Annotated in this window: 55 protein-coding genes and 3 tRNA genes (1 of these 58 running past the window's edge); 36 read left to right on the top strand and 22 right to left on the bottom strand. The window is 59.1% G+C overall.

From position 1 onward, the window contains the following. A protein-coding gene (locus tag QA646_RS05790) for a competence/damage-inducible protein A (protein WP_283058087.1) crosses the window boundary here: on the bottom strand, window positions 1–409 show its 5' portion. It extends 365 nt beyond the left edge of the window; 409 of the gene's 774 nt are visible here — the first part of the coding sequence; its start codon is at window positions 407–409; the stop codon falls past the left edge of the window. A 242-nt stretch (window positions 410–651) separates the two neighbouring features. Between QA646_RS05790 and wrbA the strand changes: the two genes are divergently transcribed. From wrbA to QA646_RS05805, 3 genes are all read left to right on the top strand, one after another. After that, on the top strand, window positions 652–1,251 hold the full coding sequence (gene wrbA, locus QA646_RS05795; RefSeq protein ID WP_283058088.1) for an NAD(P)H:quinone oxidoreductase type IV: 600 nt from the start codon (window positions 652–654) through the stop codon (window positions 1,249–1,251). A 216-nt stretch (window positions 1,252–1,467) separates the two neighbouring features. Further along, window positions 1,468–2,733: a pilus assembly protein TadG-related protein gene (locus tag QA646_RS05800; protein WP_283058089.1), complete on the top strand. Its 1,266-nt coding sequence runs from the start codon at window positions 1,468–1,470 to the stop codon at window positions 2,731–2,733. Between the two features lie 557 nt (window positions 2,734–3,290). After that, complete coding sequence (locus QA646_RS05805; protein ID WP_283058090.1) at window positions 3,291–3,671, top strand: TadE/TadG family type IV pilus assembly protein; 381 nt, start codon at window positions 3,291–3,293, stop codon at window positions 3,669–3,671. A gap of 135 nt (window positions 3,672–3,806) precedes the next feature. Here QA646_RS05805 and QA646_RS05810 read toward each other — a convergent pair. Next, window positions 3,807–3,891, bottom strand: a tRNA-Leu gene (locus tag QA646_RS05810). Window positions 3,892–4,293: 402 nt separating this feature from the next. On the opposite strand from QA646_RS05810, the gene ilvA reads away from it, so the two are divergent. From ilvA to plsY, 3 genes are all read left to right on the top strand, one after another. After that, window positions 4,294–5,544 (top strand): threonine ammonia-lyase, encoded by a 1,251-nt coding sequence (gene ilvA / locus QA646_RS05815; RefSeq protein ID WP_283058979.1) that lies wholly within the window; start codon window positions 4,294–4,296, stop codon window positions 5,542–5,544. A gap of 37 nt (window positions 5,545–5,581) precedes the next feature. Next, window positions 5,582–5,923, top strand: coding sequence for an HlyU family transcriptional regulator (locus tag QA646_RS05820; RefSeq protein WP_283058091.1), 342 nt, complete (start codon window positions 5,582–5,584; stop codon window positions 5,921–5,923). Between the two features lie 203 nt (window positions 5,924–6,126). After that, window positions 6,127–6,813 carry a glycerol-3-phosphate 1-O-acyltransferase PlsY gene (gene plsY / locus QA646_RS05825; protein ID WP_283058092.1) on the top strand — a complete coding sequence of 229 codons (687 nt, stop codon included), beginning with the start codon at window positions 6,127–6,129 and terminating at the stop codon, window positions 6,811–6,813. 96 nt (window positions 6,814–6,909) lie between these two features. Here plsY and QA646_RS05830 read toward each other — a convergent pair whose 3' ends face one another. After that, window positions 6,910–7,689, bottom strand: a complete 780-nt coding sequence (locus tag QA646_RS05830; protein ID WP_283058093.1) for an SDR family oxidoreductase — start codon at window positions 7,687–7,689, stop codon at window positions 6,910–6,912. A 106-nt stretch (window positions 7,690–7,795) separates the two neighbouring features. On the opposite strand from QA646_RS05830, the gene QA646_RS05835 reads away from it, so the two are divergent. After that, window positions 7,796–8,383: a TetR/AcrR family transcriptional regulator gene (locus QA646_RS05835; protein ID WP_283058094.1), complete on the top strand. Its 588-nt coding sequence runs from the start codon at window positions 7,796–7,798 to the stop codon at window positions 8,381–8,383. Window positions 8,384–8,428: 45 nt separating this feature from the next. On the opposite strand, the gene QA646_RS05840 is transcribed toward QA646_RS05835, so the two are convergent. After that, window positions 8,429–9,043: an FMN-dependent NADH-azoreductase gene (locus tag QA646_RS05840; RefSeq protein WP_283058095.1), complete on the bottom strand. Its 615-nt coding sequence runs from the start codon at window positions 9,041–9,043 to the stop codon at window positions 8,429–8,431. 137 nt (window positions 9,044–9,180) lie between these two features. On the opposite strand from QA646_RS05840, the gene QA646_RS05845 reads away from it, so the two are divergent. Further along, entirely contained in the window at window positions 9,181–10,149 is a 969-nt protein-coding gene (locus QA646_RS05845; protein WP_283058096.1) for a LysR family transcriptional regulator, read from the top strand. A 58-nt stretch (window positions 10,150–10,207) separates the two neighbouring features. Here the strand turns inward: QA646_RS05845 and QA646_RS05850 are convergent, their stop codons facing one another. Continuing rightward, a complete protein-coding gene (locus tag QA646_RS05850) occupies window positions 10,208–12,196 on the bottom strand; it encodes a bifunctional 2',3'-cyclic-nucleotide 2'-phosphodiesterase/3'-nucleotidase (RefSeq protein WP_283058097.1) in 1,989 nt (662 codons plus the stop codon). A gap of 137 nt (window positions 12,197–12,333) precedes the next feature. Further along, window positions 12,334–12,693, bottom strand: coding sequence for a PilZ domain-containing protein (locus tag QA646_RS05855; protein ID WP_283058099.1), 360 nt, complete (start codon window positions 12,691–12,693; stop codon window positions 12,334–12,336). Between the two features lie 169 nt (window positions 12,694–12,862). On the opposite strand from QA646_RS05855, the gene QA646_RS05860 reads away from it, so the two are divergent. Beyond that, window positions 12,863–13,672: an endonuclease/exonuclease/phosphatase family protein gene (locus QA646_RS05860; protein WP_283058100.1), complete on the top strand. Its 810-nt coding sequence runs from the start codon at window positions 12,863–12,865 to the stop codon at window positions 13,670–13,672. Between the two features lie 18 nt (window positions 13,673–13,690). Here QA646_RS05860 and QA646_RS05865 read toward each other — a convergent pair whose 3' ends face one another. Further along, a complete protein-coding gene (locus tag QA646_RS05865; RefSeq protein ID WP_283058101.1) occupies window positions 13,691–14,152 on the bottom strand; it encodes an Lrp/AsnC family transcriptional regulator in 462 nt (153 codons plus the stop codon). A gap of 152 nt (window positions 14,153–14,304) precedes the next feature. Here QA646_RS05865 and ald point away from each other — a divergent pair, with 152 nt between their 5' ends. Then, window positions 14,305–15,423, top strand: a complete 1,119-nt coding sequence (gene ald / locus QA646_RS05870) for an alanine dehydrogenase (RefSeq protein ID WP_283058102.1) — start codon at window positions 14,305–14,307, stop codon at window positions 15,421–15,423. Between the two features lie 64 nt (window positions 15,424–15,487). On the opposite strand, the gene QA646_RS05875 is transcribed toward ald, so the two are convergent. The 5 genes from QA646_RS05875 to QA646_RS05895 all read right to left on the bottom strand — a co-directional run bounded on the left by QA646_RS05875 (window position 15,488) and on the right by QA646_RS05895 (window position 19,290). After that, complete coding sequence (locus QA646_RS05875) at window positions 15,488–15,961, bottom strand: DUF1203 domain-containing protein (protein ID WP_283058103.1); 474 nt, start codon at window positions 15,959–15,961, stop codon at window positions 15,488–15,490. Between the two features lie 72 nt (window positions 15,962–16,033). Then, window positions 16,034–16,546, bottom strand: coding sequence for a GNAT family N-acetyltransferase (locus QA646_RS05880; RefSeq protein ID WP_283058980.1), 513 nt, complete (start codon window positions 16,544–16,546; stop codon window positions 16,034–16,036). 59 nt (window positions 16,547–16,605) lie between these two features. Beyond that, on the bottom strand, window positions 16,606–17,463 hold the full coding sequence (gene sseA, locus QA646_RS05885; RefSeq protein ID WP_283058104.1) for a 3-mercaptopyruvate sulfurtransferase: 858 nt from the start codon (window positions 17,461–17,463) through the stop codon (window positions 16,606–16,608). Between the two features lie 44 nt (window positions 17,464–17,507). Next, entirely contained in the window at window positions 17,508–18,245 is a 738-nt protein-coding gene (locus tag QA646_RS05890; protein WP_283058105.1) for an alanyl-tRNA editing protein, read from the bottom strand. Window positions 18,246–18,249: 4 nt separating this feature from the next. After that, window positions 18,250–19,290 carry a cysteine synthase A gene (locus QA646_RS05895; protein WP_283058106.1) on the bottom strand — a complete coding sequence of 347 codons (1,041 nt, stop codon included), beginning with the start codon at window positions 19,288–19,290 and terminating at the stop codon, window positions 18,250–18,252. Window positions 19,291–19,583: 293 nt separating this feature from the next. On the opposite strand from QA646_RS05895, the gene QA646_RS05900 reads away from it, so the two are divergent. Beyond that, window positions 19,584–20,414 (top strand): SDR family NAD(P)-dependent oxidoreductase, encoded by an 831-nt coding sequence (locus QA646_RS05900; RefSeq protein ID WP_283058107.1) that lies wholly within the window; start codon window positions 19,584–19,586, stop codon window positions 20,412–20,414. 133 nt (window positions 20,415–20,547) lie between these two features. Beyond that, on the top strand, window positions 20,548–21,660 hold the full coding sequence (locus QA646_RS05905) for a sn-glycerol-3-phosphate import ATP-binding protein UgpC (protein ID WP_283058108.1): 1,113 nt from the start codon (window positions 20,548–20,550) through the stop codon (window positions 21,658–21,660). A gap of 187 nt (window positions 21,661–21,847) precedes the next feature. Here QA646_RS05905 and QA646_RS05910 read toward each other — a convergent pair whose 3' ends face one another. From QA646_RS05910 to QA646_RS05920, 3 genes are all read right to left on the bottom strand, one after another. After that, entirely contained in the window at window positions 21,848–22,762 is a 915-nt protein-coding gene (locus tag QA646_RS05910) for an ABC transporter permease subunit (RefSeq protein ID WP_283058109.1), read from the bottom strand. A 7-nt stretch (window positions 22,763–22,769) separates the two neighbouring features. After that, window positions 22,770–23,654 (bottom strand): ABC transporter permease subunit, encoded by an 885-nt coding sequence (locus tag QA646_RS05915; protein WP_283058111.1) that lies wholly within the window; start codon window positions 23,652–23,654, stop codon window positions 22,770–22,772. 177 nt (window positions 23,655–23,831) lie between these two features. Continuing rightward, window positions 23,832–25,184, bottom strand: a complete 1,353-nt coding sequence (locus tag QA646_RS05920) for an extracellular solute-binding protein (protein WP_283058112.1) — start codon at window positions 25,182–25,184, stop codon at window positions 23,832–23,834. Window positions 25,185–25,423: 239 nt separating this feature from the next. Here QA646_RS05920 and QA646_RS05925 point away from each other — a divergent pair, with 239 nt between their 5' ends. Together QA646_RS05925 and QA646_RS05930 are read left to right on the top strand one after the other, a co-directional pair. Continuing rightward, entirely contained in the window at window positions 25,424–25,549 is a 126-nt protein-coding gene (locus tag QA646_RS05925) for a hypothetical protein (protein WP_283058113.1), read from the top strand. A gap of 96 nt (window positions 25,550–25,645) precedes the next feature. Further along, complete coding sequence (locus tag QA646_RS05930) at window positions 25,646–26,203, top strand: sugar O-acetyltransferase (protein WP_283058114.1); 558 nt, start codon at window positions 25,646–25,648, stop codon at window positions 26,201–26,203. A 10-nt stretch (window positions 26,204–26,213) separates the two neighbouring features. Here the strand turns inward: QA646_RS05930 and QA646_RS05935 are convergent, their stop codons facing one another. Further along, on the bottom strand, window positions 26,214–26,528 hold the full coding sequence (locus QA646_RS05935) for a hypothetical protein (protein ID WP_283058115.1): 315 nt from the start codon (window positions 26,526–26,528) through the stop codon (window positions 26,214–26,216). 117 nt (window positions 26,529–26,645) lie between these two features. Between QA646_RS05935 and QA646_RS05940 the strand changes: the two genes are divergently transcribed. Continuing rightward, window positions 26,646–26,720 (top strand) — tRNA-Asn (locus QA646_RS05940). A 95-nt stretch (window positions 26,721–26,815) separates the two neighbouring features. Here the strand turns inward: QA646_RS05940 and QA646_RS05945 are convergent. The 3 genes from QA646_RS05945 to QA646_RS05955 all read right to left on the bottom strand — a co-directional run bounded on the left by QA646_RS05945 (window position 26,816) and on the right by QA646_RS05955 (window position 28,956). Beyond that, entirely contained in the window at window positions 26,816–27,184 is a 369-nt protein-coding gene (locus tag QA646_RS05945) for a hypothetical protein (RefSeq protein WP_283058116.1), read from the bottom strand. Window positions 27,185–27,248: 64 nt separating this feature from the next. Further along, on the bottom strand, window positions 27,249–27,572 hold the full coding sequence (locus QA646_RS05950) for a hypothetical protein (protein WP_283058117.1): 324 nt from the start codon (window positions 27,570–27,572) through the stop codon (window positions 27,249–27,251). Between the two features lie 280 nt (window positions 27,573–27,852). Further along, window positions 27,853–28,956: a porin gene (locus tag QA646_RS05955; protein ID WP_283058118.1), complete on the bottom strand. Its 1,104-nt coding sequence runs from the start codon at window positions 28,954–28,956 to the stop codon at window positions 27,853–27,855. A gap of 396 nt (window positions 28,957–29,352) precedes the next feature. Here QA646_RS05955 and QA646_RS05960 point away from each other — a divergent pair. From QA646_RS05960 to exoR, 6 genes are all read left to right on the top strand, one after another. Continuing rightward, window positions 29,353–29,426, top strand: a tRNA-Cys gene (locus tag QA646_RS05960). Window positions 29,427–29,647: 221 nt separating this feature from the next. Beyond that, window positions 29,648–30,319, top strand: coding sequence for a protein-L-isoaspartate O-methyltransferase (locus QA646_RS05965; protein WP_283058119.1), 672 nt, complete (start codon window positions 29,648–29,650; stop codon window positions 30,317–30,319). Window positions 30,320–30,563: 244 nt separating this feature from the next. Beyond that, the gene (locus QA646_RS05970; RefSeq protein ID WP_283058981.1) at window positions 30,564–31,490 is read left to right on the top strand and encodes a DUF2497 domain-containing protein; all 927 of its coding nucleotides are present in this window, start codon (window positions 30,564–30,566) and stop codon (window positions 31,488–31,490) included. Between the two features lie 120 nt (window positions 31,491–31,610). Then, window positions 31,611–34,454 (top strand): valine--tRNA ligase, encoded by a 2,844-nt coding sequence (locus QA646_RS05975; protein WP_283058120.1) that lies wholly within the window; start codon window positions 31,611–31,613, stop codon window positions 34,452–34,454. 411 nt (window positions 34,455–34,865) lie between these two features. Continuing rightward, window positions 34,866–36,119, top strand: coding sequence for an OmpP1/FadL family transporter (locus QA646_RS05980; protein WP_283058121.1), 1,254 nt, complete (start codon window positions 34,866–34,868; stop codon window positions 36,117–36,119). 704 nt (window positions 36,120–36,823) lie between these two features. After that, window positions 36,824–37,627 (top strand): exopolysaccharide production regulator ExoR, encoded by an 804-nt coding sequence (gene exoR, locus QA646_RS05985; RefSeq protein ID WP_283058123.1) that lies wholly within the window; start codon window positions 36,824–36,826, stop codon window positions 37,625–37,627. Between the two features lie 10 nt (window positions 37,628–37,637). Here exoR and xth read toward each other — a convergent pair whose 3' ends face one another. Then, a complete protein-coding gene (xth, locus tag QA646_RS05990) occupies window positions 37,638–38,429 on the bottom strand; it encodes an exodeoxyribonuclease III (protein WP_283058124.1) in 792 nt (263 codons plus the stop codon). A 128-nt stretch (window positions 38,430–38,557) separates the two neighbouring features. Next, window positions 38,558–38,890 (bottom strand): iron-sulfur cluster insertion protein ErpA, encoded by a 333-nt coding sequence (gene erpA / locus QA646_RS05995; protein WP_283058125.1) that lies wholly within the window; start codon window positions 38,888–38,890, stop codon window positions 38,558–38,560. Window positions 38,891–38,928: 38 nt separating this feature from the next. On the opposite strand from erpA, the gene QA646_RS06000 reads away from it, so the two are divergent. From QA646_RS06000 to QA646_RS06065, 14 genes are all read left to right on the top strand, one after another. After that, window positions 38,929–39,183, top strand: a complete 255-nt coding sequence (locus QA646_RS06000) for a hypothetical protein (RefSeq protein WP_283058126.1) — start codon at window positions 38,929–38,931, stop codon at window positions 39,181–39,183. Between the two features lie 18 nt (window positions 39,184–39,201). Continuing rightward, complete coding sequence (locus tag QA646_RS06005; protein WP_283058127.1) at window positions 39,202–40,419, top strand: deoxyguanosinetriphosphate triphosphohydrolase; 1,218 nt, start codon at window positions 39,202–39,204, stop codon at window positions 40,417–40,419. A 54-nt stretch (window positions 40,420–40,473) separates the two neighbouring features. Further along, window positions 40,474–42,234 carry an arginine--tRNA ligase gene (argS, locus tag QA646_RS06010; RefSeq protein ID WP_283058128.1) on the top strand — a complete coding sequence of 587 codons (1,761 nt, stop codon included), beginning with the start codon at window positions 40,474–40,476 and terminating at the stop codon, window positions 42,232–42,234. A gap of 62 nt (window positions 42,235–42,296) precedes the next feature. Beyond that, on the top strand, window positions 42,297–45,137 hold the full coding sequence (locus tag QA646_RS06015; protein ID WP_283058130.1) for an SPOR domain-containing protein: 2,841 nt from the start codon (window positions 42,297–42,299) through the stop codon (window positions 45,135–45,137). A gap of 114 nt (window positions 45,138–45,251) precedes the next feature. Continuing rightward, entirely contained in the window at window positions 45,252–46,265 is a 1,014-nt protein-coding gene (gene nagZ, locus QA646_RS06020) for a beta-N-acetylhexosaminidase (RefSeq protein ID WP_283058131.1), read from the top strand. Window positions 46,266–46,389: 124 nt separating this feature from the next. Further along, window positions 46,390–47,235 carry a ScpA family protein gene (locus tag QA646_RS06025; RefSeq protein WP_283058132.1) on the top strand — a complete coding sequence of 282 codons (846 nt, stop codon included), beginning with the start codon at window positions 46,390–46,392 and terminating at the stop codon, window positions 47,233–47,235. A gap of 39 nt (window positions 47,236–47,274) precedes the next feature. Further along, a complete protein-coding gene (scpB, locus tag QA646_RS06030; RefSeq protein WP_283058982.1) occupies window positions 47,275–47,973 on the top strand; it encodes an SMC-Scp complex subunit ScpB in 699 nt (232 codons plus the stop codon). Between the two features lie 253 nt (window positions 47,974–48,226). Beyond that, a complete protein-coding gene (locus QA646_RS06035) occupies window positions 48,227–48,427 on the top strand; it encodes a twin-arginine translocase TatA/TatE family subunit (RefSeq protein ID WP_283058133.1) in 201 nt (66 codons plus the stop codon). A 55-nt stretch (window positions 48,428–48,482) separates the two neighbouring features. Then, window positions 48,483–49,151 (top strand): Sec-independent protein translocase protein TatB, encoded by a 669-nt coding sequence (gene tatB, locus QA646_RS06040; RefSeq protein WP_283058134.1) that lies wholly within the window; start codon window positions 48,483–48,485, stop codon window positions 49,149–49,151. Continuing rightward, window positions 49,148–49,975, top strand: coding sequence for a twin-arginine translocase subunit TatC (gene tatC / locus QA646_RS06045; protein ID WP_283058135.1), 828 nt, complete (start codon window positions 49,148–49,150; stop codon window positions 49,973–49,975). The genes tatB and tatC overlap by 4 nt, the downstream gene beginning before the upstream one ends. A 99-nt stretch (window positions 49,976–50,074) precedes the next feature. Then, window positions 50,075–51,358 carry a serine--tRNA ligase gene (gene serS, locus QA646_RS06050; RefSeq protein WP_283058136.1) on the top strand — a complete coding sequence of 428 codons (1,284 nt, stop codon included), beginning with the start codon at window positions 50,075–50,077 and terminating at the stop codon, window positions 51,356–51,358. Between the two features lie 70 nt (window positions 51,359–51,428). Beyond that, window positions 51,429–52,202, top strand: a complete 774-nt coding sequence (gene surE / locus QA646_RS06055) for a 5'/3'-nucleotidase SurE (RefSeq protein WP_283058137.1) — start codon at window positions 51,429–51,431, stop codon at window positions 52,200–52,202. Further along, on the top strand, window positions 52,199–52,852 hold the full coding sequence (locus QA646_RS06060) for a protein-L-isoaspartate(D-aspartate) O-methyltransferase (RefSeq protein ID WP_283058138.1): 654 nt from the start codon (window positions 52,199–52,201) through the stop codon (window positions 52,850–52,852). Before surE ends, QA646_RS06060 begins: the two co-directional genes overlap by 4 nt. A gap of 171 nt (window positions 52,853–53,023) precedes the next feature. Continuing rightward, complete coding sequence (locus tag QA646_RS06065) at window positions 53,024–54,778, top strand: LysM peptidoglycan-binding domain-containing M23 family metallopeptidase (protein ID WP_283058139.1); 1,755 nt, start codon at window positions 53,024–53,026, stop codon at window positions 54,776–54,778. A 79-nt stretch (window positions 54,779–54,857) separates the two neighbouring features. Here QA646_RS06065 and QA646_RS06070 read toward each other — a convergent pair whose 3' ends face one another. Then, a complete protein-coding gene (locus tag QA646_RS06070) occupies window positions 54,858–55,730 on the bottom strand; it encodes an ATP-binding protein (RefSeq protein ID WP_283058140.1) in 873 nt (290 codons plus the stop codon). A 206-nt stretch (window positions 55,731–55,936) separates the two neighbouring features. Between QA646_RS06070 and yajC the strand changes: the two genes are divergently transcribed. Continuing rightward, a complete protein-coding gene (yajC, locus tag QA646_RS06075; RefSeq protein WP_283058141.1) occupies window positions 55,937–56,284 on the top strand; it encodes a preprotein translocase subunit YajC in 348 nt (115 codons plus the stop codon). Window positions 56,285–56,307: the final 23 nt, after the last annotated feature.

Genomic DNA, 56,307 nt, shown 5'->3' on the forward strand with positions numbered 1-56,307 from the left:
CCGGATTGGCAATATGCCTGGACCCGACCGGCATGCGCGCCATTCGCTGGCGAGCCTCTGTGAATTCCATCTCGCGCCGCGCATACATCTCCGCCATCAACCGCATCGCTTCCGCGTCATGTTCGCAGGGCACGCCGAAAGCCTTGGCGATGGCATCGGCGGTGATGTCGTCATGCGTCGGACCGATGCCGCCGGAGGTGAAGACGTAATCATATTGGCCGCGCAGAGCGTTCAGTGCGGCGACGATGGCGTCTTCGTCGTCGGCGACAATGCGGACTTCCTTGAGATCGATGCCGGCCAGCAGCATGACATCGGCAAGATGGCCGATATTCTTGTCTTTCGTCCGGCCGGAGAGCAGTTCGTCGCCGATGGCCAGCATCGCGGCGGTGACAATGGTTTCATTGGTCATGGAAATTATCCGTGGAATTGCGCAGGGGCGCGTTCGAAAAAGCGTTTCAAATAGGTAGCGCCGTTTGCGGCGAATGCAAACTGACGTTTTCGTTTGCTTGGCGGCAGTCGAAAAAGCAACCGCAGGTGAATTTTCGTCCTTATCGGGTGAACAGTGCGTTCCAGTTGCAGGGGCTGCGCCTTCGTTTGCCTGCTGGTACAAATCGGCTCGAAAATTAACGCATCCAACAACAGGAGACGTTCATGGCTAAGGTTCTGGTTCTCTATTATTCCTCCTACGGTCATATCGAGAAGATGGCCTATGCGGTCGCGGAAGGCGCAAAGTCCGCTGGCGCCGAGGTGACCGTCAAGCGCGTACCGGAGCTGGTGCCGGAAGAAGTGGCCAAGGCTTCCCACTTCAAGCTTGATCAGGAAGCCCCGATCGCAAAGCCCGATGAACTGGTCGAATACGACGCCATCATCGTCGGCTCGGGCACCCGCTTCGGCACGGTTACGTCGCAGATGCGCAATTTCTGGGACCAGACCGGCGGCCTGTGGTTTAGCGGCAAGCTCGTCGGCAAGGTCGGCTCGGTGTTCACCTCTTCGGCGACCCAGCACGGCGGCCAGGAATCGACCATCCTCGGCTTCATCCCAACCTTCCTGCACCAGGGCATGGTTGTCGTCGGCCTTCCCTATGCTTTCCAGGGCCAGATGGGCACGGAAGAAGTCAAGGGCGGCTCTCCTTACGGCGCGTCCACGATCACCAACGGCGACGGCTCGCGCCAGCCTTCGGAAATCGAACTGGAAGCTGCAAAATACCAGGGCGCCCACGTCGCCAAGATTGCGGCCAAGCTTTTCGCTTAGTTCGACTTGATACATCGACCAAAGGCGGTCGAACGGGCCGCCTTATTTCTTATGGGGCTTCGGTTTGAGGCGCGGGCTCCGCGGCTGTTCAAAAACCGTTGTGCGGTCCATCTTTACCGCATTTTCTGTTCAATTCGAATTACTTAAAAAAGAGAAAAATAAAGAATTGAGCTGCACAGTCCTCCTTCGGATTTTCCGTATAATTTGGGGGGGACAATGCTTCGACTTGCCTCGCGCTACCGAAAGACGATCGTCGACTTCATTCACGATTCGTCCGGCGCTTACTTGATCGTCTTCGCTTTGTCGCTCCCGGTTCTGATCGGCTTGATAGGGCTTGGAACGGATTATGGTCTGTGGACCTACAAGCAACAGAAGATGCAGTCGGCTACCGACGCCGCCGCTGTAAGCGGCGCGGCCGCCTATACGACCAGCGGCGACGGACTGGTAGAATCCCAGGTCGAAGCGATAACGGCAAGCTATGGGCTTGTTAATGGCCAGAATAACGTGGTGATATCGATCCACCGCCCTCCGACGCAGGGATCTTACGCTGGGAATGGATCGGCGATCGAAGTCGTCGCACAACAACCAATGGACCTGCTGTTCTCAGCGCTTTGGCAGCAGGCTTTCGTCGTTACGACGCGATCCGTGGCCATGGCGAACGCGGCCAACGCCTGCGTGCTGGCGCTTGATCAGACGGCAAGTGCAGCCGCGTCGGCGCAGGGTTCAACCTCGGTGACGTTGAACAACTGCAGCCTGGTCTCGAATTCGACAAGCCCCACATCGGTCAGTGTCGGCGGTTCCGCGCTGATCCAAGCGCTGTCGGTTGGGGCTGTCGGTGGCATCAGCGGTATTAGCAATATTAAGGCGAGCGAGGGAACGGCGACCGGACTTTGGCCTATCACGGACCCCTATGCCGACGTTCAGATGCCGACCTACTCGGGCTGCACGACCAACGCCAAGGAAAATATCAAGGGGAAGACGACACTCGATCCGGGTGTCTATTGCGGCGACATTACCGTCAACGCAGGCGCAGTCCTAACCCTGAATCCCGGGATCTATATCCTCGATCGCGCGAACCTGAAGGTCAATGGCGGCGCGACTTTGATTGGCCACGGTGTCACGATCATCTTCACCTCCAGCACGGGAAACAATTACGGCACAGCGTCGATCAACGGTGGGGCGATCCTTGATCTCACACCACCGCTTACTGGAAACACGGCCGGCATTGTCATTTTCGGCGACCGGAATATGCCGGTGGGTACGGCCTTCAGCTTTAATGGCGGGGCGAGCCAGAATTTGGCGGGATCGATCTATCTGCCAAAGGCCGCCGTCAGCTATTCAGGGGGGAACACCGCGACAAATGCCTGCATCAAGATCATCGCGGATACGATCACCTTCACCGGCAGTTCCAACCTGTCCATTGATTGCAGTGCTTATCCGACCCGCGCCATCGGCGGCGCTGCGGGCAAATTGGTCGAGTGATGCGTCATGGCCGCAAGAACAACAATACCAACTGAAATATCGCTCTCCGGCATGCCCGTTGCCGAACGGCGGCCGGGCTCACGCCACCGGCCAATACCGGCGCGGGCTTGGAGAAGGCTCTGTCGGGACCTGCTCAACGAACGACACGGCACCGCAGCTATCGACTTGGCGCTCATACTGCCGGTCTTGATTGTAATGACATTCGGCCTTGTCGATTATTCGTCCGCGCTGCTTCAGCAAACGCAGGTGGAGAATGCAGCGCAAAGAGGGCTGCAGTACGCTTTGGCTCGGGGCTTCGATAGTGCCGCCATGTCGAATGTCATCACAAGAAGTACCGGCTCGGCCGTCATCTCGGCGACGCCTTCCCCGTCGAAATTTTGCGGTTGCCCCAGCGGCCAAGGCATCGTCAGCGTAGCGTGCTCCGATGTCTGCTCGGACGGATCGCGAGCGGGCACCTATGTGTCCGCCTCGGCCGCCGCGACCTACGTGCCGTATGTAACGCTTCCCTTCATCCCCGCATCCTTTGCGCTGCAGTCAACGGCAACAGCGAGATTTCAATGATTCGTCGTTTCGCGGGGAATGCCAAGGGAACGAGCGCAGTCGAGTTTGCCCTGACTGCCCCCCTCTTCATCATTCTTGCATTTGCTATAGGCCAATTCGGACTTTTTCTGTGGACCCAATTGGGATTGCAACATGCCGTCGATCTCAGCGCCCGGTGCGCAAGCCTGATGCAAACCACTTGTGCGGATACAGGTTCAATCCAGGCATATGCCGTGAGCCAGGCCTACGGCCTTAATATCGATTCCAGTGTGTTTTCCGTGAGTAAAGATGCGTGCGGACAGAATGTTACGGCAGCCTACACCTACACGATCGCAATTCCTTTTTTGCCATCGATGCCGGTGAACATCGCCGCGACGTCCTGCTTCCCGACCTATTGAACCGGACCTGTCATCAATCCTGTCGCCACCAGCGGAATGCCGGTGCTCGACTCTACGCGCCCAGTCAATCGCTTTTTGGCTTAACGCCAGTCGCGCACAGGTATTTTTAAGCAGTTTATATCAATATTTTTAGTATGGTGCGGACGACGGGGGTCGAACCCGTATACCCGAAGGTGAGGGATTTTAAGTCCCTTGCGTCTACCAGTTTCGCCACGTCCGCGTTTCGCGATTTCAATATCTTGCAAGGTCTGATTTGGGAAGCGTTCGGAACGCAGATTTTTGCATTGCGTCCGCCAGCCGAGATGACGTTATGATGATCTCTGCTCTTTGAATACCCTGACAAGGATGTCGGCATTATCGGTAACAAGCGAAGCCCGCCGGCACCGAATGAACCGGATTGGAGCGGGCCTCTAACCATCATCATGATGGCTGTCTCCATTGGAAACAGGCGCGACGGCGCTGTCAATTCGCAGAATTTGGGGATGCGGCCATCAGGTACGAGATCCCGCGATTGCTGGAATATCGTTCCGGCAGGTCCGAAACCGCGCTAAACAGGCTTTCTCAAGTCATCTTTCCTGTGTCATAGCGAAGGCAGATGATTGAACAAGAACGGACCAAGACCGTGGACAAGCAGGATGTTCTCGATGCCACCGAGGCCATGCGTGGCCTTTTTCCCGCAACGCCGCTGCAATTGAACGAGCATCTTTCCGCTCGCTATGGTGCCGACATCTGGCTGAAGCGCGAGGATCTGACGCCGGTGCGCTCCTACAAGATTCGCGGCGCCTTCAATTTCTTCCGCAAGGTGATCGCCGCTGGCGGCACCGGCAAGACATTCGTCTGCGCTTCGGCCGGCAATCATGCGCAGGGCTTTGCTTTCGTCTGCCGCCATTTCGGGGTGCCGGGCGTGGTCTATATGCCGGTAACGACGCCGCAGCAGAAGATCGACAAGACCCGCATGTTCGGCGGTGAGTTCATCACCATCAAGCTGTTCGGCGATTTCTTCGACCAGTGCTACCAGGCGGCACGCGAACATGTGCAGCATATCGACGGCGTCATGGTGCCGCCCTTCGATCATGCCGATATCATTGAGGGGCAGGCGACGGTCGCGGCGGAAATCGCCGAGCAATTGCCGGAGCGTGTCGTGCCCGACCGCATCGTTCTGCCGGTCGGCGGCGGTGGATTGGCGGCTGGCATCACCGGTTATTTTGCCGACTGCCTCGCCAAGGAAGCATTCCTCTTTGCCGAACCGGCAGGAGCGCCCAGTCTCAGGCGCAGCATGGAGGCGGGGCAGGTGGTGACACTGGCGAAGGTGGACAATTTCGTCGACGGCGCAGCGGTCGGCCGCATCGGTGACCTGAATTTCGCCGCCCTGAAAGATTTCGCGGCGGAGCAGGTCATGCTGATCGCGGAAAATGCCATCTGCGTGACGATCACCGATATGCTGAATGTCGAAGGCGTCGTGCTCGAACCCGCCGGCGCGCTGGCGATCACCGCGCTCGAGGGGATGGATCGTGAGAGCATTCGCGGCAAGACGATCGTCGCCGTCGTCTCCGGCGGCAATTTCGATTTCGAGCGCCTGCCGGACGTCAAGGAACGTGCCATGCGCTATGCCGGGCTGAAGAAATACTTCATCCTGCGGCTGGCTCAGCGTCCCGGCGCACTGCGCGATTTCCTCAACTTGCTGGGTCCGGAGGACGATATCGCCCGCTTCGAATATCTGAAGAAGAGTGCCCGCAATTTCGGCTCCATCCTGATCGGCATCGAGACGAAAAATCCCGACAACTTCAAGCAACTGGTCGAGAATTTCGAGCGCGCCGGCATGGGCTATGAGGACATCACAGAGAACGACATTCTGGCCAGCCTGATCATTTAACTTTGCCACCCCACGCCCTTCATGCTAAAGGCGATTCATGGCTTCGATCTTGTCAAATATTCTCTCGATCTTCACCGGCGGCGGCGCATCGGCGACGAGCGCCGAAAAGACCGGCGGCTCCTCCGTCACCGCCGAGCCGCAAGAGTACAACGGCTGCACGATCTATGCGACGCCGCAACGCGAAGGCAATCAGTTCCGCCTGATGGGCCGGATAGAGAAGGAAGTGAACGGCGAGGTGCTGGTGCGCAATTTCATCCGCGCCGATGTTTTCACCTCATCAGACGACGCGCTTGAATCGACCTTCCGCAAGGCACAGCAGATCATCGATCAGAATGGTCCGTCATTGTTTGGAGATGGCGAAAAGGTGCGCCAGGTCTGAGCCGGGCCAGCCCTGACCGAAATGTGGAATCAGGCAATATCTCTTTGTCGCGTATTCTGCAGCCCCCCGTTTTGGTGACGTCTGAGTCGCAAACTTTCGCGCAATCGGGAGTTTTGCAACGTGTCATTTCCCTGCTCGACCCATAGGGTCAAAGACGTAGACGACCAAATGATTGTCTGAAATTAGACCATTGAGGTGAACGCGTGATTTTCACGATAGCGAGTGTGGTTGGATTGGCGGTCGCCTATCTCTTCGGTTCTACACCTACTGGCTATCTGGCGGGGAAACTGCTCAAGGGCATTGATATCCGAGAGCATGGCTCCAGATCCACCGGGGCAACGAACGTATTGCGAACCCTCGGCAAATGGCCTGCGTTGGTGGTGTTCCTGGTAGATGTCCTGAAAGGTGCGGCGGCAATCCTCTTTGCCCGCTGGTTTTATCTTTGGTTCTTTACATTGTCGTTCGTCACACCACCGGCAGCACTCGATCGGCAGAGCTGGGAGCCTTGGGGCGTTTTCCTAGCCGGACTTGCCGTATTGCTGGGGCATAGTCGGTCGATTTGGTTGAATTTAACAGGCGGCAAATCCGTCGCCACTGGGCTGGGCGTTTTGTTGGCAATGTCCTGGCCCGTGGGTTTTGGTGCTGTGACGGTCTTTGGCGCTGCATTGGCTATTTTTCGGATTGTTTCCCTGAGTTCGATACTCGCCGCATTGACTGCGATCGGCCTAGTCTTAGGCTTTGAGCAACCGTTACCCTACCGGTTGCTGGTTATCGCAGGTGGCGTTTACGTGATTGTGCGCCATCGCGCGAACATTCAGCGGCTACTGGCCGGGATCGAGCCGCGTCTGGGGCAAAGTGGCCCTGGATCGAAAACAAGATCGCAAGTTTAGTATGCACCCCGGAACTATCGAGATCGCCAACATCGGACGTTCACGATCTCAACACTGCTTTCCCAGGTCTTAAAGCAACACCCGCACCGATAGCAGCTATGCGGCTCGGAAAAGCTTGGTGCCCGACGGAGCACTGGTGGCGCCGCCGTCAACGGTGATTTCGATGGCCGTGACGTTCCGCGAATCATCCGATGCAAAGTAGAGGGCGGCTCTGGCGATCTCTTCGGCTTCGCTCATGCGGCCAAGCGGACTCAGGCTGCCGAAGCGCGCTTCCAGCGCATCCTTGGCCTCTTCCGTCATCGCCCGCGTGTTCCAGATCGGCGTCTTGGTAGCGCCGGGTGTAACCTGGTTGACGCGGATGCCGCGTGGAGCGAGTTCGGATGCCAGATTGCGGGTCATGGCGCGGACGGCGCCCTTGGTGCCGGCATAAGCGGAGTAGCCCGGAATGCCGAGAACGGCATGCACGGAGCCGTTCAGGATCACCGATGCACCGTCATTCAGATGCGGCAATGCAGCCTGCACCGTGAAGAAGACGGCGGTGAAGTTGGTGCGTACCACCGTCTCGAACTGCTCCAGCGTGGTCTTTCCAACGGCGGTTTCGCCGGCAATCCCGGCATTGGCGAAGACGATGTCGAAATTGCCAAGCTTTTCGGCGGCTTCGGCGAAAGCTTTCTCAGTGGCTGCAACGTCGGTGACGTCGACCTGCAGTGCCAAGACATCGCCGCCAAGCTCCTCAACGGCGGCGGCGGCAAGGGTCTTCGGATTGCGGCCGGTGATGGCGACCTTGGCGCCTTCGGCGAGGAAGAGGCGGGCAGTGGCGAGGCCAATGCCGCTGTTACCGCCGGTGATGATGGCAACCTTGTTTTCGAGACGCATGTTCGTAGCTCCTATTGGCATTGACGGTGATCTGGATTATGATCGTTCGCTATAAGGATTATGATTATAATCCAGCTTCGTCAAGACGGATTCAGGAGATTTTTCGATGGGCCATTCTCAACTGGAGAAGCAGAAGACGCATGAGCGGATTGTGACGCTTGCCGCCAAACGCCTGCGGGAGGTGGGGCTCGAGGGTATCGGCGTTGCCGATTTGATGAAGGAAGCGGGCCTGACCGTCGGCGGTTTCTATAAGCATTTCGCCTCCCGCGACGAACTGGTGGCCGAAGCCGTTCAGGTGGCCGTGGAATCATGGCGGCGGCAATTGGAAGAGAAGGGGATCGATCCGGCGGATATTTCCCTGGAGAATTATGCCGACGATTATCTCAGCACTCGCCATCGCGACCAACGCGGCGACGGCTGTGCCTATGCTGCGCTGACGGCTGATATCGCCCGCAGCGGCGATGCCGTTCGCGCGATCGCGACGGAAGGAATACGGAGAAACATCGCGTCGATGACCGCGCGCATGCCGCAACCGGATACAGCGGATGCGCGGCGCAACGCCATCATCGCCTCGTGCCTGATGACCGGCGCCCTCGGCCTTGCTCGCGTTGCAAACGACGAAGAATTTTCCCGGGAAATTCTGGAGGCGGCAAAAAGCTTCGCGAAGGAACTGGCAACAGACGACGGGAAATAAGAAAGCGGCCGGTGGGGACCGGCCGCTCGCAAAGAACTGGGAAGCTTAGGCGGCCAGTGCCAGCTCGGTTGCGCGAGCCTGGGCAGCGCCGATAGCCTTTTCAGCGGCTTCTGGACCGAAGGCAAGACCTTCGACATAGACGGTTTCGACATCGGTGATGCCGATGAAGCCGAGAACCGACTTCAGGTAGGGAACGGCGTGGTTGAGCGGAGCGGCCGGGCCTTCCGAATAGACGCCGCCGGAAGCGAGCACGATATAGGCCTTCTTGCCGGTCGCGAGACCCTTCGGGCCGGTTTCCGTGTAGGTGAAGGTGCGGCCGGCGCGAGCGATGTTGTCGATCCAGGTCTTCAGCGAGGAATAGATGTTGAAGTTGATGAGGCCGGTGCCGATGACCAGCGTGTCGGCTGCGAGCAGCTCGTCGACGAGCGTGTCGGAAACCTTGACCAGTTCCTGCTGCTCGGGCGTGCGGGCGTCGGCCGGCGTGCGGATGGCGGCAGTGAAGGGTTCGTCGATATGCGGCAGGGCATCAGCGGCGAGGTCGCGATGGACGATCGTCTTGCCCGGGTTCTGGGCCTTGATCTTGTCGGCAAGCTCGCTGGCGATCTTGGTGGAGAGCGAGTCGGAGCGCGGGCTGGACGTCAGAAGCAGAATGGAGGACATGATGTATTCCTTTTCAAAGGGTTGCGAGAGCCAGCAGGGAGACTGGCTACCGTTCGAAAAGAGAAATAAGTCTGCAGTGCCATCGAAAAAACTGTGATAATATGGATTGGAATTATCGATAGAATGGATGGCCTCAAATGCTTCCCAATCCGACCCTGGACCAGTTGCAGGTCTTTTTGACCGTTGCCGAATCCGGCAGCTTTTCCGCAGCATCGCGCACGCTCAATCGTGCGCAATCAGTCATCAGCTACACGATCGCCAATCTCGAGGCCCAGCTTGAGGTGCCGCTGTTCGAGCGTTCCGGCTCCCGTCAGCCGACGCTTACGGATGCGGGCAGGGCCATGCTGGAGGATGCGCGCCGTATTCTCTCCGATCTCGGCGTGATGCGTGCTCGCGTCAAAGGTTTGAAGGCGGGCCTTGAAGCGGAAGTAGCCGTGGCCATCAGCGTTATGGTGCCGACGAATGCCACAGTGGATGTCTTGAGGGAGTTTCGCGACCGCTTCCCGCTCGTCTCGCTACGGCTCGACACCGGCGAACTCGGCACGATGATGGAACTCGTCGCCAGCGGCAAGTCGACGATCGGCATTGGCGGTGCGGTGCCGAATCAGGATGATTCGCTGATCATCGAGCGCATCGGTCACTCCTTCATGCTTCCGGTAGCTTCGCCCAATCATCCGCTCGCTCAGATCGGGCGTCCGCTGACGCTTGCCGATGTGCGAGACGAGGTGCAGTTGGTCGTGACCGATGCTTCAGGTCTCACCAATGGCAAAGATTTCAACGTCCTGTCGTACAAGATCTGGCATGTCAGCGATATCGCGACCAAGCATCAATTGATGCGTGGCGGCCTCGGCTGGGGCGGGCTGCCGGCGTCGCTCATCATGGAAGACCTGCAGAAGGGACGGTTGGTGCGTCTGCCCCTCGATGCCTACGACCAGAGTGAATATCCGATCTATGCCGTCCACAAGCTTGCCAATCCACCCGGTCCTGCCGCCGCTTGGATGATCGAAGCCTTCAGCGAACGCCTTTCGCGGTGCCCGAACAAAGCGGATTTCAAGGCCGCGGTAGACATGTTTCATCCGGACGACAAGCAATTGGCGGCGGAGTGAAAAACCTCTCTCCGCTCCTGAGCTTGCCGAAGGGGCGGAGAGAGGGGAACGACCGGGACTAAAGAACCAGCCGGAAATTATGGAAGCCGTCGGTACCTTCGCCGGCCTCCTCGATCTTCACGCTCTTCACCTGGGCGAGGAAATCCTTGGCCTTGGGTGAGCTTTGGAACAGGACCGTCGTGCCCGGCAGCGGCTTGAAGGTCCAGTTGCCATCGGCGGTCGGATTGATCGTGCCCTGATCGTGGACATAGCGGACGATAACGTCGCGGTTGGTATCCGGAGCCTGGTAGACGACCTTATCCGAAGCGATTTCCGGGAAGTTGCCGCCGCCGCCGGCGCGGTAGTTGTTGCTGACGACCACGAACTTCTGTGCCGGATCGATCGGCTTGCCGTCGAACTGCAGATTCTGGATGCGATTGGCATCGGCATTCAGAACCTTGCCGTCATCGCCGAAGCGGCGCGGCTGCGAGAGGTCGATTTGATAGGTGACGCCGTCGATAACGTCGAAGTTATAGGATGGGAAGCTGTTGTTGATCAGATCCGCATCCTTGGCGCCCGGCTGAACCTGATTGAACATAGCGGCCGACATTTCCAGCCAGTTTTTCACTTGCGCGCCATTGATGACGACCGCCTGCACAGTGTTCGGATAGAGGTAGAGGTCGGCGACATTCTTGATGGCGATATTGCCGGCAGGAACGTCGGTATAATAATCCGCGCCGTTGCGGCCGCCGCACTTGAAGGGTGCTGCAGCCGAAAGCACCGGCAGGTCCTTATACTGAGTCTCCTTCAGCATATTCTTGATGTACCAGAGCTGTGCCTGGCTGACGATCTGCACAGACGGATCGTCGGCCACCAGCGCGAAGTAGGAATAGAGCGGCGCTGAGGTCTTGCCGACGGGCGTGCGGACATAGGTCAGCGTCGCCTCATGCTCGGCCTTTGCGGCTTCCACGACTTCCTTCTTGTCGGCAACGTCGGCGATGACCTTCTTCTTATCGTCGCGATGGTAGATCGGCCGAGCCTCGGAGGTGAAGTCGACGATCTTCCAGCTCTTGCCGTCCTTTTCCAAGAGCAGGTCGATGAGGCCGAGATGCGAGCCCCAGAAGCCGGCCATGACGGCAGGTTTGCCGTGCAGCGTGCCCTTGACCGGATCGGCGTCCTTGATGCCGTCCCAGGTCTTCGGACCAGGGAAGACGAGGTGCTGGTGACCGGTAAAGACCGCGTCGATGCCGGGAACGGCAGCGACATAAAGCGAGGCGTTTTCCATCTTCTCGGATGGGCCGCTGCCGTCGATGCCGGAATGGGAAAGCGCAATCACGATATCGGCGCCTTCTTCCTTCATGACGGGTACCCAGGCCTTGGCAGCCTCGACGATATCGCGCGTCTGTGCCTTGCCTTCGAGGTTCTTGATGTCCCAGAGCATGATCTGCGGCGGCACGAAGCCGATGAAGCCGATCTTGATCGTATTCTCATTGCCGGCGCCGTCCTTGATCTTCTTTTCGAGGATCAGATAGGGCTTGAAGAACAGGTCGTCCTTCTTCGGATCGGAAGCGAGCTGGCCCTTGGTCAGGTTGGCGCAGACGAAGGGGAAGTTCGCTCCGCCCAGCACCTTGAACATGAAGTCGAGGCCATAGTTGAACTCGTGGTTTCCGAGCGTGCCGACTTCATAGCCGAGCGTATTCATTGCCTTGATGACCGGATGGACGTCGCCGTCTTTCATGCCGTGCTGATAGGCCATGTAGTCGCCCATCGGATTGCCCTGCAGCACGTCGCCGTTGTCGATCAGCAGTGAGTTGGTGGCCTCGGCGCGGATATTGTCGATGATCGTTGCCGTGCGCGACAAGCCCATCGTGTCGTTCGGCTTGTCGGCGTAATAGTCGTAAGGGAAGACGTTGACGTGGATGTCTGTCGTTTCCATGAGGCGCAGATGTGCCTGATTGCTGGCCGCGCGGGCCGCGAAAGGATGCAGCACGATGAGCGCAGCCGTAGCGCTAAGGCCCTGCAGCAAAGAACGGCGCGACATGCTGGGCAATTCCAGAATGGAAGACATGAAACACTCCTTCAACAATGAATCCCTCAACCCTCGATCAACTCGAAGGGTGAGGGAGATTAAGACGATTTTTGAAGGTGTGCACCACTATTATGACAGGCTTATTGTGGTCCCGGCGCCAAGGAGCGAAGAAGCCGTCAACGTTTGAGAACCGGCTGTATGTCTTTGTGGAAAAAGCGGAAATAGGAGGCAACCTGAGCCGCCGCATTGGAGGAGGGATCGAACTCGATGCCGATCCGGCCGCTATGGGTCCAGCGCACGATGCCGTCCAAAATGCCGATATCGTCGCATTCGACGCGGACCTTGCTGCCGGCGGCGGCATGGATCGGTGATTGCAGGTCGAGCGCAATGCCAGCGGTGGAAATATCGACAACGCGGCCGGTAACCGCTTTGGCGAAATACCGAACCCGGCCCATCAGACGGGCACGCTTGCGCGGCGAACGCCTCGTTTTTATTTTCAGATTGCCCTGGGTGAGCGGTTTTGAAATCGGCTGCATGGACTGACCTCGATGCGTGTGTCTGACGACACCGGATAGCAGGCAGGCGTTGAAAGGTGCTTAGAACGGTCGCTAAAATTGACGTGATCCGTTCCGAATCGGGACCGATTGCCTTCTAAAGTTTCGACTACCGGCTTGGCTGTTCGGGCGGGAGTTGTGGCAAGAGGAAATGACGTTGCGCATCGTTTCGTTGAATGTTTGGGGCGGCCTGCTGTATGAGCCGCTGATGCGATATCTCGTCGGGATCGATGCGGATGTCTTGTGCTTGCAGGAAGTCGGGCGCACCCCAGACACGCCATCCGAATGGCTGGTTTACCGCGATCATGATGTCGAGCTTCCGCAGCGGGCCAATCTCTTCGATGAGATCAGCGCAGCTCTTCCGGCATATGATGCCTTTTTCTGCCCGACGGCGCGGGGCGATCTCTTGGATGGCGACCGGCTGATCGCGTCCGAGTTCGGTCTGGCAACTTTTGTGCGCAAATCCTATCCGGTCATCGGCCAGGCCTCCGGTTTCGTGCATGGGGAATTTTCAGCCGACGGTTGGGGTCCGCATCCGCGATCGCGCAATGCCCATTGCATTCGCATCTTCGATTACCAAGGTGGTTTCCCCATCACCATCGCGCAGATGCATGGTCTGCGCGATCTTGAAGGCAAGGGCGACACGCCGGCGCGTTGCCATCAGGCAGAGGCGTTGGTGGAACTCATCCGGCGCGTTCACCAAGGCGATCAGAGGCTCGTCGTCTGCGGCGATTTCAATGTCCTGCCGGGGAGCGTAACCTTCGATGCTCTGAGCGCATTGGGGCTTTCCGACCTCGTCACCTCGCGCGGTCACCGCGACACGCGGACCTCCTATTACCGTAAGGAGCCGCGTTTCGCTGACTATATGCTGGTGACATCGGCGGTGGAGGTCATTGCATTCGACGCCGTCGCCGAGCCGGAAGTCTCCGATCATCGCGCCTTGCTGCTGGATCTGCGATAGCTGGGCCTCCCGCGCGGCTCAGAGCCCGACATTCGGCCGGTCGATAATCTCGCGCAGCGCGAAGCTGGAATTGATCTTCACCACATGCGGCAAGGCGGAGAGCCAGTCGCGGTGGATGCGCTCGTAATCTTCGAGATCGCGAGCAGCGACACGCAAGATATAATCGTATTCGCCGGACATGAGATAGCAGACCAGCACATTCGGGCAGCGCTTCACTGCCGTTTCGAATTCCGACAGCGTCTTGGCAAACTGGCCGGAGAGCGAGATGTGCACGATGGCAATCATCTTGTAATCCAGCGCCTTGTGCGACAGCCGGGCATGATAGCCGCCAATGACGCCGTTCTTCTCCAGAATGTCGAGCCGGCGCGAGCAGGCCGAGGGCGACAGGCCGACCTTTTCGGCCAGCTCGGCATTGGTGATCCTGGCGTTCTGTTGCAGCACGTGCAAAATCGAACGATCGATTGTGTCTATGTCAGGCATTCGAAGATCCTTCGAAAAATTTTGATTTAACGCAATAATTCACGAAAAATGCCGCTTCAGCAAATTGTCTTTGCAAGGACATTTCAGAGTGAAGGTGGTCTCATTCAGAACGGAACAGTTGCAAACCAAAAAAGCATTGAGGGAGAAGCAAAATGCGCGTTGGTTGTCCGAAAGAGATCAAGAATCATGAATATCGCGTCGGCCTGACGCCTGCATCCGTTCGCGAATATGTTGCCCATGGTCATGAGGTCTGGGTTGAGACCAAAGCGGGCGCAGGCATTGGTGCCGACGATCACGCCTATATCGCCGCCGGCGCCAAGATCGCCGCCACCGCCAAGGACATTTTCGCAAAGTGCGACATGATCGTGAAGGTGAAGGAGCCGCAGCCTTCCGAATGGGCGCAACTGCGCGATGGCCAGCTTCTCTACACCTATCTGCATCTCGCGCCCGATCCGGAGCAGACCAAGGGCCTGATCGCTTCCGGCGTCACCGCTATTGCCTACGAAACCGTCACCGACGAGCGCGGCGGCCTGCCGCTGCTCGCGCCAATGTCGGAAGTTGCGGGCCGTCTATCGATCCAGGCGGGCGCCACCGCGCTGCAGAAGGCCAATGGCGGCCTCGGTATCCTGCTTGGGGGTGTGCCCGGTGTGTTGCCGGCCAAAGTCGCCATCATCGGCGGCGGTGTCGTCGGCCTTCATGCCGCCAAGATGGCGGCGGGGCTCGGCGCCGATGTCAGCATTCTCGACCGTTCACTGCCGCGCCTGCGCCAGTTGGACGACATCTTCAATGGTCGTGTCCATACACGCTATTCCAGCATTCAGGCCCTGGAGGAAGAGGTCTTCGCCGCCGATCTCGTCATCGGCGCCGTATTGATCCCCGGCGCAGCAGCGCCGAAGCTCGTGACGCGCGAAATGCTATCCGGCATGAAGAAGGGTGCCGTCATCGTCGACGTCGCCATCGATCAGGGCGGCTGCTTCGAAACCTCTCATGCTACGACCCATTCCGAACCGACCTATGAGGTCGAAGGCATTGTGCATTATTGCGTCGCCAACATGCCGGGTGCGGTTCCGGTCACCTCGGCGCATGCGCTGAACAATGCCACCATCTATCACGGCCTCGCCCTTGCAGACCGCGGCCTGCGAGCTATTGCCGAGGACAAGCACCTGCGTAACGGCCTCAATATCCACAAGGGCCGCGTCACTAACAGGCCGGTCGCCGAAGCGCTCGGCTACGAAGCCTTCGCTCCGGAAAGCGTCTTGAACGTAGCGTAAGTCCCATCGCGCTGCGTTGAACGGAAGCGTCGACATCTTGCATGCCGGCGCTTCTTTCTGTTGACTACATCAGGTCGATCCGGCACTGATAGCAGTTGTTGCGTGCCGAGCGGACATGCACATAGGCGATGCCTTCGCGGCCCAGAAGTTCAGCAGCATAGGCTTTGATATCACCGGTCGGTGTCACGGCGCCGGTGCCGTAGACGATGCGATTGTTCTCGCTATAGCCCCGCACGATGAAATCCGGGCTGGTGGTCAGCACAGGCGGCAGAACTTCCTCGGCTTCATACCGCCGGCAAGGCATTTTGTGCAGGAAAACCGGCCCGGTCTCGGCATAGGGCTGCAATTCCGGAAACGGCCGATAGGCGAAGACGAAAAGCTCTTCGCCCGCATCGATATTCCGCAGGCAATGGCGGCAGGGATGGCCTGGGCCGTCTGAGATCGTTGTCTCCGGTTGGTGACCATAGGCATCCGCGCCGCCATTCCAGAGGTTTTCGGCATCCGAGGTGGGCATGGCGACAAAAGCGATGGCGGGCATGACAAATCTCCTTCTTTGCGATTTGTCCTGTGATGCGCCGCGATAGCGCGAGAAGCCACCCGATTCCTGCGGCTAGCCTTTCTTCGCCAAGTCCAGCAATTCCTTGTCGCTCAGCGGCCTGACGATGCCTTCGCCGGTCGAGACGGGGGAGAAACCGAACATCTGGTAGAGCTGAAGCGCCCGCGGATGGTCGAGATTGTTGGTGGTGGTGGTGATGCGTTGCGGGCTCAACGTCCACATGGCGTAGAGCGCCTGCAACAGGAACCATTTGCCGATGCCGAGGCCGAGAGCGTGCTCGATCAGGCCGAAATGGCTGAGCTCGATCGTCTCCTCATCCTCGCGGAAATATTCGAAGAAGCCGGCCGGTGCGCCGTTGACGTAGAGCACGCTGATGTCGTTGCGCTGATCGTGCAGAACCGCTGTCAGCTCCTCGTCGGGCATGCGGAGCCGGTCGACCCAATGCCAGCGGGCGCCGACCTGGCGGTAGAGATAGCGATAAAAGGGCAGGGGAATGCCGGGCGAGCGCATGATTGCCGTCTGGATGTTGACGGGCACGGGCAAGCTTGCCTTGGGCGGCGCGGTCATTTCCAGCCGGGTGATATGGACTTTGAGCGACGATGGGGTTTTCACGGGGACGGCGCCGCTCAGTCTTTGCCGGTGACGATGCGCGTATCGGGCCGGCTGCCCCATTCCGACCAGGAGCCGTCATAGAGCCGGTTGGCGCCATGGCCGAGCGATTCCAGCGCCAGCGTGATGATGGCGGCGGTGATTCCCGAGCCGCAGGTGGTCACGACAGGTTTTTCAAGATCGATACCGGCCTTCTCGATCGTTTCGCGCAGCTCCGGCAGTGACTTGAACTTGCCGTTCACCGCGAAGCTGCCGGACGGCAGGCTTTTTGCGCCCGGCATATGGCCGGAGCGCATGCCTTCGCGCGGTTCTGGCTCGGTGGCGGCGAAGCGGCCGGCGCTGCGGGCATCGGCGATCTGCAGCGAGCCCTTATCGACGATCCCGAGCATCTCATCGAAGGGGACAACGCGAGCCGCGTTGAAATTCGGCTTGAAGGTGACAGGTGCATATGCGGGCAGGGTAGTTTCCAGCGGTCGCCCTTCGGCCTTCCAGCCATCCAGGCCGCCGTCGAGTACGAAGACATTCGCAGCGCCCATGACCACATGAAACAGCCACCAGACCCGCGGCGATGCGAAGACGCCGGGACCATCATAGACCACAATGCGATCGCTCTCGCTGATGCCGAGCTTGCCGACCTCGGCTGCGAAGAATTCCGGCAAAGGCACCATATGCGGCAGGTCGGTGGAATGATCGGCGATCTTGTCCTGATCGAAGCGGATGGCGCCCGGAATATGGCCGCTGGCATATTCGGCATCGGCATCGCGCTTCTGCGCCGGCAGGTAGAAGGATGCATCGAGGATACGCAAATCCTTGGCGCCCAATTCGCTCTGTAGCCAATCGGCGGATACGACGAAACGGCTTTTCTCCGCTGTCATGATGGTCTCTCCCTGATTTTATCGGGCCTTATTCTAACCGCGGTTTAAGCGTCGTCGTTGGGCGTGCCGAAACGGATGCGGAAGCGGCGGTTCTCCTTGCCCTTCTTCTCGATCTTGGCGATGTAGATTGCCCCGACTTCCTGCGTCTCCGAGACATGTGTGCCGCCGCAAGGCTGGCTGTCAACGGCTGAGTTCTCGCCAATGCAGACAAGGCTGACGCGGCCGAGTCCGATTGGCGGGCGTACATTCTTCGACTTGACGATGTCCGGATTGGCTGCAAGCTCCTCATCCGTGATCCACTGGACGAAAACAGGGTGGTTCTCGTTGACGAGCGCCATCATCTTCGCCGTCACCTCGTCCTTGTCGATGGTCTCGCTCATGTCGAAATCGACGCGGCTTTCATCCTCGCCGACGGCCGCACCTGTGATCGGATATTGGCATACGACCGAGAGCAGGTGGCAGGCTGTGTGCATACGCATCAGCCGGTAGCGTCGCGGCCAGTCGACATGCAGCACCAACTTCTCGCCAACGGCAGGCGGCGCTTCGCCTTCCTGCGGCACATGGATGATGATGTCCTTCGTCGCCCCATGCCTGGTCTGGCCGAGCACGATTTTCGAACCGTCGGCGCGCTCGAAAAACCCGGTATCCCCCGGCTGTCCGCCGGAGGTCGCGTAGAAGCAGGTTTGATCGAGCTCGATGCCCCCATCCTCGTGAATTGCGGTTACGACAGCTTCGGCGGTCGAGAGATAGAAATCGTCACGATAAAGGGCATTCACAGACATAAGATCACGCCAGGTTTTCGTAAGGAATAGGAATATTGGAAGTCGTCGTCAGATATGCCGGCAGCGGCAGACCCTTCGACCTCAGGAAATCCGGATTGAAAAGCTTGGACTGGTAGCGATTGCCATAGTCGCAGAGGACGGTCACGATCGTATGGCCGGGGCCGAGATCCTGGGCCAGGCGCACCGCGCCGGCAATGTTGATGGCCGTCGAGCCGCCGAGGCAGAGACCTTCGTGTTCGACCAGATCGAAGACATAGGGCAGGGCTTCGGCATCGGTGATCTGATAGGCGAAATCGGGCGTAAAACCTTCCAGGTTCGCCGTGATGCGACCCTGGCCGATGCCTTCGGTGATCGAAGAGCCGGAGGATTTCAGCTCGCCATTCTTGTAGAATTCATAAAGTGCCGCCCCTTCAGGATCGGCGATGCCGATCTTGATGTCCTTGTTGAAGCCACGCAGCCCCATGGCGACACCCGCCAACGTACCGCCGGAACCGACCGAGCAGATGAAGCCGTCGATCTTGCCGTTGGTGTCGGCCCAGATTTCCTTGGCGGTCGTTTCGATATGCGCCTGGCGATTGGCGACATTGTCAAACTGGTTCGCCCAGATTGCACCGTTCGGTTCGGTCTTCGCCAACTCCGCGGCAAGCCGGCCGGAAACCTTCACATAGTTGTTGGGGTTTCTGTATGGAACGGCCGGCACTTCCACCAGCTCGGCGCCGAGCAGCCTCAGCGCATCCTTCTTCTCCTGGCTCTGCGTTTCCGGAATGACGATGACGGTGCGGTAGCCGAGCGCCTTGGCGACCACGGTCAGGCCGATGCCGGTATTGCCTGCAGTCCCCTCGACGATGACGCCGCCGGGCTTCAGCAGGCCCTTTCTTTCGGCATCGCGGATGATGTAGAGCGCGGCGCGATCCTTGACCGACTGGCCGGGGTTCAGAAACTCCGCCTTGCCGAGAATGGTCGAGCCCGTCGCCTCGGAGGCACCCTTGAGTTTGATCAGTGGCGTGTTGCCGATCGCTTCTAGGACGGAGGGATGGACGGTCATGGAATCTCTGCCTTCTGTTCAGGACTACTGTAAGAACGGTCTTTTCCCTTCACAAGGCGGAAGAGGCAAGAAATTCTGTTCCTCGCTCTTGTTTCAAGCCGCAAAATTCAACTTGGACCATGAAACCCATCCACAAAGCGCCGCGACGGCCCGTTCTTCCGCTTCGTCCATAAGGATTCGACCACGGCTGCCTTATGTTGGCCGAAAGAGGCCACAATGATGCGCTAGTTCTAAAATGCTGAGGAGATCGCCCGAAGGCTGCGTTGGGCGGGTCGCCGGCCAAGGAGAAAAACATGCGTCCATTCATTGCCCGTCCTGAACATGGAGCGATCTGGATCACAGGCGCCAGCTCAGGGATCGGCCGGGCGCTGGCATTGAAACTCGCGGGCGAGGGGTACAAGGTCGCCGTTACCGCCCGCCGTCACGACAAACTGCTGGAGCTGCAGGCGGAAGCGCACGAGCTGTCCGGCAGTATCATCGTGCTCGATGGCGACGTCACCAATGCCGAGGATATGGAGCACACCGTCGCAGCGATCGAATATCAACACGGTGGGCTGGCTCTGGTGATCCTCAATGCCGGCATCTACCTGCCGGCACGCGCTGAGGACTTGAACCATGATGTTTTCGATCGCAGCTTCGCCGTCAATCTCCACGGCGTCGTCAATTGTCTGGTGCCGGCTGTGCGCCATATGAGGGCGAGGGGATACGGGCAGATCGCCATCGTCTCCTCCGCGGCTGGCTATGGCGGGGTACCTGCGGGCGCAGCCTATGGCGCGACCAAGGCCGCTCTGATCAACATGGCCGAAAGCCTGAATTTCGAGCTCGACCGCATGGGCATTCATATCCAGCTCGTCACACCCGGCTTCGTCGATACGGCGCTGACCGGGAAAAACAAGTTTTCCATGCCGGGGCTGATATCGGCCGAAGATGCGGCAAAGGCGATCGCCGCCGGCCTGAAATCGCCCGGCTTCGAAATCACCTTCCCAAAGAGCTTCACCTATCGGGCAAAACTGGTGAACTTTCTGCCTTACAGCCTTTATTTCCGCGTTATCCGGCGTATCATCGATGGCCGTCGCCCGTCGCGGGCCGCCGGTCATCATCCCAATCCGCATCCGGCGGAATAACGCGAAGCGCTCCACTTGCCGAAAAGCTTGTGCGCTGCACAATTCGCCGGGCCTTGTCACGGTTTTGTAATGCAAGTTCGCTAGCAGTCCAGCGAATTGACGGGCCCAGAATTGACAGGCGGGAAAGCGCAAGATGGCAGAGATCCGGATCGAGCAAGTTCGCAAGGCCTATGGACGCAATCAGGTCGTGCATGGCGTCGATCTGACCTTCCGCTCCGGAGAATTCGTCGTCATTCTCGGTCCTTCCGGTTGTGGCAAGTCGACCCTGATGCGCATGATCGCCGGCCTCGAGGATATTACTTCGGGTGAAATCATTATCGACGGCAAGGTCGTCAATCAGCTCGAGCCGCGCGAGCGCGGCTGCGCCATGGTCTTCCAGAATTACGCGCTCTATCCGCACATGGATGTCGCCGCCAACATGGGCTACGCGCTCAAGGTGGCGGGTGTGCCACGCGCCGAACGTGACCGCCGCATCAAGGAAACGGCCCGCATTGTCGGCCTGGAGGATTTCCTCACCCGCAAGCCCTCCGAGCTTTCAGGCGGCCAGCGCCAGCGCGTCGCCATGGGCCGCGCCATCATCCGTGAACCGAAAGTCTTCCTCTTCGACGAACCGCTCTCCAATCTGGACGCCAAGCTGCGCGTCCAGATGCGTGTCGAAATCCGCCGCCTGCACAAGCGCCTGTCGGCCACGTCGGTTTTCGTCACGCATGATCAGGTCGAGGCTATGACGCTCGCTGACAAGCTGGTGGTCATGTACAAGGGCAATGTCGAGCAGGTCGGCACGCCGCTCGAAGTCTACAATGCGCCGCGCACCCGTTTTGTCGGTTCCTTCATCGGTTCGCCGGCCATGAATTTCCTCGAAGGTTCCTTCTCGGCGAATGGCGAGCAATTCATTTTTGATGGCCTGCCGATAGCCATCGACGCCAACATTGGCAAGCGTCACGCCGGTCTGCCGGTTACGCTCGGCATCCGTCCGGAACATGCGCGTCTCGTGCCGGCCAGCACGCCGGGCGCCGTTCCCGCCACCGTGGATTTCGTCGAAGAACTCGGTGCAGGCCGAGTCATCCATTGCGATATCAACGGCTCCAGCTTCGCCGTTGCCGTTGCCGACCATACTACGGGACAAACGGGTGACGCCGTCGGCCTGGAGATTGCCCAGCAGCATACGCACCTCTTCGCTCAGGACACCGGCCTGCGGCTCGACAGCATTGCCTCGGTCACGCCTCTCAAGGTTGCCGCAAACTAATTTTCAGACATCAATTTTCAGCAAGAGCGCCCGGAAATCCCCACCGATTTCCGGGCTTTTTGCTGGTCAGAGCATCCCGCTTTCAGATTAATCACCCAGCGAATAATAACTCTGGACTCAAAAACCAGAGCGCCGTGCTTCAAATGAAAGCACGAGGCTCTTTGGGATAGGGGCCAGCCCTATCCGATCACTTTTCGGTGGCGATGAGGCCGCGAACGAACCAGCGTTGCATCAGCACGACGACGAGGAGCGGCGGGATCATGACGATCAGCGTGCCTGCCATGGCAATATGCCACTCGGGAAGGCCGCCCACGTTCGGGATGAGCTGCTTGAGTTCTGTCACCGCGGTCGCATGCGACGGATCGGTGGTGATGAGCAGCGGCCAGAGATACTGGTTCCAGGCCCAGAGGAACATGATGGTGCCGAGCGCGGCCATATTGGTGCGCGACAGCGGCAGCAGGATGTCGAAGAAGAAGCGCAGCGATCCGGCGCCGTCCATGCGTGCGGCTTCGGTCAGCTCGTCCGGTATCGTCAGGAAGAATTGACGATAGAGGAAGGTACCGGTCGCCGTGGCGACCAGCGGCAGGATCAGGCCGAGAGAGGAGTTGAGCAGCCCCATATTCAGCGAGACCTGAATGCCTGTAACTTTCTCTATGAGCCAGGTAAGGCCGGTGGCGTCGAGAAGCCCCTGATAGGGCGACAGGACGTTCGCTATGACCGCATAGGTCGGCACGATACGCACTTCGAGCGGCAGCATCAGTGTTATGAAGACCAGCCAGAAGATGAAATGGCGGCCGGGATAACGGAAATAGACGAGCGAAAAGGCGGTAAGCGCCGAAATGATCACCTTTCCCGCCGCCACGCCGCCTGCGAAGATCAGGCTATTCAGCAGTTTAGGCCCGAGATCCGCCGTGGTCCACGCCGTCTTGAGATTGACCCAGAAATCGGTGCCGGGGATCAGCGACATCGGCACTTGATTGACCTCGGCCAGATTATGGGATGCGGCGATAGCCACGATGGCTATCGGTCCCACTGCCATTACGAAGCCGATGAACAGGATCAGATGGGTGAAGAAATTGAGGATGGGTGTACGCTCGACCATGTCAGCCTCAACGGTAATGCACGCGCCGCTCGATGAAGCGGAACTGGAAGATGGTGAGTACGATGATCAGCAGCATCAGAATGATACTTTGTGCCGCCGCGCCGGAAAAATCGAGGCCTTTGAAGCCGTCGGAATAGATCTTGTAGACCATGAGATTCGTTGAGTTGTGCGGGCCGCCTGCGGTCATGATGTCGACGATGCCGAAGGAATCCTGGAAGCTCTCGGTGATGTTGATCACCAGCAGGAAGAAGATCGTCGGGGTGATCAGCGGGAACTGAATGTCCCAGAAGCGCCGGATCACGCCCGAGCCGTCCATCGCCGCTGCTTCGATCAATGAGCGCGGAATGGCCTGGAAGGCGGCAAGGAAGAAAATGAAGCTGTAGCCGATATATTTCCATGAGAAGGCGGCAATGATGGTGGCCATGGCATCGGCACCGTTGAGGCCCGGGTCCCATAGGCCTGGCCAATAGTGGTTGACGATGGACATGAAACCGGCTTCCGGTGCCAGGATAAAACGGAAGGCCATTGCCGAAGCGGGCGCAGCAATACCGTAAGGCCAGATGAGCACGACGCTGTAGAACTTCGAACCTCTGAGCTGCCGGTCCGTCAGGGCCGCAAGCACCAGAGCGACACCCATGGAAAGGCTGGTGCTGATCGCCGCGAAGATGATGCTGATCGTCACCGAATTCCAGTAATCGGGATTAGCGAGAATCGATTTGAAGTTATCGAGGCCAACCCAGATATTACCGCCGCCCCAGGGTTGCTGCAGCGTCAGCGACCAGAAGATCGCCTGACCAGCCGGCCAATAGAAGAAGGTGAAGATGAGGAGGAGTTGCGGCACTGCGAACAGGATGCCGACGCTCCACTTGCTGAAAGTCGTACGCTTTTCCATTGCTTCTTCCGGCTTGGACCTTGAGCGCCGTGCGGTCATCTGAACGCGCAAAGGACACTCTACCGTTTGAATCGGGAACACCTCTTCCGTTTCAGGTCATTCCAACTGAAAGCGGATACTCCAGTAGCGAACGTCCGCCGGGATTTCCCGACGGACGTCTATTCCTGCGCTAACTGCTTACGGCAGTTGCTTGCCCTTGTAGGTGGCTTCGAAGCGCTCGAGAACAGCATTGCCGTTCTTGACGAGGTTGTCGATACCTTCCTGGACGCTGACCTTGTTGGCGAAGATGGCCTGCATCTGATTGCCGAATTCAGCGCGGATCTGCGTGAAGTTGCCGAGACGGACGCCGCGGGTGATTGGAGTCGGCTCGGAAGCGGTCAGGCTGGCGATCGCGACTTCGCGGCCCTTATACGGAGCCTTGTCGTAGAAGCCGGAGGACTTCATGAAATCGAAGCCGGACTTCGTGACCGGAATGTAGCCGGTGTTGGTCGACCAGAAGAGAGCGGTCTTCGGATCGTGGATGAAGTTCAGGAACGCTGCTGCGCCCTTGTATTCGTCAGCCGACTTGCCGGAGAGAACCCAGAGCGATGCACCGCCGACGAGCGAATTCTTGCGCTCGGTACCGGCGTAGACCGGAAGTTCGGCAACATCCCAGTTCATGCCGGCCTTCTGCGTCTTGCCGACCGTGCCGTGGTCGCCGACCGAGGTCATGATCATCTGGCAATCGCCCGATGCAAAGGCCTGAACCATATCCTGGCCGAGATCCTTCGACTTGATCTTGATGAGACCGGCGTCGTACCAGCTCTTGAGGTCGGTGACGTATTTGACGAACTTGGTCTTGTTGACGGTCAGGCGGGCGTCGAGACCGTCATAGCCGTTGTTCTGGGTAGCAACTGGCTCGTTGTGGATGGCCGAGAACTGTTCCATCAACTGCCAGCTTTCGTTGGCGGAGATGTTGATGGCCATCGGGCAATCATAACCAGCGCCCTTCAGCGCCTTCATGTCGTCGGCAGCTTCTTCCCAGGTCTTCGGAGCGGCGGTCTTGCCGATCTTGGCGAAGGCGTCCTTGTTCCAATAGAGCAGGGCGGTCGAGGAGTTGAACGGGAAGGAGAGCAGTTCGCCCTTCGAGGTGGCGTAGTAGCGGGCGATGCCCGGGAAATAGTCGTTCCAGTCGATCTTGTAGCCGTTTTCCGACATCAGCTTGCCGACGGGATAATAGGCGCCGGAAAGCATCATGGTCGCCGTGCCGACGTCGTAAACCTGCACGATCGCCGGCTGCTTGCCGGCGCGGAAGGCGGCAATGGTGTTCTGCAGAGCGGCGTCGTAGTTGCCCTGGCTGGTGCAGACGACTTGATAGTCGGTCTGAGAATTGTTGAAGTTCGTGCACATCGTCTGAACGACACGCTCCAGATCGCCCGAGAGGCCGAACCAGAAATCGAACTTGATCGGAGCCGCAGCAGCCGGCAGGGCCAGCGCTAAGCTCACGACGCCGGCGGCAGCCGCCGAAATGCAGTTATAAAATTTGGACATATCCCTATTTCCTTTTGAAAGCTCGGAACCGGTGGCCTTGCGCAAGTTCACGGCAGCGGCGTTATAGACAAGCTGTGTGACAGTTTGTTGTGGGCGGAAACCTCTCGTCCGCAGCCAGTTTTGCGCCTTTGCGAGCGCTTTTAAAGAGCCATCGCGGAATAATTCGGTAGGAGGGGCAGACGGCGCCGCAAGTATAGAATAAGGTGCATCTAATATTTCGATACCGAGAGGAGCCGTGCATGGATCGTCGATCCCCGCGCCTCATCAGGATGGAACGATATATGATGAGGGAGCTGCTGCTGATCGTGGCAGCGCTCACCTTGATGGCGCTCGGCCCTTTGGCACTGCTGATCGCTGGATATTGAGGAGTGCAAACCGAGCCGCGAGCTCTCCTTGTCGCCCGCCCGTATCGTGTGCATGATTACCCCCGATTGTGACGAAAGCGTCGGGAGAGCGGATCAATGGGCCAAAGCGAGCGAGAGAAGATGGCAGCGGGAGAATGGTATTGCTGCATCGATCCGGAACTTGATGCCCTGCGTGCACTTGCCCGGGAGGCCGTGCACCAGCACAACACCATGTCGCCCGGCCAGCGCGGTGACATCGGCCCGGCACTGTCGGCGCTTTTTGCCGGTGTGGCCGAGGGCGTGTTCATCGAAGCGCCGTTTCATTGCACCTATGGCATGAACATTTCGCTCGGCTCGCACGTCTATTTCAATGCCGGCTGCACCATTCTCGATACCGCCCCGGTGCGCATCGGTGAAGGCAGCATGCTGGGGCCTGGCGTTCATATATATTGTGCCGAGCATCATAAGGATCTGACGCAGCGGCGCGCGGGGCTGGAAATCGCTTGGCCGGTCGAGATCGGCAGGGATGTCTGGATCGGTGGCGGCGCCATCATCCTTGGCGGCGTGACCATCGGCGATGGAGCGATCGTCGGAGCGGGCGCGGTCGTTACCAAGGATGTTGCGGCGGGCGCGACCGTAATCGGCAATCCCGCGCGGGCTCTGGTCGCCAGATAAGCGGCCGACATCACTCCGCCGGGCGCCGGCGCCTTGTCCACCACACGGCAAGGCGCCGTCGCCAGCGCCGTACGAGCGGCAGATCATGCGACAACACGACGAAGCCAAGCGGCAACATCCAGAAGCCGAGGACCGGCAGGAAGCCGAGAAAGCCACCGAAGATCAACGCGACGCCGACGCCAAGACGGGCAAGTCTCGATCGCGGAAGCGGAATACAAAGGGAGCCAATAACAAGCTCGTGTGTGGTATGATCTATTCCGAAACGCCGCGCCTTTCCGTTGCCGTTGCGATCGGTCTTTTCTTTGGTACTGCCTTGATCAGTCATCCACAGGAAATGGTAAGGCGACGAAATAATACAAGGGAAATGGATTTTTTTGAAAAAACCGCTTGGCAAATCGGGAAAGCATTTGTATTACCCCGCTCACACCGCGCCAAGCGGTATTCCCTGGTAGCTCAGCGGTAGAGCATTCGACTGTTAATCGACAGGTCGCCGGTTCGAATCCGGCCCGGGGAGCCAGTTTCAAGAGCCACATTCTCATTGCCGGGAATGTGGCTTTTTCATTTCCAGCCATTTCAAACCGTGTCGCTCCTCTCGAAAACGTGAGGACACATTCATGTATCGTTAATCTGAACAGGCGCATGAACGTTGTGCGCTATCGCGCAGCATATTCCCCCAAATGCTAGAGGTTCGAAATGAAAAATCTGATTCTTGCTTCCGCCGTTGCTCTGGCTTCCTTCGTCGGCATCAGCACGCAGTCTGAAGCGGCGACGATTGTGCGTGTCGATAACCATCATCATCACCATTGCGTCGTGAAGACCGTACGCCATCACGTTCACGGCCATTGGGTCGTCCGCAAGGAACGCGTCTGCCGTTGATCCGGTAGCAGTTTCGAGCAGCCGGCCTTCGTCGTCGGCAAAATGAGACCGGCCGTTGCCGAATATTTTGTCGGCAACGGCCGGAACGTTTTTGGGAATGGGCACGGAAATTCGCCTTGTGGGCGGCGCCAAATTGGCCGCCCAACGATAGTCGCGCCTACGCTACGGATTACGGCCGGAATTCGAAGTAGATGCCTCCGTGGCGGTAATGATGGTAGCGGCGGTAACGCCAGTCATCATCATCCCAATAGCGGCGGCGATCCCAGCGGTCGTGCCAGTAGCGGCGATCGTAGTGACGATCACGCCAATAATATCGACGCCCCTCATACCAGTCCTGGTTTCGTCGGGATCCGTGCTCTTGGACCAGAATGACGCCGGAAAGGCTGGGCGAGGGCGAGTTTGTCAACGGCATGGCCGTTGCTGGAACCGCGGCTGCCAGCACTGTTCCCATAGCAAGTGAGGCGGCCAGGGCTATCGAAGCAAAGTGTTTCAAAGCACCGACTCCTTTGTTGGACACAAACGTCCCTTGACGAGTTAACGTCGCGATGGCGGCAATGTTCCCGTTTAAAGTTGATCTGGGCAGGAGTGCAACGTGTGATATGGGCGGCACTGAGTTTTGGGATTGCCGCCTGCTGAAAGTTGCAAGACCGGTTGTGCCGGTGAGGGATCAGGTGAAGCCGCGCCACATAGTTCGAAGGCGATCGACATAAAAGGGGCCCAGCAGGGAAAGCCAGGCCCCTCTCTTCTCTGATCGGAGGTCAATTCAGATCAGGTCAGAAGTTGCGTTCGAAACGGAGGATACCAGCGACGGTATCGTCCTTGGCATAATCATAGTGAACGTAGGTCACTTCCGGCTCGATCAACAGATCCTTCACAGGATTGAACTTGAGGTTCGAGGTTGCTTCGAAAATCTTCGAATCCGTGTAGGCGAGCTGCACGTTCCACTTCAGCTTTTCGTTGATCGGAACGCCAACGCCACCCCAGACAGCCCAGTCACCCCAGCCGCACTTGGATACGTTCACAGTGCCGTTCGGCGCCGTGCAAGCAGAGATATCCTGGTTGGTACCGGCATATTTGTTGAGCTTGTCGCCATCGGTGTTCCAGCCGCCCATCAAGAAAGCCGAGAAGGCGCCGAAGTCAGCGTCGACACGAGCCTTGATGGCGCCTTCTTCGACGATGGAGTCATAGCCACCGACGACCTTGAAAGACCATGCACCAGCCTTGTAGCCAGCACCGGCAACGACGTCCGGAGCATAGTGGTTGGCCTTGTCATCCGTCCACCAGCTTGCGCCATAGGAAGCGCCCGAGCCGCTGGAGTTGGAGTCTTCGAGCGAGATCACAGCCGTAAAGCCATTGCCTGCATCGTAGTTGTAGGTCAACTGGTTGAGTTCATACGGGCCGTCATAGATCACGTCGTCGTTGATGACGTCGCCGGCGTAACCGATGTAGAGGTTGTAGGCCGAGTCCTTCTTACCAACGGTGAAGCCGCCGAGGCTGATGTAGGACCACAGCAGGTTGGTGCTGGTGGCGTTGCCGTCATTCCAGTCCCAACGAACGATGGTTTCAGTCTTCAACGGACCGTATTCGGTGTCTGTTGCGGTGTCGACATTCAGCTCTGCACGGGTGTGCCATAGCGTACCCTGCCTGCTGTCACGGTTGTAAGCATTGTACCACTCACCTTCCGTACGAACCTTCCCGCCGATCTTGAGGCAGGTTTCAGTACCCGGGATGAAGAAGTAGCCTGCACCATAGGCGTCGCAGATGCGAACGTATTCGAGCGGCTCCGGCTCAGCAGCGACGATGGCGTCGGCTGCGTGAGCGCCGGATGCTGCTGCAAGCGCGGCAGCGGAGCCGAGAAGAAGGCTCTTGATGTTCATAAATAACTCCAATCTGTTCCCGATTGGGCATGAGATATCGCGCCGAAAAAACGACGTGCCCAACCCCATCCCGTTCATGTTCCCTATCAGTAGGTGCGAAGTAATAAGCTTCGCGAACTATTTCCTGAACCTGTCCCGCCGATTTGACAAGATACTAAGATTGACGAACTATTCGCACGCTACTCGAAAAAAAATCCTGTTGCAGAAATGACGCAATTCGCCAGATGGCTGCTCATCAAGGCTCAGTTGGCGCTAATGAATTGTTAAGGTTTGGCGGTGCTTTGCCTGCCACCATGGGCCGGAAGTCAAGTTATTTGGTCATCAGCCGCGATAGGTCTTGCGCTCCAATAAGATTCGTTCTAAACGCCCGCCATCACTCGCCTTTACAAATCGGATGGCCTCGTGGCGGAGTGGTTACGCAGAGGACTGCAAATCCTTGAATCCCGGTTCGATTCCGGGCGAGGCCTCCAAATTCCCTTTTATTGACACATCCGCAGCAATCTGTCGGATGGCGACGGGCGTGAAGAGAGGTTTGACCCTGCGCGGTAGGGGAGCGGCTGTGGTCTCGCCGCGACGCATCGTCATGAATTTCTGCGCCCGTTGCTACGATGCCTTGAAAGCGCAGCCGCACGCGATTAAGACACGCTGAGCATAGCAGCAACCCCGGCTTTGCCTTTGGGCGCGAGAGGATATGATGGATTTCGAAGCAGCACGCGTGAAAATGGTCGAGAACCAGATCCGCACGACGGATGTCACCTCCCATTCCGTGTTGAATGCGTTTCTGACGGTACCGCGCGAGAATTTCGTGCCGGAGAGGTCGAAGCTCCTGGCCTATATCGATAATGACATTGAGATCAGCCCTGCGGCTTCCGGCAAGCCCGCGCGCTTCCTGATGGAAGCCTCGCCGCTGGCAAAGCTCTTGCAACTCGGTGAAATCACCAAAGAAGACAAGGTTCTCGACGTCGGCTGTGGCACGGGCTACGTCGCAGCACTTCTGTCGATCCTCGCTGGCACGGTCGTCGCGCTGGAATCCGACGAGGCACTGGCCGCTGAGGCCAAAGCCAATATCGCCGCGCTCGGCCAGGCAAACGTGACGGTCGTCACCGGCGAACTGGAAAAGGGCTATGCGGGCAGCGGTTCCTATGACGTCATTTTCATCAACGGTTCTGTCCAAGAAGTGCCGCAGGCGCTTCTCGATCAGCTTGGTGAAGGCGGCCGGTTGATTGTCGTCCTCGGCTACGGCCATGCTGCGCGCGCCACCGTCTTCATACGCGAGCGTAGCGCCCTTTCCGAAAACGTCTTCTTCAATGCTTCGGTCAAGCCGCTGCCGGGCTTCACCAAAGCCAAGGAATTCGTGTTCTGACCGGTTACGTGGCTGAACCATCCTTTTGAGACGGGCGCTTCGGGGCGCCCGTTTTTCGTTGGGCATTCTCGGTGGATAAGTCCACAATATCAGGTGATTCGCAGCCACCGTAACAAAACTGTGCATCAGGTGGCTTAGTGCTGTCTCGGTGATTTTTTTCCCAAGGCTAGTATTCTACGCTGGCGCTGATTCGGGCGCTGCTTTGGCGGGAATCCAATCGTTGTTTGGGAAAACGGGGATGAATATGGCTCAGCCAAGTGTAGTGCGTGAACCGTCCATGGAAGAGATTCTGGCGTCGATTCGCCGAATCATCGAAAGCAACGAGCCTGGTGCCGGCAAGTCCATTTCGCCGTCCGTGCCCGCTGTTTACAGCACGGCCGACGATGAGCACGACGGCGATATCCACCTGACGGTCGACGACCAATTTGCCGCTGCCGATATGGATGATGCACCGCCCGCCGCAACCGCTGTCCCCGAACCGCGTTTCGTTGCGGCCAATTCACAGGCTCTGTCGCGCGAGCCGGAATCATCAGCCCGCACCATGTCGCTCGCCGATGTCGCTGCGCGCGTTCGTGCCGCTTCCGAGCGCAATGCGGCACAATTGAATTCGGCGCGCGAAGCGCCGCAGCTACGCGAATTGCCGCCGGCCATGGCCGCCCGTCTTGCCGAGGTGCGTGTCGAACAGGTCGCCGAGGTGCCTTTGCGCAGCGCGATCGCCGAAGCGCCCGCGCCGGTAGTTACCTCGCCGGTCGTCACCCCGCCGGCCGCCGCTCTTCTCGCCGAGGCCGCGGTATCCTCAGTGAAGATTGAACCGCAACCTGAACCGGTGGAAGAGCGCAAGGCTTCCGCTGCGGCCGCTCCCGTCGAAATGCCGGTTTTCAATCAGCCGCCACAACAGACGTCTACGGCAGTCACGGATCGCTATCTGCCGCAAGTGCAGGCTGAACTTACATCCTCGCTGATGTCGGAAGCGGCCGGTGCGCAGGTTGCCCGTTCCTTTGGAGAACTCGCCGCCGCCATTGACGGCAGCGAGCGCCGTTCGCTTGACGAGATCGCCCAGGAGATGCTGCGGCCGATGCTGCAGGAGTGGCTGGATGACAACCTGCCGACCCTCGTCGAGCGTCTCGTACGCGAAGAAATCGAACGAGTGGCACGCGGTCCGCGCCGCTGACAGTCAGAGCTCCGGATAGACGATCCGCCGCTCCGGCTCCGGGGCGGCTTTTTTATTGACTTGCCCGCGGCCATCCTATTTACAACCCGCATCACCGAACCCTCCATATCCGGTCCCCAAATGCTCGACAAAACCTATGATTCTGCCGCCGTCGAACCGAAGATCGCCCAGAAATGGGATGAGGCCGACGCCTTTCGCGCCGGTGTGAACGCCAAGCCTGGCGCAGAAACCTTCACGATTGTCATCCCGCCGCCGAATGTCACCGGTTCGCTGCATATGGGCCATGCGCTGAACAACACGCTGCAGGACATCATGGTTCGGTTCGAGCGCATGCGCGGCAAGGACGTGCTCTGGCAGCCGGGCATGGACCATGCCGGCATCGCCACGCAGATGGTCGTCGAACGCCGGCTTATGGAGAGGCAGCAGCCCGGCCGCCGCGATTTGGGCCGCGAAGCCTTCATCGAGAAGGTCTGGGAATGGAAGGCGGAATCCGGCGGCTTGATCTTCAATCAGTTGAAGCGCCTCGGAGCTTCCTGCGACTGGTCGCGCGAACGCTTCACCATGGACGAGGGCCTGTCCAAGGCTGTTCTTGAAGTCTTCGTCACGCTTTACAAGGAAGGCCTGATCTATCGCGACAAGCGGCTGGTCAACTGGGATCCGAAAATGCTGACGGCGATTTCGGATATCGAAGTCGAGCAGCATGAGGTCAACGGCCATCTCTGGCATCTGCGCTATCCGCTCGAAGAAGGCGTCACCTATCAGCATCCGATCGCTTTCGATGAAGAAGGCAAGCCGACGGCATGGGAAGCGCGCGACTATCTCGTCGTCGCCACCACCCGTCCGGAGACCATGCTCGGCGATACCGGCATAGCCGTTCATCCGAGTGACGAGCGCTACAAGGCAATTGTCGGCAAGCATGTCATCCTGCCGATCGTCGGCCGGCGCATCCCGATCGTTGCCGATGAATATCCGGACCCGACCGCAGGCACCGGCGCCGTCAAGATGACGCCGGCGCATGATTTCAACGATTTCGACGTCGGCAAGCGTCGCGGCCTTCGCATCGTCAACATCCTGACGCCGGATGCCCGCGTTACCATCAAGGATAATGAGGATTTCCTCGAAGGTCTCGACAATCCGGCGGCGCTGCACGGCGCCTGGGACGAGCTTGAGGGCAAGGATCGTTTCGAAGCCCGTAAGATCATCGTCCGCATTTTCGAAGAGGCCGGTCTGCTCGACAAGATCGAGCCGCACAAGCATACCGTCCCGCATGGCGACCGCGGTGGCGTTCCGATCGAACCGCGCCTGACCGAACAATGGTATGTCGATGCCAAGACGCTTGCCGAACCGGCAATCGCCTCCGTTCGCGAAGGTCGCACCAAGCTCGTCCCGAAGAGCTGGGATAAGACCTATTATGATTGGATGGAGAACATCCAGCCCTGGTGCATTTCCCGCCAGCTCTGGTGGGGGCATCAGATCCCGGCATGGTACGGCCCCGACGGTCAGGTCTTCGTCGAAAAGACGGAGGAAGAGGCGCTGCAGGCCGCTATTCAGCACTATCTGTCGCATGAAGGGCCTATGAAGGCCTATGTCGAGGATTTGCTGGAAAACTTCAGGCCGGGCGAAATCCTGACGCGCGACGAAGACGTACTCGATACCTGGTTCTCGTCTGCCCTGTGGCCGTTCTCGACGCTCGGCTGGCCGGACAAGACGCCGGAACTCGATCGTTACTATCCGACCAACGTGCTTGTCACCGGCTTCGACATCATCTTTTTCTGGGTCGCCCGCATGATGATGATGGGCCTGCATTTCATGCAGGACGAAAACGGCGACGCGGTCGAACCCTTCCACACGGTCTATGTTCACGCCCTGGTGCGCGACAAGAACGGGCAGAAGATGTCGAAGTCCAAGGGCAACGTCATCGATCCGCTCGAACTGATCGACCAGTATGGTGCCGATTCGCTGCGCTTTACGCTGGCGATCATGGCGGCGCAGGGCCGCGACGTTAAGCTCGATCCCGCCCGCATCGCCGGATACCGCAATTTCGGCACCAAACTGTGGAACGCCACGCGCTTCGCCGAGATGAACGGCGCCAAGAGCGATCCGCATTTCGTGCCGGAAGCCGCCGAACTCACCATCAATCGCTGGATCCTGACCGAACTTGCCCGCACCGAGCGGGACGTTACCGAAGCGTTGGAAGCCTATCGCTTCAACGACGCCGCCGGCTCGCTCTATCGCTTCATCTGGAATCAGTTCTGCGACTGGTATCTCGAACTGCTGAAACCCGTGTTCAACGGCGAAGACGAGAACGCCAAGGCGGAGGCACAATCCTGCGCCGCCTACGTTCTCGAAGAGACCTACAAGCTGCTGCATCCCTTCATGCCCTTCATGACGGAAGAGCTGTGGGCGCATACGGCAGGCGAGGGCAGGGAACGCGATGGCCTGATCTGCCATGCCGATTGGCCGGCACCTTCCTATGCCGACGATGTCGCTGCAGATGAGATCAACTGGCTGATCGATCTTGTTTCAGGTTTGCGTTCCGTACGCTCGGAAATGAACGTGCCGCCCGCCGCCACCGCGCCGCTGGTGCTCGTGGGCGCCAACAGCCTCACGCGCGAGCGGCTGTTCCGTCATGATGCGGCGATCAAGAGGCTGGCGCGTGTCGAGAAGATTTCGCTGTCCGACACCGCACCGAAGGGCGCGGCGCAGATCGTCGTCGGCGAAGCGACCGCCTGCCTGCCGCTCGGCAACCTTATCGACCTCTCTGCTGAAAAGGCACGTCTCGAAAAAGGCATCGCAAAGAACGAACAGGAGATCGCTCGCATCGTCGGCAAGCTTTCGAACGAGAAGTTTGTCGCCAATGCCAATCCGGATATCGTCTCCGCCGAACGTGAGCGCTTGAGCGAACTCGAAGGCCAGCTTTCGAGTCTCAAAGTGGCACTTGAACGGGTCAGCGAAGCCGGCTGAGGAAGCTGTAATAATCTTATTTTAAGGGTACGCGGCGAAGGGCGGCGTGCCCTTTTTTCTTTTGTTACTGATTCGATGGTAAGCATCAAAAAAATGCGTTGCTTTTCAGCTTGCTCCAGCTTCGCACAGGCAAAAGAGGTTACCCTTTAATTGGTAGGGTTTTTTGAAAAGCGAGACTGTTGTCAGATTGTAACAGAACTGTTGCTATGAGGAATAAGAATCTACTCGGGGCCCCTGATAAACATTAGAGAAGCAAAAATGCCTAAACTTGGCTGTAATTGGGTGTGCAGATCACTTTCTTACGTAAGTCAGTCAATATGTCGCAACATTGTGGATAGCCGGTGCCGCATTGCCAATTCGGGTGATCGTCGCAACAATCGGATCAATGAATACGCAAGTGGGGGAGACACAATGGCATTTCGTATTGCGCTGAGGGGCGCATTTGCATTCATTATCGGTTCGTCATTCGCCAGCGCCGCTTTTGCGGGCGGGCTTGATCGTGCCGGCTACGATATCGACCTCCTTTTCGATAAGGGGCGTTACGTTTTCGAGTCCGGTGTAACCTATGTGATGCCTGATCGTAAGCTGAAGAATGCAAAGGATATCAATTCGGTCGATGGCAACCTCAACGGCCGCCCGCATTCGGCCGATGCCACGGAAAATTACGCTGTACCATATATCGGTTTCAAGATCGGCATTACCGACGACATCGATTGCATGGCCGATTATTCCGAGCCGTTCGGCGCTCACACCAATCCGGGCTTGAATTGGGCCGGCGCCAACAATGAGATCGAAACCAAGGTGCGCACCCATAATTATGCGGCGACCTGCTCCTACAAGTTCGATGCCGGTCCGGGCCAGCTGCGCCTGATCGGCGGCGGCTTCTATCAGGAAGTCAGCGGCTACAAGTCGCGCCTGGTTTCCGTTGTCCCCGCTCCGTTTTCCGCTGTCTATGATGGTGTCGGCTCGCTGGATGTCGATGGCCATGGCTGGGGCTGGCGCGCCGGTCTTGCCTATGAGATCCCTGAATACGCCCTCCGTACCAGCCTCGTTTACAACAGCCGGGTCAAATACGATAATCTCAAGGGCACCGTCGACCTGACGGAACTGCCGCCGGTCCGCGCGTTCTTCGGCAAAGCCACCTCCGTCTTCGGTTCGGCCGATGCGCCGGACTCGCTGGAATGGAAGATGCAGACCGGCATCGCGCCGGACTGGCTGGCCTTCGGTTCGGTCAAATGGACCAACTGGAGCGTTCTGCAGAGCATTGCGCTTTGCCCGACCTCGACGCGGGGCATATCCTGCCATACGGGTGGTGCGACCGAACTCACCTCCCTCGATCTGCTCTATCAGGACGGCTGGACGATTACCGGCGGCATCGGACACAAGTTCAATGACCAATGGAGCGGCGCGCTCAGCTTGAGCTGGGATCGCGGCACCAGTCAGGGTTACGGCCTGAGCACGGACACCTGGACGCTCGGCGCCGGCGTTTCCTACAAGCCGACTGAGCATGTCGAATTCACCTTCGCTGGTGCTCTCGGCCTGCTGACCAGCGGCAAATCCGGCGAGATCACCTCCAACGGCATCACCTATGGCGATGACGCGACCTACAGCTTCGGCAACGATTTGGTCGCTGCGCTGTCGACGTCGATGAAGGTCAGATTCTGAGGTAAACCATTGAGCTGAAGCAGGTTTCGAGGTCTGATCCTTATCGCTTCCGGCGATTCCCGCGCCGCGAGTCCTTTTGGTCTCGCGGCGTTTTAATACCAGGTTCAGTGCTAGGCCATTTCCACATGCGACCCGCAAAACCGTCCCGCCTAGCGTTTCGTGGTTAACTGAACGTCAAGATCGGCAAATTCTTTGTGACGATTCAGCAACACTTTATTTCAACAGATTACAGGCGTGTATCCGGCGCCCAATTTGTCCATTTCCCGCCACAAATGGGGAGCAGCGATTGTACGGGCAAAGGGGCAAGCCTTGGTGGAAAGTGCGTAAACGGTTGATGGGTCAGTTTTCACTTCAGGAAAAAAAGCAATCCGGAATCGGAACGGCGGCGTTCGCGATGCAGCCGGAAACGCATTATTTCCCGAGGGAGTCAGAAACTCGTTCGATCGCAAGTCTCTCTCTTTGGACAGTGACCAGGCGGGTTGTTTCAAGAGCGATATATGATCGCGCCAGCTTGGATGCTCGTTTAGACATAATTTCAGACTACGCTCAGAAATGTGGCGAACGACGTTGGGCTGATGTCCTGCAGACTTCCTCAAACGAGGATCTCGCTGGTCTATGCGCCGGTAGGGAATACATTCGCAGGCCATGCGGTACCGATGGGGTTGCCGTTGCGGATGCGGATGGAGCGAAAGAAATCGACTGTTATGTTTAAGTCCGAGTTCATATCAGCGAGAATGATGATGCTCAGCCTGTCGCTTGCCACCTCGGTGGCGATCGCAGGCCAGGCCCTGGCATTCGACATCAACGCAGGTGTCACCAAGGAATCGGGACCTTTCGATCTCTTCAAATTCGGCTTCCGGGCCTATAAGAACGGCCAGAAGGAAGAGGCGGTCGAAGCCTATCGTTACGCCGCCGAGAAGGGGCATACCGGCTCGCGTTGGGCGCTTGCCAATATGTATGCCGACGGCGATGGCGTCACCCAGGACGATTTCGAGGCCTTCAAGATCTATAGCGAGATCGCCCAGCAGGGTGTCGAGCCCGGCTCCGAAGATACCGGCTTCTTCATCAACGCACTGCTCGCGCTTGCCAATTATTACAAGACCGGCATTGCAAACAGCCCGGTCAAGATCGATCTCAATCAGGCACGCCAGCTCTATTTCCAGGTCGCATCGACCTTCGGTGTTCCGGAGGCGCAGTTCCAGCTCGCTCAGATGATGCTGGCGGGTGAGGGCGGCGCGGCCAATGTGCAGCAGGCCAAGAAGTGGCTGAACCAGGCTCGTAAGAGCGGCCATCCCGGTGCAATGGCCGTCTTCGGCAATATTCTCTTCCAGGAAGGCCAGTCTGTGCGCGGTCTCGCCTTCATGACGGCGGCACTCGACAAGTGCAAGCCGAAGGATTGTCCGTGGATGCAAGACCTGCAGGAGCAGGCCTTCTCCATCGCCACCGAAGACGACCGTCGCGTCGCCGTTTCCATGGCGCATCAACTGGACGTCGCCGGCGCCGAATAATCTCCGATTTTCACGTCCGGAAATCGAAGTGCGCGATAACGGGAACGTGGTCCGACGGCTTTTCCCAGGCGCGGACATGCTTTTCGATTGCGGCGGAGGTCAGGCGATCAGCCGCTTCCGGCGATAGCATCAGATGATCGATGCGGATGCCGTTGTTCTTCGGCCAGGCTCCAGCTTGGTAGTCCCAGAAGGAATAAAGCTTAATCGCATCCGTCGTGGCGCGTACCGCATCGGTGAAGCCAAGATGTTCGAGTTGGCGGAAAGCCTGGCGGGTTTGCGGCAGGAACAGTGCATCGTTTTCCCAGACTTTCGGATCGAAACAATCATGCGGCTCGGGAATAACGTTATAGTCGCCGGCGAGGATGATCGGCTCCTCCAGTGCCAGGCGGCTGACTGCGAATTTCCGCAGGCGCTCCATCCAGGCGAGTTTGTAGGGATATTTTTCCGTATCGATGGGATTGCCATTCGGCAGATACAGGCAGCAGACGCGAAGCGCGCCGTGCTCCGGCACGGAAAACACAGCTTCGATGAAGCGGGACTGTTCATCAGCATCATCGCCGGGCAAGCCGCGGGTCACCTCGTCAGGCTTCATCCTGGACAGGATCGCCACGCCGTTGAAACCCTTCTGCCCATGTGTTTCGACGTGATAGCCGAGCGCCTCGACCTCCAGGCGTGGAAAACCTTCGTCGACCGTCTTGATCTCCTGCAGGCAAACGATGTCTGGATCGGAGTCCTTCAGCCACTGGCACAGGTTCTCGATACGCGCCTTGACGCCGTTGATGTTCCAGGTGGCGATCTTCATGAAGGGACGGCTCCTCTGCTTCGGTTTTTCTTTTATCCGCAGCAAACGGCCTTGGCCACCCGTCCAAACGAAAACCGGCCGTAAGCAACAGCTTCCGGCCGGTTATAAACTTTGAAAAAACAGGAGTGTCAGATCGAAAAACTCGTGCCGCAGCCGCAGCTTGCGACCGCATTCGGATTCTTGATCTGAAAGGACTGGCCGAGCAGGTTGTCGACGAAATCGATCTCGGCGCCTGCCATGTAGACCAGCGACAATTGGTCTATCAGGACAGTAGCGTCGCCTTTTTCGACAACGATATCATCGTCCTGCGGTCCGTCGACGAGATCGAATTTATAGGAGAACCCGGAGCAGCCACCGCCTTCGACGGCGACGCGAAGCGCTCGCTTGCCTGCTTCGGCGCTGACGATCGCGGCGATTCGCTTTGCCGCTGCGTCCGATAGAGTTACACTTGCCTCAGTCATGCCTTCCTCCTGCCGGGGTCAAGATCCGGAGAGAACCAATGGGGCCGTCCGACTTTCAAACGGCTGATATCCATAGCCTTTATCATGAAAGTGCGGCGGGCGACAGCTATGGTTATAGGGTTGAGCCATGCGCCATTTTGCTGTTTCTCTCCGGTATAGGTATGAAGGCCGTAAAGCGGCGTCAATGGGCCAGAGCATCCGTATTGGAATGGCATCATCAAAATGCGGAGCAGATGCTTTGGATTAAAGGAATGGAGCGGCCTTTGCGCGTTCAATCGGATGCGGCGCTCTGAAGCCGGAATGGATGGATAATGACGATCGACAGGCATGCATTGGGTTTCGGTTATGGTGAGCGGGCTGTTTATGCGACCGATCCCAGGGAATCGCGCGGGCGGCTTTACGAAGAGGGATCGAGCCCGACGCGCTCGGATTTCCAGCGCGACCGCGACCGCATCGTTCACACGACGGCTTTCCGGCGGCTGAAGCACAAGACGCAGGTCTTCATCGCGCAAGATGGCGATCACTACCGTACGCGCCTGACGCATACGATCGAGGTGGCGCAGATTGCCCGCGCCTTGGCACGCGCTCTGAAGCTCGACGAGGATCTTGCGGAGGGCGTGGCGCTCGTCCACGATTTCGGCCACACTCCCTTCGGTCATACCGGCGAAGACGCGCTCCACGAGATGCTGCTGCCCTATGGCGGCTTCGACCACAATGCGCAATCGCTGCGCATCGTGACTAAACTCGAGCGGCGTTATGCGGAATTCGACGGCTTGAATCTTACTTGGGAGACATTGGAAGGGCTGGTGAAGCACAACGGTCCGCTGCTGACGCCTGATGGCCAAGGCACGCGCGGCCCGGTGCCGCAGCCGATCCTCGACTATTGCGAAATCCACGATCTGGAAATCGCGAGCTATGCCAGCCTGGAGGCGCAGGTCGCAGCAATCGCCGACGATATCGCTTACAATACGCATGACATCGATGATGGCTTGCGCTCCGGCTATCTGAACTTCGAGATGCTGGAGGAAATTCCATTCCTTTCGGCGCTGATGGCAGAGGTGAGGGCGCTCTATCCGCATCTGGAGCCGAGCCGCTTCACGCATGAGATCATGCGCCGCCAGATCACCCGCATGGTGGAGGACGTGATCTCCGTTTCGCAGCAAGCGCTCAGCGAGATCAGACCGGGCAGCGTTGCCGACATTCGCGCTGCCGGCCGTATCATCGCCACCTTCTCTGCGCAAATGGCGGAGACGGACAAGCAGATCAAGCAGATGCTCTTCAAACGCATCTACCGCCATCCGGATATCATGCGCATCCGCGCCGGCGCTGCACAGATCGTCACGGATCTGTTCCACGCCTATATGGACAATCCCAAGGAGATGCAGAGCCACTACTGGGTAGACCATATCGCTGGCCTCGCCGTTGCCGCCAAGGCGCGGCATGTCGGCGACTACCTGGCAGGCATGACCGATACCTATGCCATCAGTGCCCACAGGCGTTTGTTTGACCAGACTCCCGATTTGCGGTAGGCAGCGGCGGCGTCGGGCCGACAGGGCCTGCCCAAGCTATGCGTGGACAATATGATGAACCTTTTCACCGATTTCGAAGTCAGAATTAAGAACGCTCTTGAACAAATTGATATTGTGAAGGAAAAGCGATCCGAACTTGACTTCGGACGTGTCGGCGTGGAGCCGCCGCGAGACGCCAGCCACGGCGATGTCGCCACCAATGCGGCCATGGTGCTGTCGAAGCCGCTCGGCACGAACCCGCGTGCGCTCGCTGAGATCATCATCACCAAGCTGAAGGAAGATGCCGACGTTGCGGAGGTTTCGGTAGCCGGTCCCGGCTTCATCAATATTCGACTTTCAGTCGGCTATTGGCAGCGCCTGCTGGCGACGATGATCTCAGAAGGCCAGAAATTCGGGCGCTCTGCCGTTGGCGCAGGCCAGAAGGTCAACGTCGAATATGTCTCCGCCAATCCGACGGGGCCGATGCATGTCGGCCATTGCCGCGGCGCCGTCGTCGGCGATGCGCTGGCCAATCTGCTCGGTTTTGCCGGCTATGACGTCACCAAGGAATATTACATCAACGACGCCGGCTCGCAGATCGACGTGCTGGCGCGGTCGGTCTTCCTGCGTTATCGCGAGGCCCTTGGCGAGCAGGTCGGCGACATCCCGGCTGGTCTCTATCCCGGCGACTATCTCGTTCCGGTCGGCGAAGCGCTGGCGAAGGAATTCGGCACCAAACTTCGGGGCATGCCGGAAGACCAGTGGCTGCCGATCATCAAGGATCGGGCCATCGATGCGATGATGGCGATGATCCGTTCTGACCTGGAGGCGTTGAACGTCCATCATGACGTCTTCTTCTCGGAGCGGACGCTGCATGCCAACGGCGCTGCCCTGATCCGAACTGCGATCAACGATCTGACCTTCAAAGGATATGTCTACAAGGGTGCTCTGCCACCGCCGAAGGGACAATTGCCGGAAGATTGGGAAGATCGCGAGCAGACCCTGTTCCGTTCGACGGAAGTGGGCGACGATATCGACCGGCCGCTGATCAAGTCGGACGGTTCCTATACTTATTTCGCCGCCGACGTCGCTTATTTCAAGAACAAGTTCGACCGCGGCTTCAACGAGATGATCTATATTCTCGGCGCCGACCATGGCGGCTACGTGAAGCGGCTGGAAGCCGTGGCGCGGGGCGTCTCGGATGGCCAGGCGAAACTGACCGTGCTGCTCTGCCAGCTCGTCAAGCTGTTCCGCAACGGCGAGCCGGTGAAGATGTCGAAGCGCTCCGGCGATTTCGTCACGCTGCGCGATGTCGTCGAAGAAGTCGGCCGCGATTCCGTGCGGTTCATGATGCTTTACCGGAAAAATTCCGAGCCTTTGGACTTCGACTTCGCCAAGGTGACTGAACAGTCCAAGGACAATCCGGTCTTCTACGTGCAGTACGCCCATGCACGCTGCATGTCGGTCTTCCGCCAGGCTAAGGAAGCCTTCCCGGATCTCGATATTGCCTCGCTCGATCTGGCGAAAGCGGTCAGTGGCATGATCTCCGATCCGACCGAATTGCAGTTGATTGCGAAGATTGCGGAATTCCCGCGAATCGTCGAGGCTGCAGCTCAGTCGCAGGAGCCTCACCGCATCGCTTTTTATCTTTACGATCTGGCAAGTTCCTTCCACGGACATTGGAATAAAGGTAAAGATTTACCTGAATTACGATTTGTTAACGATAAGAACCGAGAATTAAGCATTGCCAGACTTGGGCTGGTGTACGCTGTCGCGTCGGTTTTAAAGTCAGGTCTTGGTATAACCGGGACCGCAGCACCGGATGAAATGCGATAAACGTCACCATTTACCCACATTGCGCTGGCATTTATCTGTAGCGTTTGCGAGTGGATTGGGTGATGGCAGAAAAACAGTTGGCGTATCGCGCAAGCGGAAACGACGAGTTCTTTGCGGATGATGATCCGCTTGCCGAACTCGCCCGCATCGTCGGTTTCGAGCCGCGGCCTGCCGCCCAGGCGGCGCCCGCAGCTCAGCGACAAGAGCCGGCCTTCGATCTCGAAGATGAACTCTTGCGAGAATTCGAGCGCTATGATGCGCCACGTTTGAGTCCTGCTGATGACATTCCGGTTTCTCCGGAAGATCAGCCTTTTGCCGGCGAAGCCCAGCTCTCGCATCCGGTAGAGCCCGCACGCACTGAGCCACAGTTTGCCGAGTTGCCGCAGCCCGTGGCTCCGGCTAAGCCAACGGTCGGTGCGCGCGATCTGATTGATGAACTTGAAATGTCGATCGCCCCGGCCTTGCAGCCCGCTCCAGCTCCGCAGCCTGCTCCGGCCCGGCAGACGGTAGCTCCGAAGCCGACGCCGCAGTCCGCCGCCGCCACCGTGCGGCTGCCGCTTGCCAATTTCACCGTCGCGGCTCCGTCGCAAGCAAAGCCTGTCGCTCAGGTTCCTGTCGAGCCGCCCGTTGTCCAGGCGCAGCCGCCTATCGAAACCGCGCTCGATTTCGACCTGCCGATGATGCGGGAGGCCCCTCAGCCCCGGCCCATCGTGGCTCAACCCGATGCGCCGCTTGCCAAGGCGCCGGAGCCGGTCGCTCCTGTCCCGATGGACGCTGCGGCTCTTTCTGCCGAAATCGACGACCTGCTCGCCGATGTCGACCGTTATCCGGTTCCCGTCAGGAGCGCCGCACCGGAGGCGAAGGTTGAGCCGAGCTTCGATATTTTCGATTTGCAGCCCAAGGCGCCGTCAGTACCTGTTGATGTCCCGGTTGCCGTTGTGACTGCCCCCGTTGCTGCGGCTCCGCAGCACGAAGAGCCGAAGCCGATTACTCTGGAGGCCGATGATCCCTTCGCCGGCCAGGACTTTGAGTTCGACCTCGCGGATATCGAGATGGAACTTGCCGAGCTCGATTTCGCCGAAACGAGCAAGCCTTCTCCGATCCCGCAGCCAGCGCCTGCTCCCTTGGCCGCGCCGCCTGCTCCTGTTGTCCCTCGTGCGACGCCGATGGCTGCTCCCGTCGCCACGGCGGCCGCGATGACTGCCGCAGCGGCTGCGCCCAGCCTCATGCAATCCCCGCGTCCGGAGCCGGCTCCGCAGCGCCCGGCTCAGTCGGCAGCCGTTGCCGCAGCGCCGGTAGCGCGCAAGGTCGCGCCCGTTCTCGATGTCGATCAGGCATTGCCATTCGATCCCTCCGAAATTTCCGATACCGAAGAGCGCGTCGAGAATTTCGAAGGCTCCCATGTTCCGAACCTGCCGCCGGTCGAGCCGGAAGAGCCGATCGTGGTGCCGCCGGAATATGACTTCGACATTGACTCGGAGATGGCAAGCCTGTTCGGCACGCCCGCCAAGGAAGCAGCTCCCGAGCCGATCAAGCCGGCTGTAGCCGCGGCCCTCGGCAGCGCAACGACCCCATCCTGGTCAAAGAATGCGGCTGCAAAACCCGCTCCGGCAGTCAAGCAGCCTGCCGAAGAGTTCGACGAATTCGAACGCGCGTTGGAAGAGGACTTCCGTCGCAGCTACCGTGAAGCGTCCAATCCGGTCGATAATGTCGCCCGCATGACGTTGAACCCGGCGGCTGTCGCCGGCCGTCGCCCGGCACGCTCGTTCCGTGGCATGGCGACCGCCGCTGCCGTCATCGCAGTTCTCGGTCTCGGCGCTTATGGTATCTACGGTTGGGTTCGTCACGGTTCGCCGATTTCGAGCTTCTCCGGCGAGCCGCGCGTCATCACGGCCGATGCCGATCCGGTCAAGGTTGCTCCGGAAAATCCGGGTGGCACGGTTGTTCCGAATCAGGACAAGGCTGTCTACGACCGCGTAGCCGGTGACAGCACCGCGGCGCCGAAGCAGAAGGAACTGGTGTCCTCCAACGAGCAGCCGGTGGATGTCGTCCAGAAGACTTTGATCCCCGAATCCGTGTCGCCTGACGATGGCAGCGACGATCAGGTCACTCCGACGCCGGTCGGCGAAACCGAGGATCCGCGGCTGCTGCCGAACCAGAACGGCAACAATGCCAATACCGCCGCCAACGACGATGCCCAGGTCCCCTCGGTGTCGCCGCGCAAGGTGCGCACGATGATCGTCAAGCCGGACGGCTCGCTGGTTGCTCGTGAGGAGCCGGCAGTCGACAACACGACGACGGCCGCCTCTCCGGCTTCGACGCCAAAGACGCCCGCAGCGAAACCGCCGGTCGGCAATCAGGTCGCATCCGCTGATCTTCGCCCGTCGACGACGGACACGCAGGCCTCGCAGCCGGCCGCCGCTCAGTCAGACGATGGCGATTCGGCCAGCGCCGAAAGCACGCCGATCCGTGTCGTGAAGACCACTCCGGTTCCGACCTCGCGTCCGACACAGCAGCCGGCCAAGGCTCCCGCGGCTGCCGTTGCGACGAATAATGCCGCTGCCGCTCACCCGGCACCAGCCCAGCCGAAACCTCAGCAGGTCGCGTCGGCAAGCCCGGCTGCGACCCAGGTGGCCCCGGCTGCGTCGGCAAGTGCCGGTGGCGCTTACGGCGTGCAGATCGCTTCGCTGCCTTCCGAGGCGGACGCGCAGAAGTCGCAGGCCAACCTGAAAACCAAGTTTGCCAGCGTCATCGGTGGTCACCCGCTCGAAATTCGTAAAGCCGATATCCCTGGTAAGGGCACTTACTATCGCGTCCGCGTCGTCGCCGGCTCCAAGGATGAAGCTGCCGAGATCTGCCAGCGCTACCGCGCCGCAGGCGGCACCTGCCTGATCTCGAAATAAGAGATCAAGGCCGAACGATTGTGGAAAACGGCGGGCTGATGCTCGCCGTTATCTTTTTGTGTATCTCGGTTTGAGGTTATTCGCATTTCGCGAGGCGGCCTTTATGATTCGTATATGACCGAATCAAAATCCATGATCCTCGGCTGTAGCGGCCACTCCATCACGCCCGAAGAGCGTTCCTTCTATCAGTCGGAACAGCCATGGGGCTTCATTCTCTTTGGACGCAACATTTCCGAGCCTGCACAGATCGCCGATCTCGTCGCTTCGCTACGTGACAGCGTCGGCCGTGATGCACCGGTATTGATCGACCAGGAAGGGGGCAGGGTGCAGCGCATTCGCCCGCCGATCCTGCCGCATTATCCGTCCGGTCAGGCGCTGGGCGATATCTATCGCCAGAACCGCGAAAAAGGGCTGCGCGCGGCCTGGCTGATGTCGCGGCTGCATGCTTTCGATCTCCTGAAGTTCGGCATCAATGTCGATTGTCTCCCTGTGCTGGATGTCCCGGTCGAAGGTTCGAGCAATGTCATCGGCAACCGCGCCTATGGCGGCGATCCCGTGACGGTGACTGAGATGGGACGCGCTGCCGCCGAAGGGCTCAAGGCCGGTGGCGTGCTGCCGGTGATGAAGCACATGCCCGGCCATGGCCGCGGTTTTGCCGATTCGCATCATGAATTGCCCGTCGTCACGGTTCCGCGTGCGGAGCTGGAAACGCATGATTTTCCGCCTTTTGTGGCGCTCAAGGACGAGCTGATGGCAATGACCTGTCATGTCGTCTTTACCGACATTGACCCCGCCAATCCGGCGACCACCTCGCGCAAAGTCATCGACGAGATCATCCGCGGCCACATCGGCTTCCAGGGGCTGCTTCTTTCCGACGATACCTCGATGAACGCGCTTGCCGGCACAATCGGCGAGCGGGCGGCGAATATTGTTGCGGGCGGATGCGATATCGTGCTGCACTGCAACGGCGTCATGGACGAGATGCGGCAGGTGGTGCGCAATGTTCCGGCATTGACCGGCGCCTCGCTGGCGCGTGCGAAAGCGGTCGAGGCGGCTTTTGGCCGCAATGACGGTGCAGATGAGGCTTCGATCCGCGCCGAATTCGACGCGATGTTTGCGGTGGCATAGGACCGAACTCTACAGCGCCGCGCGTCTTTTAAGACGCGCTAAGGACGCTGTAGCGCATTTGAAATGCTGCATAATTCCTTAAATCGGTTCCGATTTAAGGAATTATGCAGTAGGGATCTGACGGGTGAACAAGGTGGACGGCACGGAAAAGAGCCTGCAGGCGGAAGCGCCGATGGACAAGCTTTGGCAGGAGAATGGAGCCGAGCGCGGCCTGCATGAGCCGGCGCTGGTCGTCGATATTGCCGGCTTCGAAGGACCGCTCGACCTGCTGCTACATCTTGCCCGCAACCAGAAGGTCGATCTGTCGCGTATCTCCGTGCTGGCGCTTGCCGAACAATATCTGTTGTTCATCGAGCGTGCCCGCCGCATCCGCATCGAGCTTGCTGCCGACTATCTCGTGATGGCCGCCTGGCTCGCCTATCTTAAATCGAAGCTGCTCATTCCGCAGCAGAGTAAGGAAGACGGTCCGACCGGCGAAGAAATGGCCGCAACGCTCGCTTTCCGGCTGAAGCGTCTGGAAGCCATGCGGGATGCCGCCACTAGCCTCGTCAACCGCAATCGTCTCGGCCGCGACGTCTTCGCCCGCGGCGCGCCCGAACATATCCCAGATCGTCGCCAATCGGCCTTTGACGCCAGCCTCTACGATCTTCTGACCGCCTATGCCGGATTACGTCAGCGCCAGGCGATTACGCAGGTGACGATCGAGCGCCGCCGCGTCTGGTCGCTGGTCGACGCCCGCACGATTCTGAGCCGCATGATCGGCGAGATCACCGATTGGACGGCCTTGGAACACTATCTCTTCGACTATATGACCAATGCGAGCGAGCGGGTCACGGCGATCGCCAGCGCCTTTGCCGCCTCGCTGGAGCTCGTGCGCGAGGGCAAGCTGGAAATTCGTCAGGAGGGCGCGTTTCAGCCGCTTTATATGCGTCGCGGGCCGAACCATGCCGAACTCGAGGCGGCGGAATAAACAGGAGCGAATGTGACCGGCCCGGATGACGATCACCACATGGACGATGAAGCGGCTGCGCCGACAGTGGCGGTCGTCGACGCCCACCTCATCCGTGAGGCCGAACGCATTGCCGAGGCTCTTGTCTTCGCCTCCGCCCAGCCGGTGTCCGAAGGCTTTATTGCCGATCGCGTTCCGCGCAGCGTCGATGTCCGCTCTGTCATGCAGCGTCTGAAGGTCGATTACGCGCCCCGCGGCGTCAATTTGATACAGATCGACGGTGCCTGGGCGTTTCGCACGGCGGCCGATCTTTCCTTCGTCATCCGCCGCGATGACAACGAGGTGCGGAAACTCTCGCGCGCCGCGCTCGAAGTCCTGGCCATCATTGCTTATCACCAGCCGGTAACGCGTGCCGAGATCGAAGACATCAGAGGCGTACAGACATCCAAGGGGACGCTGGACGTGCTGATGGAATCCGGCTGGGTGCGCTTTCGCGGCCGGCGGCGCACGCCGGGCCGGCCGGTGACGCTGGGTACGACACGGGATTTTCTTGATCATTTCGGACTGGAAGAGCTGCGCGACCTGCCGGGTCTCGAGGAATTGAAGGGGGCAGGGCTGCTTTCGGGCCGTATCCCCGCCAATTTCAACATTCCGTCGCCGTTGATGAGCGACGAATTGACCGAGGACGAAGATCCGATCACGCAACTGGATCTGGAGGAACTCGGTCTTCTGGCGCCAGGCGGCGCTTCGGACGACTAAAGCCAAAATGGCGCTTCCAGCGCATCTGCAGGCCGATTGGTCGCGGTAAAGCTTTTTTCCAGACGGTGATGTCAAGTCTCGCTTTTGCCATTAGCGAATGCGAATATAGAAGTCGTTCTCTCCAGTTGGAGATATTCGGCCGTGGCTTTGGCGCTCGCTATCCCCATGTGCGCCGATGCAGTACATTTTGGTGTTTGAAAAACATCTGTAAACGTCTTACATCGGGAAGACGTTGAAATTGGGAGTTATCGTAATGGGTTCTCTAAGCATATGGCACTGGCTGATTGTCCTGGCCATCGCGCTGTTGTTGTTCGGCCGTGGAAAGATCCCGGAGCTGATGGGTGACGTGGCCAAGGGCATCAAGAGCTTCAAAAAAGGCATGAGCGACGAGGATGAGACGCCGTCTCAGACGACGTCCCGCACGGTTGAACACAAGGCCGACGAAACGAAATAATCATGTCGGGTGCGCAGGGAGCTGAGACGCTCGCTGTCGGCCCAGGAGCCTTTTCATGTTCGACGTAGGCTGGTCTGAGCTGCTGGTTATCGCCGTCGTGGCGCTTGTGGTCATTGGGCCTAAGGAATTGCCGGCAACGTTGCGGACAATCGGCAAGATGACGGCGCGGGCGCGAAAAGTGGCGGGCGAGTTCCGCGCACAATTCGACGAAGCCATGCGCGAGGCGGAGCTGGATGATGTGCGCCAGACGATCTCGGATGCTCAAAAGCTCAATCCGGTCAATTCATTGCGGGAAGCAATGAACCCGCTGCGGCAGATGGGCAACGAGATCAAGGCCGACTTGCAGCGTTCGACACCGGCTGCTGTAACATCGACTCCGGCGGAACCCGTTTCCGAGCCGTCCACGGGATTGCCGGAAATGCCTCCGATCGTTCCTGCAGCCAGTGAGGCAGCGCCGGTCGTATCGCCCGCACCGGTGACGCCGCCGGCTGCCGTTGCCGAAGTGCCTGCAAAGCCAAAAGCCGTTCGCAAACCTCGGGCAAAAGCGCCTGTTAAAGCGGACGAGGTCGCCGCTGCGCTGGTCGACACATCGGTTGTTGCGGAAAAGCCGAAGCGGGCGCCTCGCAAGGTCGCCGCAGCCACTTCCGATGCTCCCGCCGCCGCCGCTCCCAAGAAGCGCCCGACCGCGGGCAAAACAACGCCTAAGAAGAAGGACCAGGCATGACGGGTGACATCGACGATAAGCCGCAGCCGCTTATCGAACACCTCATGGAATTGCGCACACGGTTGATCTGGTCGCTGGTGGCGTTTTTCATTGCCTTCATCGGCTGCTTCGCCTTTGCAAAGCATCTCTTCAACTATCTGGTATACCCTTACAAATGGGCAGTCGTCTGGGCCCACCTCGATATCTCCAAAGCCGAGCTGATCTACACTGCGCCGCAGGAGTTCTTCTTCACGCAGGTAAAGGTCGCGATGTTCGGTGCGTTGGTCATCGCATTCCCGATCATCGCTGCACAGATCTATAAGTTCGTCGCGCCCGGCCTCTATAAGAACGAGCGCGCTGCCTTCCTGCCCTTCCTGATTGCGTCGCCGATCCTGTTCTTGATGGGGGCCGCGCTCGTCTACTTCTTCTTCTGCCCCATGGTCATGTGGTTCTTCCTGAAGATGCAGCAGACGCCGGCCGACGGTCAGGTCGGCATCGCATTACTGCCGAAGGTCTCGGAATATCTGAGCCTGATCATGACTTTGGTCTTTTCGTTCGGTCTCGTTTTCCAGCTCCCGGTCATCACCACGCTGCTTGCACGCGTCGGCCTGCTGACCTCGCAGTGGTTGGCGGAAAAGCGCAAGTTCGCAATCGTCTTCGCCTTCATCGTCGCCGCGGTGCTGACGCCGCCGGACCCGATGTCCCAGATCGGCCTTGCACTGCCGACGATCCTTCTCTACGAGATTTCCATCTACGCGGCGCGACTCGTGGAACGCCAGCGTGCCCGGCAAGCGCTCGAGGAGAGTGGCGAAAGGTCCGATGTCGCCAAGACGGATAGTGTCTAAGCGGCAGGTCTGCATCGTCTCTTCATAGGGTTTGCCGGTTCGATCTCCGACCGAAATCTCGGTCGGAGCTATGCTCATGTGCAACGACCTGGAACGACGATGCTTGATATCAAATGGATTCGCGAGAATGCCGAGGCTTTGGATGCAGCGCTTGCCAAGCGCGGAGCCGAGCCTTTGTCGCAAAGCCTCATTGCGCTCGACGAGAAGCGCCGCTCCGTCATCCAGTCCGTCCAGGATATGCAGTCTCGCCGCAACGCCGCTTCGAAAGAAATCGGCGCGGCCATGGCGCAGAAGAACACCGAGCTTGCCGAGAAGCTGAAGGCAGAAGTCGCCGAGATCAAGACGTCGCTGCCGGCGGCGGAAGAGGAAGAGCGCGTGCTGACGGCCGAACTCCATGATGTTCTGTCGCGCATTCCCAATATCCCTCTGGATGACGTGCCGGTCGGCAAGGACGAACACGACAATGTCGTCAAGCATACCTGGGGCTCCAAGCCGACGTGGAATCATAAGCCGAAAGAACACTTCGAGATCGGCGAAGAGCTCGGCTACATGGATTTCGAACGTGCCGCCAAGCTCTCCGGCTCGCGCTTCACCGTGCTGACCTCTCAGCTTGCGCGCCTGGAACGGGCGCTCGGCCAGTTCATGCTGGATCTTCACACCACTGAGCATGGCTATACCGAAGTCAGCGCACCACTGATGGTACGCGACGAAACCATGTTCGGCACCGGCCAGCTACCGAAATTTGCCGAGGATTCCTTCAGGACCACGGATGGTCGCTGGCTGATCCCGACGGCGGAGGTTTCGCTGACCAATCTCGTTTCCGGCGAGATCCTTGATCAAGAGAAGCTGCCGCTGCGTTTCACGGCCCTGACGCCATCCTTCCGCTCGGAAGCAGGCTCGGCCGGCCGCGACACGCGCGGCATGCTGCGCCAGCACCAGTTCTGGAAATGCGAACTCGTCTCCATCACCGATGCCGAAAGCTCGATTGCCGAACACGAGCGCATGACCGCCTGCGCTGAAGAAGTGCTGAAGCGTCTCGGTCTGCATTACCGTGTCATGACGCTGTCGACCGGCGACATGGGTTTCGGTGCCCGCAAGACCTATGATCTCGAAGTCTGGCTGCCGGGGCAGGATACCTATCGCGAGATTTCCTCCTGCTCGGTCTGCGGCGATTTCCAGGCGCGGCGCATGAACGCCCGCTATCGCGGCAAGGACGACAAGGCGACGAAATTCGTGCACACGCTGAACGGTTCCGGCACCGCTGTCGGCCGATGCCTGATCGCCGTCGTCGAGAATTATCTTAATGAGGATGGTTCAGTCACTGTTCCGGACGCACTGCTGCCATATATGGGTGGTCTGAAGAGAATCGAGCGCGCAGCCTGATTTGACGTGACATGATCTTGTCCGAAAACCGCTTCGCACTTTTCGGGGTCGTGTTTTGAGCGGTGGGGCAATGCGGATACTTTTGACCAATGACGACGGCATTCATGCCGAAGGACTGGCCGTGTTGGAGCGCATCGCCCGCACCATGTCCGATGACGTCTGGATCGTTGCGCCGGAGACGGATCAAAGTGGCCTTGCCCATTCGCTGAGCCTTTCCGAACCTCTGCGTTTGCGCAAAGTCTCCGACAAGCATTATGCGCTGCGTGGCACGCCGACGGATTGCGTCATCATGGGCATCCGCCAGGTTATGGACATCAAACCGGACCTGGTGCTCTCGGGCGTCAATTCCGGCTCCAACGTCGCTGATGACGTCACCTATTCGGGCACGATTGCTGGTGCCATCGAAGGTACGCTGCAGGGAGTGCGCTCCTTCGCGCTGAGCCAGGCCTATGTGCACGAGAATGGGACACGCGTCGTTCCCTGGGAGGTGGTCGAGGCCCATGCGCCGGCGCTCCTCGGCAAGCTTATCGATATCGATCTGCCCGATAGCACCTTTCTCAACCTGAACTTCCCGAACTGCCGGCCCGACGAAGTTGCGGGCACGGAAGTTACCGCACAGGGCAATCTTGCCTTCAATCTTCAGGTCGAGGAACGGGCAGACGGCCGTGGTTTCCCCTATTACTGGTTGCGCTTCGGTGAGCGCAGCGGCATCTTTCGGCCCGGCACCGATATCCACGCCTTGAAACAAAATCGTATTTCGGTAACTCCTTTGAAACTCGATTTGACGGATTATTCAGCGCAAGACCGCGTGGCGCGGGCGCTCGGGTACGGAGTAGCGGATTGACAGCTCGTTTGCTCGAGAAGGAAGGCTTTGCAGCCGTTGTGCTGCGGCTGCGAGCCGAAGGCATTTTGGACATCGATCTGATGACGGCCGTCGAACAGACGCCGCGCCTTCCCTTTGTGCCGCCGCAATTTGCCGATGATGCCTATTCCAGCCGAACGATTCCGATCGAATGCGGTGCCTTTATGGAAGGCATCGATCTTGTCGTCCGCATTCTGCATAGCCTGAAGGTCAAGCCCGGCCATCGCGTTCTCGAGGTTGGAACCGGCAGCGGCTTCACTGCCGCCGTCATGGGCCGCATCGTCGAGCGGGTGCTGACGGTCGACCGCTACAAGACTTTGACGACGGCAGCGCAGCAGTGCATGGATACGCTCGGCTTGCGCAACGTCATCATCCGCCAGGCTGACGGCAGCGTCGGGATGCCGGGCGAGGGCACTTTTGATCGCATCCTAGTGACCGCGGCCTTCACCACCATGCCACGCTTCTTTGCCGAGCAACTGGTCTCCGGCGGATCGATGATTGCGCCGCTGATACTTTCAGACAATGTTTGCCGTATGGTGCGTCTCACCAAGACCGGCAGCCGCTTCGAGCGCGAGGAACTGTTCGACGTTCCCTATCAGCCGATCGTGCCGATGCTCGCCTCTTATCTTTGAGGCCTAATTTAGATTGAAATCACCGGAAGTATCCCCGCGAGCGCGGGATTCATCTTCTATGGTTAGCAATTCCTCAAAAAAACACATGCGGCACCAGTGCTTTAACCGCATGGTAAGATTAACGCGCTTTAATTGACCCACAAATCGGTTGCGTCTCAAGTGGGTCGAGTCATGAGTTTCAGTCTTTCGTCAAACTACGGTAAATCGGCAGGGAAAGTCCTGGTGGCCATTCTCCTGGCGAGCACCGCGACAGCTTGTAGTTCGGACACGACGCGCTTCAGCGGGCTCTTTGCGGGCTCTCCTGATCAGGTGACGACCGGTTCGATCAATCGTCGCGGATTGAACGGGCCGGACGGTGATCCCGTGCCGCGCGCCGACCTTGCTCAGGGCGGCGGCTATCAGCAGCAGGATTATTCCCAACAGAACGCACCGGTCACGCGGCCTTATCCGAATTCTCCGGCCCGTTACAATCCATCCTATTCGAGTGCCCGTGTCTCGACCGCTCCGGTTGCGATCCAGCGTACCGAGCTTGCGGCGCCGACTGCTTCCGCAGCGCCGGTGCGCACGCATGTCGCCTCCAGGGGAGAAGCTGAAGCGCTGGCGCAGCCGTTCCCTGCATCGCGTGGCAAGGCTGCGGTGTCCCGTGCAGAGCCGGCTCTGGCTCCCGATACGATGCCGACCGGCACGATCAAGGCAGCACCCGCTGCTGCATCTTCATCCGGCTGGACAGCAGTCAATGCGCCGAGCGTCACCCTGCGTCCGGGCGAAAATATAAGCCTGCTGTCGCGCCGCTATGGCGTTCCGGAAAAGGAAATCCTGCGCGCCAATGGCCTGAAAAACAGCGCCAGCGCTCAGCCGGGCCAGCAGATCATCATCCCGACCATGAACGGCGCAGGCGCTCCAGGCCCGGCGAAGATGGCTTCGGAAGCGACCGACCTTTCCAAGGGCGGCAAGATGCCGGCACCGGTCAAGGCTCCGGAACAGGACGCCGTCGTACTGCCTTCCAACGGTCAGATGCGCGGCAAGTCGCAGGCCGGCCTCGCCGATCCCGGCAAGCTCGCAGCCGGCAACGGCAAGGGTCCGCATCCGAAGGGCGATGGTACCTATGTCGTCAAGCCGGGTGACTCGCTCGCCAGGATCGCCAAGAATGCCGGCGTTAGCGTCGATGAGCTCAAGCAAGCAAATCACATGCAGCAGGGCGGCGGCATCCGTATCGGCCAGACGCTGAAGCTGCCGCATGGCGCAGTCGCCGAGGCGGAGTCGGCCAGACCCGATCCCGTGAAAACCGCCTCGATCGAGCCGCAGAAGTCCGCCGTCAAGTCGGTTGCCGTACCGGCCACGGAGCCGAAGCAGGCTGCTGCTGAGTCGACCGTAAAGCCGGCTGCCAAAACCGCCGCTGCGAAGACCGCAGCCGCAGAGCCGGCAGCAAAGGCAGCGTCGGCATCCGAAGCCGCCAAGCCACAGGCGGTTGCGGCCGCAACGCCGACCCAGTCCGTCGGAGACGCCGCCGCCAAGGCCGACGTGCAGGCTGACGCACCGGAAGCGACCGGCATCGGCAAATATCGCTGGCCAGTCCGCGGCGCTGTCATTGCCGGCTATGGCTCCAACGTCAACGGTAGCCGCAACGACGGTATCGACATCTCGGTTCCGGAAGGTACGCCGATCAAGGCTGCTGAAAACGGCGTCGTCATCTATGCCGGCAACGGTCTGAAGGAACTCGGAAACACCGTCCTCGTCCGTCACGACGACGGTACGGTCACCGTCTACGGCCATGCCGATGCGCTCAGCGTCGCACGTGGTCAGAAGGTTCAGCGTGGCCAGACGCTCGCCACCTCCGGCATGAGCGGCGACGTCAAGCAGCCGCAGCTTCACTTCGAAGTCCGCAAGAATTCGGCCCCGGTCAACCCAATGACGTTCCTTGAATAGGGTAGTGCGTCTCAAGGAGTCTGCAAAAAGCTCGGCCACCACCGGGCTTTTTGTCGTTCTGAACCTTGAGGTGCGGAGATCAATCCCGCTCCAGCACGATCCGCTGCCGCCCGGCGAGATCCTGGATATATTGCCACGCCACACGCCCGGAGCGGGCGCCGCGTGTCGTTGCCCATTCCAGCGCCTCGTGATGCATCTGGGCACGGTCGAGGGTGAGTTTGAAGTAATCGGCATAGCCGTCGATCATCTGCAGATAATCTTCCTGACTGCACTTGTGGAAGCCGAGCCAGAGGCCGAAGCGGTCTGAGAGCGATACCTTTTCCTCGACGGCTTCCGAAGGGTTGATTGCCGTCGATTGCTCGTTTTCCATCATATGCCGCGGCAGCAGGTGGCGGCGGTTCGATGTGGCGTAGAACAGCACATTGTCGGGCCGACCTTCGACACCGCCGTCCAACGCCGCCTTCAGTGACTTGTAGGCCGTATCGTCGTGATCGAAGGAAAGGTCGTCGCAGAAGACGATGACGCGATGTGGCGCAGCTTTCAGGATATCGAGCAGCACCGGCAATGAGGAGATATCCTCGCGATGCACTTCGATGAGCTTCAGCGAGACGCCGGTGGCGCGGCGCACATCCTCGTGCACCGCCTTGACGAGCGACGACTTGCCCATACCGCGCGCGCCCCAGAGCAATACGTTGTTGGCAGCGAAGCCTTCAGTGAAGCGCAGCGTATTCTCGTGCAGAATGTCGCGCACATGGTCGACCCCGCGGATGAGCGCCAGCGCCACGCGGTTTGGCCTGGCGACGGGCTGCAGATAGAGCTGGGCAGGCACCCAGACGAAGCAATCGGCGGCGCTCCAGTCGTTAATGGCCGGCGCCGGGCCGGCGAGGCGTTCAAGCGCGTCGGCGAGGCGGCGGACTTCCGCAAGGATCAGCGTGTTTTGATCTTCGGTCACCGTTTTTCCTCCAGAACGTTAGTCGGGAAAGGAGTAAAATGCTCCCTGTGCTGCCGGGTACCATGCTCCTTCCGAACCCGAAAGGCTAAGAGGCCTGGAAAACAGTACGGTCCGCGGCTGTTTTTGTTGCATTCGCGATGATCACAACTATATTCCGGCCACCTGACGCGGGCCCCGTTCCCGCAAGGAGTTCAAGGGAGTTCTCGATGTTTATCACCAACGCATATGCGCAGAGCGCGACAGATTCAGCCGCAAGCGCTTTTGGCGGTTCCGGCTTTGAAATGATCATCCTGTTTGTGCCGCTGATGGTGGTCTGGTATTTCCTTCTTATCCGCCCGCAACGCGCGCAGGCGAAGAAGCGTGAGGAAGTCCTGAAGAATATCCGCCGCGGCGACCAAATCGTCACGAGCGGCATCGTCGGCAAGGTCACCAAGGTCGTCGACGACAAGGAACTGGAAGTCGAAATCGCTGAAGGCGTCCGTATCCGCGTCGTCCGCAGCGCTATTTCGGAAGTCCGCGTGAAGGGCGAGCCGGTCAAGGCTGACGCGGCGTAAGGTTTGCCGGGAGGCGGGTCGAA

It is taken from the genome of Rhizobium sp. CB3090, assembly GCF_029714285.1.
Lineage (GTDB): Bacteria > Pseudomonadota > Alphaproteobacteria > Rhizobiales > Rhizobiaceae > Rhizobium.

Bases quoted from the DNA above. Each gene is read 5' to 3' on its own strand.
- wrbA (WP_283058088.1), top strand. From the start codon at position 652: ATGGCTAAGGTTCTGGTTCTCTATTATTCCTCCTACGGTCATATCGAG.
- QA646_RS05800 (WP_283058089.1), top strand. From the start codon at position 1,468: ATGCTTCGACTTGCCTCGCGCTACCGAAAGACGATCGTCGACTTCATT.
- QA646_RS05805 (WP_283058090.1), top strand. From the start codon at position 3,291: ATGATTCGTCGTTTCGCGGGGAATGCCAAGGGAACGAGCGCAGTCGAG.
- QA646_RS05820 (WP_283058091.1), top strand. From the start codon at position 5,582: ATGGCTTCGATCTTGTCAAATATTCTCTCGATCTTCACCGGCGGCGGC.
- QA646_RS05830 (WP_283058093.1), bottom strand. From the start codon at position 7,689: ATGCGTCTCGAAAACAAGGTTGCCATCATCACCGGCGGTAACAGCGGC.
- QA646_RS05835 (WP_283058094.1), top strand. From the start codon at position 7,796: ATGGGCCATTCTCAACTGGAGAAGCAGAAGACGCATGAGCGGATTGTG.
- QA646_RS05840 (WP_283058095.1), bottom strand. From the start codon at position 9,043: ATGTCCTCCATTCTGCTTCTGACGTCCAGCCCGCGCTCCGACTCGCTC.
- QA646_RS05845 (WP_283058096.1), top strand. From the start codon at position 9,181: ATGCTTCCCAATCCGACCCTGGACCAGTTGCAGGTCTTTTTGACCGTT.
- QA646_RS05850 (WP_283058097.1), bottom strand. From the start codon at position 12,196: ATGTCTTCCATTCTGGAATTGCCCAGCATGTCGCGCCGTTCTTTGCTG.
- QA646_RS05855 (WP_283058099.1), bottom strand. From the start codon at position 12,693: ATGCAGCCGATTTCAAAACCGCTCACCCAGGGCAATCTGAAAATAAAA.
- QA646_RS05860 (WP_283058100.1), top strand. From the start codon at position 12,863: ATGACGTTGCGCATCGTTTCGTTGAATGTTTGGGGCGGCCTGCTGTAT.
- QA646_RS05865 (WP_283058101.1), bottom strand. From the start codon at position 14,152: ATGCCTGACATAGACACAATCGATCGTTCGATTTTGCACGTGCTGCAA.
- ald (WP_283058102.1), top strand. From the start codon at position 14,305: ATGCGCGTTGGTTGTCCGAAAGAGATCAAGAATCATGAATATCGCGTC.
- QA646_RS05875 (WP_283058103.1), bottom strand. From the start codon at position 15,961: ATGCCCGCCATCGCTTTTGTCGCCATGCCCACCTCGGATGCCGAAAAC.
- QA646_RS05880 (WP_283058980.1), bottom strand. From the start codon at position 16,546: ATGACCGCGCCGCCCAAGGCAAGCTTGCCCGTGCCCGTCAACATCCAG.
- sseA (WP_283058104.1), bottom strand. From the start codon at position 17,463: ATGACAGCGGAGAAAAGCCGTTTCGTCGTATCCGCCGATTGGCTACAG.
- QA646_RS05890 (WP_283058105.1), bottom strand. From the start codon at position 18,245: ATGTCTGTGAATGCCCTTTATCGTGACGATTTCTATCTCTCGACCGCC.
- QA646_RS05895 (WP_283058106.1), bottom strand. From the start codon at position 19,290: ATGACCGTCCATCCCTCCGTCCTAGAAGCGATCGGCAACACGCCACTG.
- QA646_RS05900 (WP_283058107.1), top strand. From the start codon at position 19,584: ATGCGTCCATTCATTGCCCGTCCTGAACATGGAGCGATCTGGATCACA.
- QA646_RS05905 (WP_283058108.1), top strand. From the start codon at position 20,548: ATGGCAGAGATCCGGATCGAGCAAGTTCGCAAGGCCTATGGACGCAAT.
- QA646_RS05910 (WP_283058109.1), bottom strand. From the start codon at position 22,762: ATGGTCGAGCGTACACCCATCCTCAATTTCTTCACCCATCTGATCCTG.
- QA646_RS05915 (WP_283058111.1), bottom strand. From the start codon at position 23,654: ATGGAAAAGCGTACGACTTTCAGCAAGTGGAGCGTCGGCATCCTGTTC.
- QA646_RS05920 (WP_283058112.1), bottom strand. From the start codon at position 25,184: ATGTCCAAATTTTATAACTGCATTTCGGCGGCTGCCGCCGGCGTCGTG.
- QA646_RS05925 (WP_283058113.1), top strand. From the start codon at position 25,424: ATGGATCGTCGATCCCCGCGCCTCATCAGGATGGAACGATATATGATG.
- QA646_RS05930 (WP_283058114.1), top strand. From the start codon at position 25,646: ATGGGCCAAAGCGAGCGAGAGAAGATGGCAGCGGGAGAATGGTATTGC.
- QA646_RS05935 (WP_283058115.1), bottom strand. From the start codon at position 26,528: ATGACTGATCAAGGCAGTACCAAAGAAAAGACCGATCGCAACGGCAAC.
- QA646_RS05955 (WP_283058118.1), bottom strand. From the start codon at position 28,956: ATGAACATCAAGAGCCTTCTTCTCGGCTCCGCTGCCGCGCTTGCAGCA.
- QA646_RS05965 (WP_283058119.1), top strand. From the start codon at position 29,648: ATGATGGATTTCGAAGCAGCACGCGTGAAAATGGTCGAGAACCAGATC.
- QA646_RS05970 (WP_283058981.1), top strand. From the start codon at position 30,564: ATGGCTCAGCCAAGTGTAGTGCGTGAACCGTCCATGGAAGAGATTCTG.
- QA646_RS05975 (WP_283058120.1), top strand. From the start codon at position 31,611: ATGCTCGACAAAACCTATGATTCTGCCGCCGTCGAACCGAAGATCGCC.
- QA646_RS05980 (WP_283058121.1), top strand. From the start codon at position 34,866: ATGGCATTTCGTATTGCGCTGAGGGGCGCATTTGCATTCATTATCGGT.
- exoR (WP_283058123.1), top strand. From the start codon at position 36,824: ATGTTTAAGTCCGAGTTCATATCAGCGAGAATGATGATGCTCAGCCTG.
- xth (WP_283058124.1), bottom strand. From the start codon at position 38,429: ATGAAGATCGCCACCTGGAACATCAACGGCGTCAAGGCGCGTATCGAG.
- erpA (WP_283058125.1), bottom strand. From the start codon at position 38,890: ATGACTGAGGCAAGTGTAACTCTATCGGACGCAGCGGCAAAGCGAATC.
- QA646_RS06000 (WP_283058126.1), top strand. From the start codon at position 38,929: ATGGGGCCGTCCGACTTTCAAACGGCTGATATCCATAGCCTTTATCAT.
- QA646_RS06005 (WP_283058127.1), top strand. From the start codon at position 39,202: ATGACGATCGACAGGCATGCATTGGGTTTCGGTTATGGTGAGCGGGCT.
- argS (WP_283058128.1), top strand. From the start codon at position 40,474: ATGAACCTTTTCACCGATTTCGAAGTCAGAATTAAGAACGCTCTTGAA.
- QA646_RS06015 (WP_283058130.1), top strand. From the start codon at position 42,297: ATGGCAGAAAAACAGTTGGCGTATCGCGCAAGCGGAAACGACGAGTTC.
- nagZ (WP_283058131.1), top strand. From the start codon at position 45,252: ATGACCGAATCAAAATCCATGATCCTCGGCTGTAGCGGCCACTCCATC.
- scpB (WP_283058982.1), top strand. From the start codon at position 47,275: ATGGACGATGAAGCGGCTGCGCCGACAGTGGCGGTCGTCGACGCCCAC.
- QA646_RS06035 (WP_283058133.1), top strand. From the start codon at position 48,227: ATGGGTTCTCTAAGCATATGGCACTGGCTGATTGTCCTGGCCATCGCG.
- tatB (WP_283058134.1), top strand. From the start codon at position 48,483: ATGTTCGACGTAGGCTGGTCTGAGCTGCTGGTTATCGCCGTCGTGGCG.
- tatC (WP_283058135.1), top strand. From the start codon at position 49,148: ATGACGGGTGACATCGACGATAAGCCGCAGCCGCTTATCGAACACCTC.
- serS (WP_283058136.1), top strand. From the start codon at position 50,075: ATGCTTGATATCAAATGGATTCGCGAGAATGCCGAGGCTTTGGATGCA.
- surE (WP_283058137.1), top strand. From the start codon at position 51,429: ATGCGGATACTTTTGACCAATGACGACGGCATTCATGCCGAAGGACTG.
- QA646_RS06065 (WP_283058139.1), top strand. From the start codon at position 53,024: ATGAGTTTCAGTCTTTCGTCAAACTACGGTAAATCGGCAGGGAAAGTC.
- yajC (WP_283058141.1), top strand. From the start codon at position 55,937: ATGTTTATCACCAACGCATATGCGCAGAGCGCGACAGATTCAGCCGCA.